The organism is Streptomyces sp. NPDC051662 (assembly GCF_040681655.1).
In the GTDB taxonomy this organism is placed as follows: domain Bacteria; phylum Actinomycetota; class Actinomycetes; order Streptomycetales; family Streptomycetaceae; genus Streptomyces.
On the sequence record NZ_JBFAZD010000001.1, the window covers coordinates 287,641 to 345,311 of the forward strand.

39 protein-coding genes (2 of these 39 only partly in view) are annotated in these 57,671 nt (G+C 70.5%); 20 read left to right on the forward strand and 19 right to left on the reverse strand.

Annotated elements, in window-relative coordinates:
* Window positions 1-1,231, forward strand: the 3' portion of a protein-coding gene (locus AB0M67_RS01300) for an acyl-CoA dehydrogenase (RefSeq protein WP_365741826.1). Its footprint begins 584 nt before the window's first position; 1,231 of the gene's 1,815 nt are visible here — the last part of the coding sequence; its start codon lies off the left edge, out of view; its stop codon occupies window positions 1,229-1,231.
* Between the two features lie 64 nt (window positions 1,232-1,295).
* Here the strand turns inward: AB0M67_RS01300 and AB0M67_RS01305 are convergent, their stop codons facing one another.
* The 9 genes from AB0M67_RS01305 to AB0M67_RS01345 form a co-directional block, all read right to left on the reverse strand.
* Window positions 1,296-2,228, reverse strand: a complete 933-nt coding sequence (locus tag AB0M67_RS01305; RefSeq protein ID WP_365741295.1) for an LD-carboxypeptidase — start codon at window positions 2,226-2,228, stop codon at window positions 1,296-1,298.
* Entirely contained in the window at window positions 2,225-4,237 is a 2,013-nt protein-coding gene (locus AB0M67_RS01310; RefSeq protein ID WP_365741297.1) for a prolyl oligopeptidase family serine peptidase, read from the reverse strand. Before AB0M67_RS01310 ends, AB0M67_RS01305 begins: the two co-directional genes overlap by 4 nt.
* Window positions 4,238-4,248: 11 nt before the next feature.
* Entirely contained in the window at window positions 4,249-5,598 is a 1,350-nt protein-coding gene (locus AB0M67_RS01315; RefSeq protein ID WP_365741299.1) for a M20/M25/M40 family metallo-hydrolase, read from the reverse strand.
* Window positions 5,599-5,608: 10 nt separating this feature from the next.
* Complete coding sequence (locus AB0M67_RS01320) at window positions 5,609-6,442, reverse strand: M55 family metallopeptidase (RefSeq protein WP_365741301.1); 834 nt, start codon at window positions 6,440-6,442, stop codon at window positions 5,609-5,611.
* 44 nt (window positions 6,443-6,486) lie between these two features.
* Window positions 6,487-8,568 carry a translation factor GTPase family protein gene (locus tag AB0M67_RS01325; protein WP_365741303.1) on the reverse strand — a complete coding sequence of 694 codons (2,082 nt, stop codon included), beginning with the start codon at window positions 8,566-8,568 and terminating at the stop codon, window positions 6,487-6,489.
* A 166-nt stretch (window positions 8,569-8,734) separates the two neighbouring features.
* The gene (locus AB0M67_RS01330; protein ID WP_365741305.1) at window positions 8,735-9,454 is read right to left on the reverse strand and encodes a class I SAM-dependent methyltransferase; all 720 of its coding nucleotides are present in this window, start codon (window positions 9,452-9,454) and stop codon (window positions 8,735-8,737) included.
* 174 nt (window positions 9,455-9,628) lie between these two features.
* Window positions 9,629-12,106, reverse strand: a complete 2,478-nt coding sequence (locus tag AB0M67_RS01335) for a SpoIIE family protein phosphatase (protein ID WP_365741307.1) — start codon at window positions 12,104-12,106, stop codon at window positions 9,629-9,631.
* Between the two features lie 136 nt (window positions 12,107-12,242).
* Window positions 12,243-14,753, reverse strand: a complete 2,511-nt coding sequence (locus AB0M67_RS01340) for an MFS transporter (RefSeq protein WP_365741310.1) — start codon at window positions 14,751-14,753, stop codon at window positions 12,243-12,245.
* 267 nt (window positions 14,754-15,020) lie between these two features.
* Complete coding sequence (locus tag AB0M67_RS01345; protein ID WP_365741313.1) at window positions 15,021-15,476, reverse strand: SRPBCC family protein; 456 nt, start codon at window positions 15,474-15,476, stop codon at window positions 15,021-15,023.
* Window positions 15,477-15,613: 137 nt separating this feature from the next.
* On the opposite strand from AB0M67_RS01345, the gene AB0M67_RS01350 reads away from it, so the two are divergent.
* Together AB0M67_RS01350 and AB0M67_RS01355 are read left to right on the forward strand one after the other, a co-directional pair.
* Window positions 15,614-16,696, forward strand: a complete 1,083-nt coding sequence (locus tag AB0M67_RS01350; RefSeq protein WP_365741315.1) for an Rv2578c family radical SAM protein — start codon at window positions 15,614-15,616, stop codon at window positions 16,694-16,696.
* 86 nt (window positions 16,697-16,782) lie between these two features.
* Window positions 16,783-17,208 carry a RidA family protein gene (locus tag AB0M67_RS01355; protein WP_365741317.1) on the forward strand — a complete coding sequence of 142 codons (426 nt, stop codon included), beginning with the start codon at window positions 16,783-16,785 and terminating at the stop codon, window positions 17,206-17,208.
* A gap of 22 nt (window positions 17,209-17,230) precedes the next feature.
* On the opposite strand, the gene AB0M67_RS01360 is transcribed toward AB0M67_RS01355, so the two are convergent.
* Window positions 17,231-17,797 carry an adenylosuccinate lyase gene (locus AB0M67_RS01360; protein WP_365741319.1) on the reverse strand — a complete coding sequence of 189 codons (567 nt, stop codon included), beginning with the start codon at window positions 17,795-17,797 and terminating at the stop codon, window positions 17,231-17,233.
* A 406-nt stretch (window positions 17,798-18,203) separates the two neighbouring features.
* Here AB0M67_RS01360 and AB0M67_RS01365 point away from each other — a divergent pair, with 406 nt between their 5' ends.
* From AB0M67_RS01365 to AB0M67_RS01410, 10 genes are all read left to right on the forward strand, one after another.
* On the forward strand, window positions 18,204-19,985 hold the full coding sequence (locus AB0M67_RS01365) for a 3-hydroxyacyl-CoA dehydrogenase family protein (protein WP_365741321.1): 1,782 nt from the start codon (window positions 18,204-18,206) through the stop codon (window positions 19,983-19,985).
* Window positions 19,986-20,112: 127 nt separating this feature from the next.
* A complete protein-coding gene (locus tag AB0M67_RS01370; RefSeq protein ID WP_365741323.1) occupies window positions 20,113-20,925 on the forward strand; it encodes a TetR family transcriptional regulator in 813 nt (270 codons plus the stop codon).
* A gap of 422 nt (window positions 20,926-21,347) precedes the next feature.
* Window positions 21,348-22,721 (forward strand): crotonyl-CoA carboxylase/reductase, encoded by a 1,374-nt coding sequence (gene ccrA, locus AB0M67_RS01375; RefSeq protein WP_365741325.1) that lies wholly within the window; start codon window positions 21,348-21,350, stop codon window positions 22,719-22,721.
* An 11-nt stretch (window positions 22,722-22,732) separates the two neighbouring features.
* Entirely contained in the window at window positions 22,733-24,769 is a 2,037-nt protein-coding gene (locus AB0M67_RS01380; RefSeq protein ID WP_365741327.1) for a protein meaA, read from the forward strand.
* Window positions 24,766-25,758, forward strand: a complete 993-nt coding sequence (locus AB0M67_RS01385; RefSeq protein WP_365741329.1) for a CoA ester lyase — start codon at window positions 24,766-24,768, stop codon at window positions 25,756-25,758. Before AB0M67_RS01380 ends, AB0M67_RS01385 begins: the two co-directional genes overlap by 4 nt.
* Before the next feature lie 2 nt (window positions 25,759-25,760).
* Window positions 25,761-26,267, forward strand: coding sequence for a MaoC family dehydratase (locus AB0M67_RS01390; RefSeq protein WP_365741331.1), 507 nt, complete (start codon window positions 25,761-25,763; stop codon window positions 26,265-26,267).
* Window positions 26,268-26,274: 7 nt separating this feature from the next.
* Window positions 26,275-27,480, forward strand: a complete 1,206-nt coding sequence (locus AB0M67_RS01395) for an acyl-CoA dehydrogenase family protein (RefSeq protein WP_365741333.1) — start codon at window positions 26,275-26,277, stop codon at window positions 27,478-27,480.
* A gap of 184 nt (window positions 27,481-27,664) precedes the next feature.
* On the forward strand, window positions 27,665-28,321 hold the full coding sequence (locus AB0M67_RS01400) for a phosphatidylserine decarboxylase (RefSeq protein ID WP_365741335.1): 657 nt from the start codon (window positions 27,665-27,667) through the stop codon (window positions 28,319-28,321).
* Window positions 28,308-29,168 (forward strand): CDP-diacylglycerol--serine O-phosphatidyltransferase, encoded by an 861-nt coding sequence (pssA, locus tag AB0M67_RS01405; RefSeq protein WP_365741337.1) that lies wholly within the window; start codon window positions 28,308-28,310, stop codon window positions 29,166-29,168. Before AB0M67_RS01400 ends, pssA begins: the two co-directional genes overlap by 14 nt.
* Window positions 29,169-29,286: 118 nt before the next feature.
* The gene (locus AB0M67_RS01410; RefSeq protein ID WP_365741339.1) at window positions 29,287-31,182 is read left to right on the forward strand and encodes an AMP-binding protein; all 1,896 of its coding nucleotides are present in this window, start codon (window positions 29,287-29,289) and stop codon (window positions 31,180-31,182) included.
* Here the strand turns inward: AB0M67_RS01410 and AB0M67_RS01415 are convergent.
* On the reverse strand, window positions 31,163-33,055 hold the full coding sequence (locus AB0M67_RS01415; RefSeq protein ID WP_365741341.1) for a GNAT family N-acetyltransferase: 1,893 nt from the start codon (window positions 33,053-33,055) through the stop codon (window positions 31,163-31,165). The two genes, AB0M67_RS01410 and AB0M67_RS01415, sit on opposite strands and share 20 nt — an antisense overlap.
* A gap of 30 nt (window positions 33,056-33,085) precedes the next feature.
* Window positions 33,086-34,243: a glycerate kinase gene (locus AB0M67_RS01420; protein WP_365741343.1), complete on the reverse strand. Its 1,158-nt coding sequence runs from the start codon at window positions 34,241-34,243 to the stop codon at window positions 33,086-33,088.
* 161 nt (window positions 34,244-34,404) lie between these two features.
* Between AB0M67_RS01420 and AB0M67_RS01425 the strand changes: the two genes are divergently transcribed.
* The 4 genes from AB0M67_RS01425 (at window position 34,405) to AB0M67_RS01440 (ending at window position 38,206) form a co-directional block, all read left to right on the forward strand.
* On the forward strand, window positions 34,405-34,935 hold the full coding sequence (locus AB0M67_RS01425; protein ID WP_365741345.1) for an NUDIX hydrolase: 531 nt from the start codon (window positions 34,405-34,407) through the stop codon (window positions 34,933-34,935).
* A 68-nt stretch (window positions 34,936-35,003) separates the two neighbouring features.
* On the forward strand, window positions 35,004-36,176 hold the full coding sequence (locus tag AB0M67_RS01430) for a MerR family transcriptional regulator (RefSeq protein WP_365741347.1): 1,173 nt from the start codon (window positions 35,004-35,006) through the stop codon (window positions 36,174-36,176).
* A gap of 34 nt (window positions 36,177-36,210) precedes the next feature.
* The gene (locus AB0M67_RS01435) at window positions 36,211-36,852 is read left to right on the forward strand and encodes a hypothetical protein (protein WP_365741349.1); all 642 of its coding nucleotides are present in this window, start codon (window positions 36,211-36,213) and stop codon (window positions 36,850-36,852) included.
* A 121-nt stretch (window positions 36,853-36,973) separates the two neighbouring features.
* Window positions 36,974-38,206 (forward strand): hypothetical protein, encoded by a 1,233-nt coding sequence (locus AB0M67_RS01440; RefSeq protein ID WP_365741352.1) that lies wholly within the window; start codon window positions 36,974-36,976, stop codon window positions 38,204-38,206.
* A 69-nt stretch (window positions 38,207-38,275) separates the two neighbouring features.
* On the opposite strand, the gene AB0M67_RS01445 is transcribed toward AB0M67_RS01440, so the two are convergent.
* The 4 genes from AB0M67_RS01445 to AB0M67_RS01460 all read right to left on the reverse strand — a co-directional run bounded on the left by AB0M67_RS01445 (window position 38,276) and on the right by AB0M67_RS01460 (window position 42,560).
* Complete coding sequence (locus tag AB0M67_RS01445) at window positions 38,276-38,800, reverse strand: methylated-DNA--[protein]-cysteine S-methyltransferase (protein ID WP_365741354.1); 525 nt, start codon at window positions 38,798-38,800, stop codon at window positions 38,276-38,278.
* An 11-nt stretch (window positions 38,801-38,811) separates the two neighbouring features.
* A complete protein-coding gene (locus AB0M67_RS01450) occupies window positions 38,812-40,320 on the reverse strand; it encodes an AlkA N-terminal domain-containing protein (protein WP_365741356.1) in 1,509 nt (502 codons plus the stop codon).
* Window positions 40,321-40,385: 65 nt separating this feature from the next.
* On the reverse strand, window positions 40,386-40,976 hold the full coding sequence (locus AB0M67_RS01455; RefSeq protein WP_365741358.1) for an O-acetyl-ADP-ribose deacetylase: 591 nt from the start codon (window positions 40,974-40,976) through the stop codon (window positions 40,386-40,388).
* A gap of 168 nt (window positions 40,977-41,144) precedes the next feature.
* Window positions 41,145-42,560, reverse strand: a complete 1,416-nt coding sequence (locus AB0M67_RS01460) for an NAD(P)/FAD-dependent oxidoreductase (protein ID WP_365741361.1) — start codon at window positions 42,558-42,560, stop codon at window positions 41,145-41,147.
* A gap of 86 nt (window positions 42,561-42,646) precedes the next feature.
* Between AB0M67_RS01460 and AB0M67_RS01465 the strand changes: the two genes are divergently transcribed.
* Entirely contained in the window at window positions 42,647-43,513 is an 867-nt protein-coding gene (locus AB0M67_RS01465; protein ID WP_365741364.1) for a nucleotidyltransferase domain-containing protein, read from the forward strand.
* A gap of 39 nt (window positions 43,514-43,552) precedes the next feature.
* Here the strand turns inward: AB0M67_RS01465 and AB0M67_RS01470 are convergent, their stop codons facing one another.
* The 3 genes from AB0M67_RS01470 to AB0M67_RS01480 form a co-directional block, all read right to left on the reverse strand.
* Complete coding sequence (locus AB0M67_RS01470; RefSeq protein WP_365741366.1) at window positions 43,553-44,413, reverse strand: inositol monophosphatase family protein; 861 nt, start codon at window positions 44,411-44,413, stop codon at window positions 43,553-43,555.
* A 164-nt stretch (window positions 44,414-44,577) separates the two neighbouring features.
* Window positions 44,578-46,398, reverse strand: a complete 1,821-nt coding sequence (locus tag AB0M67_RS01475) for a gamma-glutamyltransferase (RefSeq protein WP_365741368.1) — start codon at window positions 46,396-46,398, stop codon at window positions 44,578-44,580.
* Between the two features lie 142 nt (window positions 46,399-46,540).
* Entirely contained in the window at window positions 46,541-49,999 is a 3,459-nt protein-coding gene (locus tag AB0M67_RS01480) for a DNRLRE domain-containing protein (protein WP_365741370.1), read from the reverse strand.
* Between the two features lie 522 nt (window positions 50,000-50,521).
* On the opposite strand from AB0M67_RS01480, the gene AB0M67_RS01485 reads away from it, so the two are divergent.
* Both AB0M67_RS01485 and AB0M67_RS01490 read left to right on the forward strand, forming a co-directional pair.
* On the forward strand, window positions 50,522-57,508 hold the full coding sequence (locus AB0M67_RS01485; RefSeq protein WP_365741373.1) for an RHS repeat-associated core domain-containing protein: 6,987 nt from the start codon (window positions 50,522-50,524) through the stop codon (window positions 57,506-57,508).
* A 61-nt stretch (window positions 57,509-57,569) separates the two neighbouring features.
* On the forward strand, window positions 57,570-57,671 hold the 5' end (the start) of the coding sequence (locus AB0M67_RS01490; protein WP_365741376.1) for a hypothetical protein. The gene runs 384 nt beyond the window's last position; 102 of the gene's 486 nt are visible here — the first part of the coding sequence; it begins with the start codon at window positions 57,570-57,572; its stop codon lies beyond the right edge, outside the window.

A 57,671-nucleotide genomic window follows, 5' to 3' on the forward strand; every position in this document is an offset into this window, starting at 1 on the left:
CACGGACGGCAAGGACCGGGGCGTCTTCCTGTTCCTCACCCCGCTCAGCGACGACGCCGGGGGCCCGCTGCCGGGCGTGGAGATACGCAGGCTGCCGCAGACGGCCACCAGCCCGGTGGACCACTGCGTCACCTCCTTCGAGAACGTCCGGCTGCCCTACGAGGCGTTCCTCCAGTCCGGAATTGGGCGGCTCACCCGGGACGGCGTCTTCAGCAGCACGATCGGCAGCCCCCGCAAGCGTTTCCTGCACTCCATAGGGCGGGTCACCGCCGGCAAGCTCTGTATGAGCGCCTACAGCCTCGGGGTCACCCGCCACGCGCTGGCCGTCGCCGTACGCCATGCCCACACCCGGCACACCTCCGGTGTCACCGCCGGGGGCAGCGTGCCGCTGTTCGCCCATCGCAGCCATCACACCCCGCTGCTCGACGCCCTCGCCACCACCTATGCCGCGACCCTGCTGCACCGCACCGCCGTGCGGCAGTGGACCGAGGCGACGGAGGCGGAACGCGAGGACGGCGAGCGTCTGGCGGCCGTCGCCAAGGGCTGGATCACCTGGCGGGCCCGCGCCGTCATGACGGAGTGCCGCGAACGGTGCGGCGCCCAGGGGCTGTTCCTCGCCAACGGCATCGCCGGTCAGCTGACGGCCAATGAGGGGACCATCACCGCGGAGGGTGACAACCTTGTCATCTGGGTCAAGGCGGCCGGCGAGATGCTTCTCGGACACTTCACCCCGAAGGAGCCGAGCGCCTGCGCGCCCGGGGACCGGGATCTGACCGATCCGGCCTTCCTCCAGGACCTCCTGGCGGACATCGAGAGCGTCTGGCATCAGCGGGCCAGGACCCGGCTGCGCGCGGGCAAGGCCGGCGACCCGCTCAACCGATGGAATACGACGGTCACACCCGCCCTCGAACTGGTCGACGCGTACGCCCACCGGCGTGCCGCCGAGGCCCTGCTGGCCGCCGCCGACGACGAAACCGCCGAGCCGGTGGCGCGGAATCTCCTGCACACCCTGCACCGGCTCTTCGCGCTGCGCCGTATCGCCGCGCACAGCGGGGATCTCCTCGCCGAAGGACGGCTCACCGCCGACCAGGTGAGACGGCTCCCCGACGCGACGGAGGACGCCGTCGTCGCGCTGGCGCCGCACGCCCCGGCGCTCACCCACGGCTTCGCGATCGCCGACGAGGTACTGCTCGACCACCCGATCAGCCATCCGGAAGCGATGGGCCTCTAAGGCCGGAGGGCCACCGGCACTGAGCGACCGGCGCCCTCACCCCGGACCGGCCGGCTCCGCCATCTCAGACGAGGGCGGGCACATCCAGGGTGAGGGTGGCGCTCTCCGCGTCCAGTACGGCGGGCACGCCCAGCGGCACGGTCAGGTTCGACTCGCCGTGGCCGAAGCCCAGTTCCTCCACGACCGGTACGCCCAGCCCGCCGAGCCGGTCGAGCAGCAGCGTTCTGACGTCCTCGTACGGTCCGCACTCCGCCCAGGAGCCGAGGCCGATCCCGGCGACGCCGTCCAGCCATCCGGAGCGCAGCAGCTGGGTGAGGATACGGTCGAGACGGTACGGCTCCTCGCCGACGTCCTCGATCATCAGCAGCCCGCCCGCCGCCGAGGGGCGCGCGTTCGGGGTGCCGAGCTCGGCGGCGAGCATGCTGACACAGCCGCCGAGCGTGACGCCCGCGGCCCGCCCGGGGACCAGCCCCCGGGCGGTGTCCTGGCCGAGGGTGCGCACCGACTCGGGCTCGAAGAGCGTGGCGCGCAGCGACTCCTGTGTCCCGTTGTCCTTGAGAAAGGTCATCGCGGCGGTCATCGGACCGTGCAGGGTGACCAGGCCGAGGCGCCGGGCGAACGCCTCGTGCAGCGCGGTGATGTCGCTGTAGCCGACGAAGACCTTGGGGCCCGCGGCCCGCATCGCGGTCCAGTCGAGCAGGTCGGCCATGCGCTGGGCGCCGTAACCGCCCCGGGCGCAGAGCACGGCCGAGACGGCCGGGTCGCACCAGGCCTCCTGGAGATCGCGGGCGCGGTCCTCGTCTCCTCCGGCGAGATAGCCGAACCGGCTGTGGACATCCAGGACATGGGGCGCGACCACCGGATCGAGGTCCCAGCCGCGCAGGATGTCCAGACCGGCTTCGAGCCGCTCGGCGGGCACGGGGCCGCTGGGCGCCACGACAGCGACGCGGGCACCCGGCCGCAGTCGCGCGGGCCGGGTCAGTGCGGTGAGCGTCATCGGCGGAACTCCAGCCGTGGGATGTCCGTGCGTTCGATGCCGAAAGTCTGCGCGTACAGGGACAGTTCGGCCTCCAGCGCGCGGACCATCGTGTCGGCTCTGCGGAAGCCGTGGCCCTCGCCCTCGAAGGCGAGATACGCGTGGGGTACGCCGCGTCCGGCCATCCGGTCCAGGAACCGTTCGCACTGCGCGGGCGGGCAGATCACATCGTCGAGCCCCTGCAACAGCAGGAACGGCGCGGTGACGCGGTCGGCCCGGTGCAGCGGGGAGCGGTCCCGGTAGCGACCGGGCACCTCGGCGAGCGGGCCGACCAGCGATTCGAGGTACTGGGACTCGAAGTCATGGGTCTCGTCGGTGGCCCAGCCCAGCAGATCGAGGATCGGATAGCTGATGGTGCCGCAGGCGTAGACATCGGTGGAGGCGAGAGAGGCGGCGGTGGTCCAGCCGCCCGCGCTGCCGCCGCGTACGGCGAGCCGGGACGGATCGGCGGTGCCCTCGGCGGCGAGCGCGGAGGCGACGGCCGCGCAGTCCTCCACATCGACCACGCCCCACTGCTCGCGCAGCCGGTCGCGGTAGGCCCGGCCGTAGCCGGTGGAGCCGCCGTAGTTGACCTCGGCGACGCCGATGCCGCGCGAGGTGAAGTAGGCGATCTCCAGATCGAGGACGAGCGGCGCGTGGCTGGTGGGCCCACCATGGGCCCACACCACATAGGGCGGTAGCTCCTCGTGGGGCGCGCTGTGATCGGGGCTGTGCGGCGGATAGATATGGGCGTGGATCTCGCGGTTGTCGGGACCGGAGAAGGTACGGATCCGGGGCTCCGGGTAGTACGCGGGGTCCACCGGGTCCCGGTGCGCCGCGCCGATCACCCGGGCGTGCCCCGTGCCGGTGTCCAGCTCCACGATCTCGTACGCGCTGCGCGGACTGGCCGCGACGCCGATCACGCGGTCGCCCTGGACGGCGAGGGTGGCGGCCCATTCGGTCCACGGTCCTGCGGCGTCCACCACTTCGCCGGTCGCGGGGTCGAGCACGCCGAGCGCGGTGGAACCCTTGCCGTGGATGACGGCGATCAGCCCGTTCTCCAGGGGGTGGAACCACTGGCGGCCGATCTTCCAGAGCGCTCCGCCGAACTCCTCCCCGCGGCCGGGGCAGAGACTCGTGCTCGGGACGACGCCCGGCGCTCCGGCCGGCCCCAGGGCCTCGGGGCGGATCCGCTGTATCTCCCACCAGCCGCCGATGTCGGAGACGAAGAGCAGCGAGCCGTCCGGCGCCCAGCCGACCTGCGCGACCGACTCGTCGGTGTCCCCGACGACCGCCCTGACGCCGGTGAAGGGGCCGCTCTCCGGCACCTCGCCGAGCATCACCACCGTGCCGTCCCAGGGCATCCGCGGGTGGTCCCAGGCGATCCAGGCGGCCCGGCGTCCGTCGGGCGAGAGCCGGGGCCCGGTGACGAAGCGGTGCCGGTCGTCGGTGAGTTCCCGTACGGCCGTACGGTCCCCGGCGGCCGAGCCGTCGAGCGGGACGGCCGCGATCACCCGTCGTACGTCGGTGGGCGCCTCGCCGGTGAACTCCTCAAGCACGCACCAGACCTCACCGCGGTCGAGGAGGAGCAGCGGATCGGCCCAGCGCAGTCCGCCGCCGGTCGCGGACACCGGTGTGAGCGGCCGGGGCGCGCCGCCGCCGTCCGGCTCGTACGCGTACAGCCGCTGGTCCGGGAAGTGGACGAAGACGACGAGCGGACCGCCGTCGGGGCGGGTGGCACCGGCCCAGGGCACCCCGCCGTACTCGATGACCCGGCTGCGGACGTTCCACGGGGCCGGCAGCGGCGACTCCTCGGTGCCGTCGGCCCGCCGCCGTACGAGCGCGCGCCGGCCGGCCTCGGCGGGACGCGGCTCCGTCCACCACACCTCGTCGCCGACCGCCCCCACATACTCGGGGCGGCCGTCGTGCGAGGCGGCCAGCGCCGCGTCGATCGGTGACGGCCACGTTCCGTAGGCCCCCATGGACAGCATGGGTCACACTCCTAAGCGGACTTCAGATAGTGGTCGAGGACACGGACGCCGAAGTGCAGCGCCGAGACGGGCACCCGCTCGTCCACGCCGTGGAAGAGCGCCTGGTAGTCGAAGCCGCGGGGCAGCTTGAGCGGCGAGAAGCCGTAGCCGGTGATACCGAGCCGGGAGAACTGCTTGGCGTCCGTCCCGCCCGACATGCAGTACGGCACGACATGCCCGACCGGGTCGAAGCGCTCGACGGCGGCGCGCAGCTTGGCGAACGTCGGCGAGTCGACCGGCGCCTGGAGGGCCACCTCCCGGTGGTGGAACTCCCACTCCACATCCGGTCCCGTGAGCTGGTCCAGGGTGGTACGGAACTCCTCCTCGCCGCCGGGCACCATGCGCCCGTCGACATAGGCGACGGCGTGCCCCGGAATCACATTGACCTTGTAACCGGCTTCCAGGACGGTCGGGTTGGCGCTGTTCCTTATGGTCGCCTCGACCAGCGCGGCGGCCGGGCCGAGCTTGCCGATCAGCCCGTCCGTGTCGAAGTCCTCGGCGTAGGGATCCGCGTCGATGCCGTGGAGCGCGGCGAGTTCGGCGAGGGCGGCCCGTACCGTCGGGGTGAGCCTGACCGGCCAGGGGTGGTCGCCGATCCTGGCGATGGCGGCGGCGAGCCTGCTGACCGCGTTGGAGCGGTTCACCTTGGAGCCGTGCCCGGCCCTGCCGTGGGCGGTGAGCTTCAGCCAGCCGGTGCCGCGTTCTCCGGCGCCGATCGGGTAGAGCGCCATGCCGTGCCCGGCGTGGAAGGTGAAGGCCCCGGATTCGCTGATGCCCTCCGTACACCCCTCGAACAGCTCCGGGTGCTGGTCGGCGAGGAAGCCGGAGCCGTCCTCGGCGCTGGCCTCCTCGTCGGCGGTGAAGGCGAGCACGATGTCCCGGCGTGGCCGGACCCCATGCCTGGCCCAGGCGCGGACGACCGACAGCACCATCGCGTCCATGTTCTTCATGTCGACCGCGCCGCGCCCCCACACCACATCGTCGCGGACGTCGCCGGAGAAGGGGTGCACGGTCCAGTCGGCGGGCTCGGCGGGCACCACGTCCAGATGGCCATGGACGAGGAGCGCGTCGGCCGAGGGGTCGGTGCCCTCGATCCTGGCCACCACATTGGTGCGCCCGGGGGTCCGCTCCAGCAGCGTGGGCTCGATCCCCGCGTCGGCGAGCCGCTCGGCGACATATTCGGCCGCCGGACGCTCGCGGCAGTCGCCGCCTCCCCGGTTGGTGGTGTCGATACCGATGAGGCCCGAGGTGAACGCGACCACCTCGTCGAGCGCGGCGGCGTCAGGGGCACCGCTGGAGTCGATGGGCGTCTGATCAGCCATGGGTGTCATATCAGCCATACTGCTCCTCCACGGCGGACGAGACGATCGTGGTGACCGCTTTGAAGGTACGAATGGCCTCATACATCGTCCCGCTGGTGTACGCGACCTTGCGCTCCCCGGTGGGAGCCACGCCCGGTACGACCGTGGCGACATCGGAGAGATGGGCGGCGTCGAACTCCATCTCGACGGTGAACGGGCCGCCGGTGGCCGGTTCATGTCGTCCGGCGAGGGCCATCGCCGCCTTGGCGGCCACGCGGATGTCCGCGGCGGTACGGGCCGGCGTCCGGCAGACGGCCGCGTACCGCGAGACATGGTCCTTGACGGCGACCTTGCGGGCGTCCGGCGCGTAGCCCTGCGCGTCCACGCAGGTCAGATCGTCGCCGGTGACCAGCACCACGGGGACCCCGTACTCCGCGACCACATGCGCGTTGAGCAGTCCCTCGCTGGCCCGGGCGCCGTTCAGCCACACACCGGTGAGGGAGTTGGCGAGATAGGTGTGCGCGAGCACCCCTTCCGTACCCGCGCCGGTGTGGTAGCCGACGAAGGCGATGCCGTCGACATCCCCGTGCTGGACGCCCTCGACCATGGAGAGCGACTTATGACGGCCGGTCAGCATCTGGGCACGGTCGTCGAGCCGCTCCAGGAGCAGATTGCGCATGCTCCAGTGCGCCTCGTTGATCAGCACCTCGTCCGCGCCGCCGTCGAGGAAGCCGAGCACGGCGGCGTTGACATCTGAGGTGAACAGGGAGCGGCAGCGTTCCCACTGCGGCGTGCCGGGCAGCACATCGGCCGGCCAGGTCACCCCCGTGGCGCCCTCCATGTCGGCGCTGATCAGGATCTTCACCGGTACTCCGTTCTCCCTGGGGCGAGGGGGTCGTCGGCGGGACATTACACCCGTCGTACGACATGCAGCAGATACTGTTTGCGGTTGAGCGGATCATGGTCCGTTCGGGGCCGGTCCTGGATGGTGTCGCGGACCGCCTCGTAGTGGTCGAAGGACGCTTCGAGCACCCCTTCGCCACTGGTCAGCGTAGGCAGCCGCAGTTCCAGCTGATGTACCCGGGCCGCCGGAATCTCCCCTTCCAGCACATACGAGGAGCCGTTCGCGGCCGAGGTGCGCGGGACGGCCCGCAACCGCCCCAGGACGGGCAGTACGGCGCCGAGCGCGTCCGCCGGGAGGTCGAGCCGGAAGCGGTGCATCGGCTCGTACACCGTGGTGCCCGCCCGTGCCAGCGCGCTCATCAGCACCAGCGGGGTGAGATGGCGGAAGTCGCCGCCGGTGCTCGACATGCTCTTGTCGAAGACGCCGTGGGAGTGGCTCTGCCGGGGGGCGTAGCCGGAGTGCGTCATGGTGACCACGCAGTCGATGACCTGCCAGCCGTGGATCCCCTGCCGCAGCGTCTCCTTCACGGTGTCCTCCACGGCTTTCATGAACGCGTACGGCATCGACCCCAACTCGACCTCCAGCCGGAATTCCACGCCCGCGCCGACGGGTGCCGGATCGACGCGCAGCCCGACGGTCGCGAGAAAGGGATTGGGGTCCTTTCCCATGATCTCGACGGCCGCCCCGCTGCCGGCGGGCCGTTCCACACAGATCGTCGTCGTCTCGCGGAATGTGACATCGACCCCGAATTCATCCAGCAGGGTCGCCTGGATGACCTCTTTCTGCACCTCGCCGTAGAGAGATACGGAGATTTCCCGGCGAATCGGGTCCTGCCGAAGATTGATCAGCGGGTCCTGCTCGGCGAGTTGGGTGAGCGCGACATGGAGCGCGCCCTTGTCGGCGGCGCGGCGGGGAACGACGACTGTTTCCAGCGTCGGCGGGGAGAAGAACCGGCGCTCCGCCGGAGTGGTGGGCGCGATTCCGATCTCGTCGCCGATCCGGATTTCGCCGAGACCCCAGAGTTTCCCGATCCGCCCGGCGGAGACCGACGCGCTCCGGACGGCGGACCCGCGGTCGAACACACTGATCGCGGTGACCTTGTCCTCCTCGTCCCGTGCCCGGTTCGCCGTGGCACTCGCCGGATCGCCCGCCGGATCGCTTCTGCCGTCGCCCGCCGGACCGCTCCCCGTATCGCTCCCGGCAGGACGGTGGAATCGCAGCAGGTCTCGCGTTCTTACCGTGCCCGAGAACATCCGTACGTATGCGATCTTCTCCCCGGCGGGCCCCCGTTCCATCTTGAAGACCGTGCCCGAGACGGGCCCCTCCGGATCGCCCCCGGCCCGGGGCAGCAGCTCCCTGATCCCGGTGATGAGCGCGTCCACGCCCGCGCCGGTGATCGCCGAGCCGAAGTAGACCGGGTGGACGAGCGCCTGTCCGGTCTGGATGGCCAGCTCCTCGCGCAGCCGGTGGTACGGGAGCGCTGTCTCGTCGTCCACGTACGCGGCCAGCAGGGCGTCGTCGTGGTCGGCGAGCAGCTCGGCGAGTCCCGAGGTGAACGCGGCGTCACCGGCGCCGTACGGCACGGGCAGGGCGTCGCGAGTGCCCAGCCCGGTGGCCGCCCCCATCGCGATCGACGACGGGGAGAGCTTCTCGGAGATGCCACGCAGTACTTGTTCGTATCGCGCGCCGGTGCGGTCGATCTTGTTGACGAAGATCAGGGTGGGAATACGCAGCCGCCGCAGCGTCCGCATGAGCACCCGGGTCTGTGCCTGAACGCCTTCGACGGCGGAGATGACCAGCACGGCGCCGTCGAGCACACCGAGGACCCGTTCCACCTCGGCGATGAAATCCGGGTGGCCGGGGGTGTCGATCAGATTGACCGTGGTGTGGTCGACGACGAACGACACGACGGCGGATTTGATGGTGATACCGCGCTGTCGTTCCAGCGTCAGGGAATCCGTCTGGGTACTGCCGTCATCGACACTGCCGATCTCGTCGATGACACCGGCGGTGAAGAGCAGCCGCTCGGTCAGACTTGTCTTACCGGCGTCGACATGCGCCAGAATTCCCAGGTTCAACGTACTCACGGAGCGTCATGTCCTCTAGATAGGTGATGGTGACCTTCTGGATGGGCATCGACGCTCGGCGCATAGTCTTCTCCTTGATCAATCGGCTGTCGCGGGGAGTACAGCAGAAGCCGCCCCGGAGCGGCAACTCATTTCCGGGGCGGCTGGGCTCAGAAGGCGGCGCGCTTCATTCGCGGGCGAGGATGTACCAACGGGCCGGCAGCTCGATACGGGTGCCGTCCCGCAGCTGTTCCGTCTGGACCAGCGCGGTGTTCCCGTCCGCCAGGATCCGCAGCCCCGCCGCGCGCAGCAGCTCAGGCACTTCCTCGTCCGCCGCCCCGGCCGGCTTGAGCCCGTGGTCGAAGACCCGCCGCAGCTTCGGGGGCGGGCCTCCGGGCTCCGCCGCGGCCTGCTGGAGGACCGCCTTGGAGGCGCTGGTCAGTTCGGCGACGAACGCCCGCCCGCGCTCCCCCAGCAGCTCCGCGACCGCGCCCGCCACCGCCGGCCGGTCCTGGGGCTCGCTCTGGTGGATGACCGCGCGCATATAGACATTGGTGTCGCCCGTGCGCTTGCCGAGCGCGCGCACCGCGTCATGGTCCACCAGATCGATCTGCTCGAACTCCACGCTTCCCGCGGTGTCGGCGTGCCGCGCGTGCGCGATCGCCGCGTGCGACAGATCCACCCCGATCGCCCGCGCGAACCGGGTGGCCAGATAGCGGGTCTGGGTGCCGTTGCCACAGCCGAGGTCGACGACGGGCAAGGTGGCGTCGGCGTACGGGAGCAGCAGTTCGCTGTCCGGTACGGAGGTGAACGACGGGTCGGAATCCCAGATCGCCTCGCCCGGCGTATCGGAGGTCTCCGCCCAGAACCCTTCCCATGCCTCACGGTATCGCCGCGACACATCCATGTACGGTCTCCCCTGTCGCGGCCCGCCGAGGGCGGGCGATGGAGGACCCGGACTACCGTCCCGGCGGGTCGGCGGGGAAGAGGGCGGACGCTTCTTTCGGCTTCCGTTCGACTCCGTCAGTTCCCGTTCGACGCCTTCAGTTCCCGTTCGCGCTTTCAGCTTCCGTTCGCGCTTTCAGCTTCCGTTCGACCGCGCCCGTACCGTGCGCGCGAGTGCCTGTTCGAACCAGACCGTCTTGCCGCGCGCCGAGCTGCTGGTGCCCCACTCCCGGGCCAGCGTGCTCACCACGCGCAGCCCGCGCCCGAACTCGTCGTCCCGGCCCGCGTTGAGCAGGGCGGCGGGGGCCGGCTCGTCGTCGATGACCTCGCACAGCAGCGCGTCCGTACGGACCAGCCGCAGCCCGACCCGCTGGGTCCGCGCGTGCTTCATGGCGTTGGTGACCAGTTCGCTGACCATCAGCTGGGCCGTCTCCACCGCGGCCGGCAGCTCCCAGTCGAGCAGCTGCCCGCGCACCAGCCGTCTGGCCCTGGCCACTTCGCGCGGGTCAAGGGCGAGGCGGAACTCCGCGACGTCCCTGTCCGGGATGCCGTTCAGCCTGGCCATCAGGAGCGCCACATCGTCCTTGCGCCCCTCATGGGTGTTGAGGGCGCGAATGATCGTGTCGCAGGCCTGGTCCATCGAGGCGGCGGGATGCGCGGCCGAGGCGCACAGGGCGGCCAGGCCGTCCCCGATGTCCACCCCGCGCACCTCGACGAGACCGTCGGTGCAGAGCACCAGCCGGTCGCCGGGGCTCACTTTGACGGTCGTGGTCTCGAAGGCCACTCCACCCACCCCTATGGGGGCGCCGGTCGGCAGATCGAGCACCTCGGCCCTGCCGTCCTCCGCACGCACGAGCACGGGCGGGATATGCCCGGCGTTGGCGATCTGGAGCTCGGACCTGATCGGGTCGTACACCGCGTACAGACAGGTCGCCAGATACAGTTCGCCGAGCCGCTGCGCCAAGTCGTCCAGATTGCGGAGCAGTTGGGCGGGCGGCAGTTCCATGGTCGCCATGGTCTGTACGGCGGTACGCAACTGCCCCATCATCGCGGCCGAGTTGAGCCCATGGCCCATCACATCACCGACCACCAGGGCGGTGCGCGAGCCGGGCAGTTTGACGGCGTCGAACCAGTCACCGCCGATCCGGCCGAGCCGGGTGCCCGGCAGATAGCGGGTGGCGATGTCGCAGCCCGCCATGTGCCGCGGGACCTGCGGCAGCATGCTGTCCTGGAGGGTCTCGGCGACATTCTCCTGGTACGTGTACATCCGGGCGTTGTCGAGTACGAGCCCGGCGCGGGCGGCGAGTTCCGCACCGGTCGTCCGGTCCATGCCGTCGAACGGCTCCCGGTCGGGCCGTCGCATCAGCACCATGAAGCCGAGTACCACATCACGCGCCTTCAGCGGGACGAGCAGCATCGACCGGTGGTTGATGAGAGGGCGCAGATCGCGCTTCTCGAACTCGCCCGAGATCCGGTCGCCCGCCTCCTCGCTGAGCCGCGGGATGAGCACCGGTTCGCCGGTGACCATGCACTGGAAGAACGGTGTGTGTTCGGGGAACGATATGGCCTCGCCGACGGGCACCGTGTCGTCCCAGCGGCCCGGTTCGTCGTTGTGCTCGACCCAGACCCGGTGCCAGACGGTGGTCACATCGGGCGGTCCGTCCGGGAACCCCTCCCCGGCGAGTACGGCGGCGCGCAGATGCGTCCCCGCGAAGTCGGCGAAGCGGGGCACGGCCGCGCTGGTGACCTCACGGATGGTACGGGCCAGATCGAAGGACGAGCCGATCCGGCCGCTGACCTCGTTCAGGAACTCCAACCGCTCGCGCACCGCGGCGTATTCGAGGTCCAGCTCGGGTCGGGGCGCCGCCCGCCGCCGGGGATCCCCGTCCCCGTCCACCGGCTCCGTCACACCGCTCCGGCCCCCCGGCCGCTTCGGCACACCCCAGTCGGGGGTGACGGGAACCCGGTCGTGATGGCTGAACTCCAGGGCCGGATAGCCGAGTTCGAGGACCTGCGCGACGATGCGATTGGATTCGGCCGGACCCATGTTCGGCAGGATGTCCGGCAGTCGCCTCGCCAGCGCCTCGGCGTCGGGGAGCTCGGCGTGCAGGGCGAAGGCCGGGGAGATCCGCCGGGTGTCGGCCCGGCCGTCCGCGTCGTCCCGCTTGAACTGCGCCGTGTCGGCGGCGAGTACGAGATGACGCCCGGGTTCCGGGCCGATCAGCGGATACGCCCACCACACCACGTCGAGCCGGTCGCGTCCACGCTCCGAGAGCGTCGCGCGCCCCGCGGTCGCGTAGGAGCCGCGGCCGTGCAGCTCCGGTCCGCCCTCGGTGCCGAGGTCGATGTCCGGGTCGAGGTCGAGGTCGACGCCGGTGTCGTACATGCCGTGCGCCACGCCGCGTTCCCGCGCGGCGAGGGCACCGGCGACCGGCATCAGATCGGTGGCCTGCTGACCGACCGCCTCGTCCTTCGAGTGGCCGAAAAGTCTCCGTGCGCCGGTCGACCAGTGTGAGACCAGGCCGTCCCCGTCCACGACGACCACAGCGAGCGGAATCCGGCCGTCCGCGGCGGTCCGCTGCCGCGACGGTCCCGGCGGAACACCACTGTCCATGGGTGGGAGGCTCCTTCCCTGCCGCCAGGATCCGCGGCTCCGCCCTCCACGGTACGGCCCTGCGCGGGGGATGCGCCGGGCAATGAACTAATCAGTAGTGCGCCCGCGCACAACCCCCTTATTGACTGAAATTCAGTCAGTCCTCATGACCGAGCAGGAGATCGCGTTCGGTGCGTCCGCCGCCCGCCACCTGGAGCACGGTGGCGACCGGCGGATAGCCCGCGGCGATCACGGTGTACTCACCCGACGAGAGATCCACGAACCGGAAGGTGCCGTCGGCGGCGGTGGTGAGGGTGTCCACCACATTGCCCGCCGCGTCGAGCAGGGTGACCCGGGCGTCCTCGACGGGACGGCCGCCCCCGGCGCGTACGGTGCCGCGCAGCACCGCCCCGCCGGCCAGCTCGATGTCCTGCCGGGTCTCCCGGGACGCCTGCACACTGACCGGCAGCGCGGCGGGCCGGAAGGCGGGCGCGCTCGCGGCCAGGGTGTACTCGCCCGCCACCAACTCCGAGATCACATACGAGCCCTCGCGCCCACTGCGGGTGCTCGCCACCACCTCGCCCCGTACATCGGTGAGGGTCACGGCGGCGTCCCGTACCGGCGTGCCGTCCGCCGTGAGCACGGCCCCGGCGAGCCGCCCCGCGCCGCCGAGGACCACGTCCAGCTCGACGGGGCGTTCGCCGACGGTCACCGTGACGGCCTGGGGCTGATGCCCGCCGGCCGCCGCGATCATCACATACGAACCGGAGCCCGGCACGCTCAGTGCGTACCGTCCGTCCTGGCCGCTCGCGCCGCGCCCGATCTGTTTGCCGTGGACATCGATGAGGGTGAGGGCGGCGCGGGGCACGGTGGAGCCGTCGTAGTGCTGGACCGTGCCGCAGACCGCGACACCCGAGATGTACGGGGCCGGCGCCGACGCCGGCGCGGCGGGGATGCCGGGGGCGGAGGCGCTGCGCGCGGCGGGGACGGTGCCGGACTCGGCGGCCGAGACGTTCTGGGACACCAGTGGTTTCTCCTTGAGGAAGAAGGCGATCAACAGGCCGAGGACGAGCACCGGCACGAGATAGAGGAAGATCCGCGGCATCGCGTCCGCGTACGCCTGGATATAGCCGTCACGCAGCGCGGGCGGCAGCGCGTGGACCGCCTGCGGGGTGATGGACTCGACGCCGGGGAGGCCGCTGCCCGCGGGGACACGGTCGGCGAGGGCGTCGGCGAGCCGGTTGGCGAAGAGCGTGCCGAAGATGGCGGCTCCGACACTGCCGCCGATCTGCCGGAAGTAGTTGTTGGCGCTGGTGGCGGTGCCGAGGTCGGCGGGGGGTACGGCGTTCTGCACGGCGAGGATCAGTACGGGCATCACCAGCCCCATCCCGAGACCGAGGATCGCCTGCGCGATCCCGCTCTCCAGCTGTGACGTGTCGACGTCCAGCCGCGACAGCAGCCACATCCCGGCCACCGAGAGCACCCCGCCGAGCACCGGATAGATCTTGTAGCGGCCCGTACGGCTGATGAGCTGGCCCGAGACGATGGAGGCGATGACGACCCCGCCCATCATGGGCAGCATCAGCAGACCGGACTCGGTGGCGCTGGCCCCGTCGACCATCTGGAGATAGGTCGGCAGATAGCTGGCGGCGCCGAACAGCGCCACACCGACCACCGCCCCGATGAGGCTGGTGATATTGAAGACGGAGTCGCGGAACAGCCGCAGCGGGATGATCGGTTCGGCGGCGAAGTGCTCAACGACCAGGAAGAGCACCGCCGTTCCTACGGCGCCCGCGGCCAGTCCGAGGATGACGCGGGAGCCCCAGGCGTACTCCGTACCGCCCCAGCTGGTCAGCAGCACCAGACAGGTGGACGAGGCGGCGAGCAGCAGCGCGCCCAGGACGTCCAGGCGGGCGCGGGCGGTGGGTTTGGGGAGCTTGAGGACGACGGTGACCACGGCGAGCGTGACCAGCCCGAAGGGCACATTGATGTAGAAGCACCAGCGCCAGGAGACATGGTCGGTGAAGAATCCGCCGAGCAGCGGACCGGCCACGGACGCGAGCCCGAAGGCCGCGCCGACCAGCCCCATGAAGCGACCGCGCTCACGGGGCGGCACGATATCCGCGATGATCGCCTGGACACCGATCATGAGCCCGCCCGCGCCGATGCCCTGGATGGCGCGGAAGGCGATGAGTTCGTCCATGGTGCGCGACCAGCCGGCCAGCGCGGAGCCGATGATGAAGACGACGATGGCGAACTGGAAGACGCCCTTGCGGCCGAAGAGGTCGCCGAGCTTGCCGTAGATCGGCAGTCCGACCGTGGCGGTGAGCAGATACGCGGTGATCGCCCAGGACATCCGGTCCAGGCCCTGGAGTTCACCGACGATCTTGGGCAGCGCGGTGGCCACGATCATCTGTTCCAGCGCGGCCAGCAGCAGGGCGAGCATCAGCCCGACGAAGACCAGCCGTACCCGGCGGGGGCTGAGGGCCTCGGCGGGGGCCGCGCCGCCGGCGGGCGGGGGCGACGGAGGATCCGCCGCGGCGGGTGTGGCCAGTGACGCGGCCTGTGCGGCCTCGTCGGCATCGTTCCCGACACCGTTCCCGATGCCGTCTCCGACACCGTTCCCGACGCCGTTCCCGACGTCCTTCACCAGAGTGGTCCCGCCCACGTACTGCTCCCCTCGTCACACCTGCGCGGCGTCATTGTTCGCATTGCGCGCCAAGCAGGAGCAAGCGGGCCGCTCAGCCTGAACGGGGTTGTGACGGGGGCGGGTTGACCGATGGAGCTGACGCCGAGGGCGCTCATCAGGGGCTTTCCCGCGACGCGTCGTGCGGGGGCACGCTACGGCGCCGCGGGGAAATCCACTCGAAACGGTGACCCCCGGCAACTATCTGCCGGGCCGGCCTCAACCGGCCCGAGTCCGGGGGAACATGCCCTAGGCCGTGGCGCCCTTCTCGGTCTCCTTGGCGAGCCCGGCGAGGATCTCGTCGTAGATGCGGGCCAGGCCCTTGGGGGCGAAGGTCCGCTCGAAGAAGCCGCCGATGCCGCCCGCGCCGTCCCAGACGGTGGTCACGACGGCCTTCGAGCTGCCCTCACCGGCCGGGGTGACGGTCCAGGTGGTGACCATGGAGGAGTTGCGGTCCTTCTCCACGAGCCGGCCGTCGTTGGGCTCGGTCACCTCCAGCAGACAGTCACGGACGCGCTTGCTGGTGGCCTGGAGCCGCCAGTGGACCAGGGTGCCCTCGCCGTCGCCGCCCTCCCGCACCTCGTACTCGCTGAAGTGCCCGGGCAGAAGCTTCGCGCGGGTGTTCTCGTAGTCGGCCAGAGCATCGAACACCGTCTCCGGGTCCGCCGCGATGATTCGCTCCGTCGTGGCCTCGACCTGCGCCATGGCTCTTCCTCCAGCACTCGTTTTCCGGTGGGGTGCGGCCAGCCAACCACCCTCCGGTACGCCCGCCCAAATCGCGGTTGCGGCGATCAAGGGAACATGTGTTCTATTCTGTGGTCAGTGCTACCGAGGAGGCACCCATGCGCTGGGACAATCTGGTCGAGAACGCCTCGACGACCGGGCCGACCGGGCCGACCGGGGACATCGCGCTCTTCGGTACGGACGCCGTGACCACCCGTACCTTCGACACGCCCGAATTCCGCGGCATCACCTTCCACGAGATCCGTGCCCGTTCGATCGTGAACCGGGTGCCGGGCGCGTCCCGTATGCCGTTCGAATGGACGGTGAACCCGTACCGGGGCTGTACACACGCCTGTGTCTACTGCTTCGCCCGCAAGACCCACAGCTATCTGGACCTGGACACGGGGCTCGGTTTCGACTCCCAGATCGTGGTCAAGATCAACGCGCCGGAGCTGGTACGCCGCCAGCTGGGCTCCCGCCAGTGGCAGGGGGCCCATATCGCCATGGGCACGAATGTCGACTGCTACCAGCGGGCGGAGGGGCGCTACCGGCTGATGCCGGGGATCATCACGGCCCTGCGCGACCGCGCGAACCCCTTCTCCATCCTCACCAAGGGAACGCTGATCCTGCGCGATCTCGACCTGCTGCGGGAGGCCGCGGCCGTCACGGAGGTGGGCATCTCGGTCTCCGTCGGCTTTGTCGACCAGGAGCTGTGGCGCACGGTCGAGCCGGGCACGCCCTCGCCCGAGCGCCGTCTCGACGTCGTGAGGGCGATGAGTGACAACGGCATCGGCTGCGGGGTGCTGATGGCGCCGGTGATCCCCTTCCTGGGTGACGGCCCCGACCAGCTGCGCGCGACGGTACGCGCGATCGCCGCCGCCGGAGCCACCTCGGTGACCCCGCTCGTCCTGCATCTGCGGCCGGGCGCACGCGAGTGGTTCATGGCATGGCTGACGCGGCACCATCCCCAGCTGGTGGCGCGGTACGAGCGGCTGTACGCGGAGGGGGCGTACGCGCCCAAGTGGTACCAGCGCCGGATCACCCGGCAGGTGCACGAACTGGCCGACGAGTTCGGCATCGGTCCGGCGAGCCGGGGCGAGGCCCGGCGGATCACCGTGCCGCGGGACCCCGGCCTCCCGGGGCTGCCGATCAGGCCGGTGGGTGATCCCGCGCCGGGCGCCACGCAGCTCACGCTGCTGTAGCGGCCGGACCGCGCCGGGCGCCCGGCCTCCTCCGGGCACGGAGAACCGCGTGGTCCGTTGTCAGTGGCGTCGGCCAGAATGAGCCCATGACGGAACTCACCCATCTGCGCTCCCCCGCCGGTGTCGCCCCGGGCAACGGCTACAGCCATGTCGTCTGGGGCACCGGCCGGTTCGTCGCGGTCTCGGGCCAGTGCGCGTTCGACGAGGACGGCGCGATCGTGGGCGACGGCGATCCGGCCGCCCAGGCGCGCCAGGTGTTCGAGAATCTGCGCCGCTGTCTCGCCGCGGCGGGCGCCTCGTTCGACGATGTGGTCAAGCTGACGTATTTCGTCACCGATGTCGCCCACCTGCCTGCGATACGGGAGGCGCGGGACGCGGTGATCGACACGGCGCGTCCGCCGGCGAGCTCGGCGGTCCAGGTGGCCGCGCTGTTCCGGCCCGAACTACTGCTGGAGATAGAGGCGTTCGCGATCATCGCCGATCCCGGCGAGAGCCCGGACCGCGTCCGGTGACGGTCCGTGTGCCGGAGGTGCGTTACGCGAGGCGGCTGAGCGCCGCGGCGGCGGCGGCTGCCAGCCTCGGGTGAGACCCGGCGGCCTCCAGGACCGGGCGCGCCCGGTCGTCGCCGAGCCGTCCCAGCCCCTCGACGCAGGCGAGCGCCACCCGCCAGTACGGCTCGTCCGGGGCGAGCAGCCGTCCCAGGGTGCTGATCAGCGCCGGTACGGACTCGGCCGCGCGCAGTTCGGTCAGCAGCCGTACGGGGTGGAGCGCGTAGGCCGTGCGCAGCGCATTGGTGGCGAGCGCCGCGGCGGCTCTGGGGGTGCGCGGGTCGCCGAGCCGTGCCAGCGCGTACGAGGCGGAGACACAGCGCTCCGGATCCCGGTGGTTGAGGAGCAGCACCAGCGTCTCGAACGCCCGCCGGTCCCCCGCGCAGCCGAGCCGGAACGCCGCGATCTCCCGTGCCCACAGGGGCTGTTCGGGCGCCACGAGGACATCGGCCAGGGCCTCACGGTCCTCGGTGGCGATCAGCCGTTCACAGGCGTCGGAGCCCCGGGACTCGTCCCGCACCCGGTCCGCGAGCGAGCGGAAGTCCTCGTCCATCCCTCCAGCGTATCGATCCGGAGGAGCGCTGTCGGCATCAAGTGGCATGCCCCACCGGCCACTTCGCGCCTGAACGAGCAATTCCGGCCGCCCGTGACACAGCGCACAGCGCCCCAGATATGGCGCGCTCGTTACTCGTCGGTTAGCCTCAGATGAGCGGATAACCTCCGCGGCTTTCGACGGCCTGGTGACGCAGCCGTCGTGAGTGCTGTCGGTTCAGCACGGCCGTGTACGGCCCCAGGGCCTGTACGGCTGGTACGGCCTTCAACGGGGATGTACGGCGCGACTCCGGGACAGAGTCCGCCGCCGCACCACCCCGCCGCACCACCCCGAGCCGCACGCTCCCGCGCGCCCGGCGCTCGCCGCGCGCCTTTCAGTCGTCACCCTCATCCCCTGGAGTCCCGTGATGGACATCCCTCTCTCCACCATCGCCGTCGTCGGCCTCGGCACGATGGGCACCGGAATCGCCGAGATCCTCACCCGGGCCGGGCACGAGGTCATCGGTATCGACATCAGCGACGCCGCCGCCGTCCGGGCCGCCGGGGCGCTCGACGCGTCCGCCGCGCGGGCCGTGGAGCGGGGGCGGCTCAGCGAGGAGGAGCGTCGGACCTCGCTCGCACGCTTCCGCACCTTCTCCGATCTGCGGGCCGCCGCCGACGCCGAGCTGGTGATCGAGGTCGTGCCGGAGTCGTACGAGACGAAGCAACAGGTCTTCCGCGCGCTGGACACGATCGTCAGCCCCACCGCGATCCTGGCGACCGGCACCAACGCGCTGTCGGTGACGCGGCTGGCCGCCGACTCCGCGCACCCCGAGCGCGTGCTCGGTCTGCACTTCTTCAACCCCGCGCCGGCGATGAGGCTGGTCGAGGTGGTCTCCTCGGTCCTCACCTCGCCGCAGGCGGTCGCGGCCGTCACGGCGCTCGCCCGGGAGCTCGGCAAGGAGCCGGTCGCGGTGGGCGACCGGCCCGGTTTCGTGGCGGACGGGCTGCTCTTCGGCTATCTCAACCAGGCCGCCGCCATGTTCGAGGCGAGGTACGCGTCCCGCGAGGACATCGACGCCGCGATGCGGCTGGGCTGCGGACTGCCGATGGGGCCGCTCGCCCTGCTCGATCTGATCGGGGTCGACACCGCTCGTACGGTGCTTGAGGCGATGTACGCGGCGTCGCACGACCGGCTGCACGCGCCCGCCCCGGTCCTCGGCCAGCTCAGCGAGGCCGGGCTGACCGGCCGCAAGTCCGGCCGCGGTTTCTACACCTACGAGGCGCCCGGCAGCGGCACGGTCGTGCCGGACGCGCTCACCTGGCCGGCCGGCCAGGAGGGTGGCGCCGGGCGTTCCGTCCGTTCGGTGGGGGTGGCGGGCTCGGGCACCATGGCGAGCGGTATCGCGGAGGTCTTCGCCAAGGCGGGATATGACGTCGTGCTGGCCGCCCGTGGCCCGGAGAAGGCGGCGAGCGCCCTGTCCCGTATCGCGAAGTCCCTGGCCCGTTCGGTCGACAAGGGGCGGCTGACGGCCGAGGCGCGTGACGGGGTGCTGGCGCGGATCACCCCGGCCGGTTCGCTCGACGCGCTGTCCGAGGTGGATCTCGCCGTCGAGGCCGTGGCGGAGGAGCTGGAGGTCAAGCGGCGGCTGTTCGCCACCCTCGACAAGGTCTGCCGGCCGGGCGCGGTGCTGGCCACCACGACCTCGTCCCTCCCGGTGATCGCCTGCGCCCGGGCGACATCGCGCCCGCGGGATGTCGTCGGGATGCACTTCTTCAATCCGGCCCCGGCGATGAAGCTGGTCGAGGTGGTCCGTACGGTCCTCACCTCGGACGAGACCGTGGCCACCGTGCACGCCGTGTCCAGGGCCGTCGGCAAGCACCCGGTGCACTGCGGTGACCGCGCCGGATTCATCGTCAACGCGCTGCTCTTCCCGTATCTGAACAACGCGATCAAGATGGTCGAGGAGCACTACGCCTCGCTGGACGACATCGACGCCGCGATGCGGCTGGGCGGCGGCTATCCGATGGGGCCCTTCGAACTCCTCGATGTGGTCGGCCTCGATGTCTCACTGGCCATCGAACGGGTCCTGCACCGCGCGTTCCGGGATCCGGGTCTGGCCCCGGCGCCGCTGCTCGAACATCTGGTGGCCGCGGGCTGCCTCGGCCGCAAGACGGGCCGCGGCTTCCGCGAATATGCCCGGCGCTGACCCGGGCAGGGGCCCGGGCGGGGGCCGGGGCGGGCCGCTGGATCCGGCCGACCGGACACCGTCCCGCGGGGCGGGCGGCCGGGCCCCGCAGGCGCGCTCTCCTGCACCGATGCAGTACGTTCACCTCATGTCCCAGCCCGCCAAGTCCTCCCGTACGAACCCCAGGACCGACGTTCCGGAGAGTGCCGCCGGTACCCGCGCCGCCGCCCAACGGCTCAAGATGCGCCGCGAGCTGGCGGCCGCGGCCATGGAACTGTTCGCGACCAAGGGGTACGAGGCGACGACCGTCGACGAGATCGCCGCGGCGGCAGGGGTGGCCCGCCGTACCTTCTTCCGGCACTTCCGCTCCAAGGAAGAGGCGATCTTCCCCGACCACGACGACACGCTCGTAAGGGCGGACGCGGTCCTCAACGCCGCCCCCGCCCATGAGCATCCGCTCGACACGGTCTGCCGGGGCATCAAGGAGGTCATGCGGATGTACGCGGCCTCCCCCGCGGTCTCCGTGGAGCGCTACCGGCTGACCCGTGAGGTGCCCACGCTCCGGGAGCGCGAGATCGCGTCGGTGGCCCGCTACGAGCGGCTGTTCACCCGTTATCTGCTGGGCCACTTCGACGAGCGCGACCACACCGTCGGCAATGACGACCCGCTGCTGGCCGAGGTGGCCGCCTCCGCGGTCGTCACCGCGCACAATCATGTGCTGCGCCGCTGGCTGCGGGCCGGTGGCCAGGGCGATGTCGAGGCACAGCTCGACCACGCCTTCTCGATCGTGCGTGACACCTTCGGTACGGGCATCGGCGCGGGCCGGACCATCGGCGGCAAGCCGGAGCACGCGGCGGCCTCGGCGCGCACCACCGGGGACGTTCTGGTGGCGGTGGCGCACACCGACGCCCCGCTGGACGAGGTCATGCGCACCATCAGGCAGGCGCTCAGGGACGCGTGAGCGGCCCTCGGTGACCACCGGGCGCACCGGACCCGTGAGGTCCGGTGCGCCGTCGTTTGCCGTCCCTTGCCTACGCCATGCGCTCGCTTGACCGCGCATGGTGATATTTGTCGCCGAATGAGCGGTAGACATTGCTCATGCGTGCCCTGCGGGTGACAAACGAGGGAAATTGTTGGCACCCAGTGCCTTGTCAGCTGTCACGGGGTGCCATAATGTGAAGTTGTCCGGCTGTTCCCGCAAGCCATTCCGCTTGTGCGCCAGGACGCCTGCGTCACAGGCACCTCCGCGCCCACCCGGCGCCGCCGATCAGCACGAAGCGAGCTCGATCAGCACCCGCACCCGCCGAACCGACGGCACACCTCCACCGCACCAGCAGGCAGCCCCACGCATCTCGCACCCTCAGCTTCGCCGGAGGCAACACCGTGAAGGAAATCCTGGACGCGATCCTGTCGCCGGACAGTACGTCCGCCGACTTCGCCGCACTGCCGCTGCCCGGTTCGTACCGCGCGGTGACCGTGCACAAGGACGAGACGGAGATGTTCGCCGACCTCCCCACCCGGGAGAAGGACCCCCGCAAGTCACTCCATCTCGACGACGTGCCGGTGCCCGAACTCGGCCCCGGCGAGGCCCTGGTGGCCGTCATGGCCAGCTCGGTGAATTACAACTCCGTCTGGACCTCGATCTTCGAGCCGCTGCCGACCTTCGGCTTTCTGGAGCGGTACGGCAAGCTCAGCGAACTCGCCAGACGGCACGATCTGCCGTACCACGTCATCGGCTCGGACCTGTCAGGCGTCGTGCTGCGCACCGGGCCCGGTGTCCATGCCTGGCACCCGGGCGACGAGGTCGTCGCGCACTGTCTCTCCGTCGAACTGGAGTCGTCCGACGGCCACAACGACACGATGCTCGACCCCGAGCAGCGCATCTGGGGCTTCGAGACCAACTTCGGCGGTCTGGCGGAGCTGGCGCTGGTGAAGTCCAATCAGCTGATGCCCAAGCCGCGTCACCTCAGCTGGGAGGAGGCCGCGGCCCCCGGTCTGGTCAACTCCACCGCGTACCGCCAGCTGGTGTCCCGCAACGGCGCCGGGATGAAGCAGGGCGACAACGTGCTGATCTGGGGCGCGAGCGGCGGACTGGGCTCGTACGCCACGCAGTTCGCGCTGGCCGGCGGCGCGAACCCGGTCTGTGTCGTCTCCAGCGACCGTAAGGCGGAGCTGTGCCGGCGGATGGGCGCCGAGGCGATCATCGACCGGAGCGCCGAGGACTACCGGTTCTGGAAGGACGAGCACCACCAGGATCCGCGGGAGTGGAAACGCTTCGGCAAGCACATCCGCGAGCTGACCGGCGGCGAGGACGTCGACATCGTCTTCGAGCACCCGGGACGCGAGACCTTCGGCGCGAGCGTGTATGTGACCCGCAAGGGCGGCACGATCGTGACCTGCGCCTCCACCTCCGGCTACACCCATGAGTACGACAACCGCTATCTGTGGATGTCACTGAAGCGGATCGTCGGCTCGCACTTCGCCAACTACCGCGAGGCGTGGGAGGCCAACCGGCTGATCGCCAAGGGGAAGATCCACCCCACCCTGTCGAAGGTGTACGCGCTGGAGGACACCGGCCAGGCCGCCCACGACGTGCACAGCAACCGCCATCAGGGCAAGGTCGGCGTGCTGGCGCTGGCACCGCGCGAGGGCCTCGGGGTGCGCGACGAGGAGCTGCGCGCACGCCATCTCGACGCCATCAATCTGTTCCGCGACGCTTCCGCGGAGCGGACGGCCCCCCACACTCGCGACAGTTGAGGGTTTCCCATATGCCTGATCGTCAGAAGGACCGGCCCTGGCTCATGCGGACGTACGCCGGTCACTCGACCGCCGAGGCGTCCAACGAGCTGTACCGGCGCAATCTCGCCAAGGGGCAGACGGGCCTGTCCGTCGCGTTCGATCTCCCGACACAGACCGGCTACGACCCCGACCACGTCCTCGCCCGCGGCGAGGTCGGCCGGGTCGGGGTCCCGGTCTCCCACCTCGGCGACATGCGCCGGCTCTTCCAGGACATCCCGCTCGAACGCACGAACACCTCGATGACCATCAACGCCACCGCCATGTGGCTGCTGGCGCTCTATCAGGTGGTGGCGGAGGAGCAGGGCGCGGACATCAGCCGGCTCCAGGGAACGACACAGAACGACATCGTCAAGGAGTACCTCTCACGCGGGACGCATGTCTTCCCGCCGGGCCCGAGCCTGCGGCTGACCACGGACATGATCACCTACACGGTGAACCACATCCCCAAGTGGAATCCGATCAACATCTGCAGCTATCACCTCCAGGAGGCGGGGGCCACCCCGGTCCAGGAGATCGCGTACGCGATGTCCACCGCGATCGCCGTACTGGACGCGGTGTTCGCGTCCGGTCGGATCCCCGAGGAGCGAAGGGGGGATGTGGTCGGCCGTATCTCCTTCTTCGTCAACGCGGGTGTCCGGTTCATCGAGGAGATGTGCAAGATGCGGGCCTTCTCCCGTATCTGGGACCGGATCACCCAGGAGCGGTACGGCATCGAGAACGCCGGGCAGCGCCGGTTCCGCTACGGCGTCCAGGTCAACTCCCTGGGGCTGACCGAGGCACAGCCGGAGAACAACGTCCAGCGGATCGTCCTCGAAATGCTCGCCGTGACGCTCTCCAAGGACGCCCGCGCCCGCGCCGTACAGCTGCCCGCCTGGAACGAGGCGCTGGGGCTGCCCCGCCCCTGGGACCAGCAGTGGTCGCTCCGTATCCAGCAGGTGCTGGCGCACGAGAGCGATCTGCTGGAGTACGCGGACATCTTCGAGGGCTCGCGGGTCGTCGAGGCCAAGGTGGCGGACCTGGTCACCGAGTCCTTCGCCGAGATCGAGAGGATCGAGGCGATGGGCGGGGTGATGACCGCCGTCGAGTCCGGTTATCTCAAGTCGCGGCTCGTCTCCTCGCACGCGGAGCGGCGGGCGCGGATCGAGTCCGGCGAGGAGAGGATCGTCGGCGTCAACTGCTATGAGTCCACGGAGCCCAGCCCGCTCACCGCCGATCTCGACACCGCCGTCATGACGGTCGATCCGGCGAACGAGGCCCGGGTGGTGGCCGCTCTCCAGAGCTGGCGGGTCAACCGTGAGGAGGCGCGCGCCACCGACGCGCTGACCGCCCTGAAGAAGGCCGCCGCGGGCACCGACAATCTGATGGCCGCCACCCTGGAGTGCGCGCGGGCCGGGGTGACGACCGGTGAGTGGTCCTGGGCCCTGCGGGACGTCTTCGGTGAGTTCCGCGCGCCCACGGGTGTCAGCGGCGCCCCGATCGCGGTGGCCGCGGAGGCGGGCACCGCGCTCGCGGCCGTACGGCGGAAGGTGGCCCGTACCGCCGAGGAGCTGACCGCCGCGGCCGGCGGCACCGGCGGCACCGGGCGGCTGCGGCTGCTGGTCGGCAAGCCCGGTCTGGACGGGCACTCCAACGGCGCCGAACAGATCGCGGTCCGCGCCCGCGACGCCGGCTTCGAGGTGGTCTACCAGGGCATCAGGCTCACGCCCGAACAGATCGTCAGTGCCGCGCTCGCCGAGGACGTGCACTGCGTGGGCCTGTCGATCCTGTCCGGCTCGCACGCCGCGCTGGTGCCCGAGGTGCTGACCCGGCTGCGTGAGGCGGGCGCGGGCGACATTCCGGTGATCGTCGGCGGGATCATCCCGAACGCCGACGCCGAGGAACTGCGGGCGGCCGGCGTGGCCGCCGTCTTCACCCCGAAGGACTTCGGGATCACGGAGATCATCGGCCGTATCGTCGACGAGATCCGTACAGCGAACAAGCTCGACCCATGGGAGGTCCCCGCATGACCGCGCCTGTCACCACCGAGACCGCCGGAACCGCCGCGAACCGGCTGCGTCCGCGCCGCTCGTGTCTCGCCGTACCGGGGTCGAACCCGCGCTTCCTGGAGAAGGCCCAGGGGCTGCCGGCCGACCAGGTGTTCCTGGATCTGGAGGACGCCTGCGCGCCGCTCGCCAAGGAGGGCGCCCGGCACACGATCGTCGACGCGCTCAACAAGGGCGACTGGACGGGCAAGATCCGGGTCGTACGGGTCAATGACTGGACGACGCACTGGACCTACCGCGATGTGATCACGGTGGTGGAGGGCGCGGGACACAATCTCGACTGCGTCATGCTGCCGAAGGTCCAGGACGCCCAGCAGATCATCGCCCTCGATCTGCTGCTCACCCAGATCGAGAAGACGATGGGCTTCGAGGTCGGCAGGATCGGCATCGAGGCGCAGATCGAGAACGCGAAGGGGCTGGTGAACGTCGACGAGATCGCCGCCGCCTCACCGCGTCTGGAGACGATCGTCTTCGGTCCCGCCGACTTCATGGCCTCCATCAATATGAAGTCTCTCGTCGTCGGCCAGCAGCCGCCCGGCTATGGCGCGGACGCCTATCACTACATTCTGATGCGCATTCTGATGGCGGCCCGTACCCATGACCTCCAGGCGATCGACGGCCCCTACCTCCAGATCCGCGATGTGGACGGCTACCGCGAGGTGGCACGCCGGGCGGCGGCGCTGGGCTATGACGGCAAGTGGGTGCTGCACCCGGGCCAGATCGAGGCGTCGAACGAGATCTTCTCGCCCTCCCAGGAGGACTACGACCACGCCGAGCTGATTCTCGACGCGTACGAGTACTACACGTCCGAGGCGGGCGGCAAGAAGGGCTCGGCGATGCTCGGCGACGAGATGATCGACGAGGCGAGCCGCAAGATGGCGCTGGTCATCTCGGGCAAGGGCCGGGCCGCGGGGATGCGGCGTACGACCTCGTTCGAAGCCCCGGAGGCGTGACGATGCGGTTCGGACGCACCTTCGAGGAGTTCGAGGTCGGCGCGGTCTACAAGCACTGGCCGGGCAAAACGGTCACGGAGTACGACGACCATCTCTTCTGTCTGCTGACCATGAACCACCATCCGCTGCACCTGGACAGCAACTACGCCGAGAAGACGACGGACTTCGGGAAGAACGTCGTCGTGGGCAACTACATCTACTCGCTGCTGCTGGGCATGTCGGTGCCGGACGTCTCCGGGAAGGCCATCGCCAATCTGGAGGTGGAGTCGCTCAAGCATGTCGCGCCGACCTTCCACGGGGACACGCTCTACGGCGAGACGGTCGTGCTGGAGAAGACCCCGTCACGTTCCAGGAGCGACCGCGGGATCGTGTATGTGGAGACCCGCGGCTACAAGCAGGACGGGACGGTGGTCTGCGTGTTCAGACGCAAGGTGATGGTCCCCACGGAGGCGTACATCAAGGAACGCGGCGGGGACCAGCCCGGCCGCCCCGAGCCGCGGGAGAAGTGACAGAGATATGAGCCGACTCGCCCAGACAGCCGGGCTGACCGACATTCAGCGGGAAATCCTGGCGACCGTAAGGGATTTTGTCGACAAGGAGATCCTCCCGGTCGCCACCGAGCTGGAGCACCGCGACGAGTACCCCACTCAGATCGTCGACGGGCTGAAGGAACTCGGCCTGTTCGGGCTGATGATCCCCGAGGAGTACGGCGGTCTGGGCGAGTCCCTGCTCACCTACGCGCTCTGCGTGGAGGAGATCGCCCGGGGGTGGATGTCCGTCTCCGGCATCATCAACACCCACTTCATCGTGGCGTACATGCTCAAGCAGCACGGCACCGAGGAGCAGCGGGCCACCTTCCTGCCACGGATGGCCGCCGGCGAGGTGCGTGGCGCGTTCTCGATGTCGGAGCCGGCTCTCGGCTCGGACGTCGCGGCGATCACCTCCAAGGGAATCCTGGACGGCGACTCATATGTACTGAATGGCCAGAAGATGTGGTTGACCAACGGCGGCACGTCCAGTCTCGTCGCGGTGCTGTGCCGCAGCGACGAGGGCCACCCGGAGGGCACGGCCGCGCACAAGTCGATGACCACGTTCCTGGTCGAGAAGGAGCCCGGCTTCGGCGAGGTGCGGCCCGGTCTGACCATCCCGGGGAAGATCGACAAGATGGGCTACAAGGGGGTCGACACCACCGAGCTGATCATGGACGGACTACGCATTCCGGCCAATCGGGTGCTCGGCGGGGCCACCGGTCGAGGGTTTTACCAAATGATGGACGGCGTCGAGGTGGGCCGGGTGAATGTCGCGGCGCGTGGTTGCGGGGTCGCACAGCGCGCCTTCGAGCTCGGCGTCTCATATGCCCAGCAGCGTCACACTTTCGGCAAGCCCATCGCGCAGCATCAGGCGATCCAGTTCAAGCTGGCCGAGATGGCGACCAAAGTCGAGGCCGCCCATGCCATGATGGTCAACGCGGCACGCAAAAAGGACTCCGGGGAACGAAACGACCTGGAGGCAGGGATGGCGAAGTACCTCGCCTCCGAGTACTGCAAGGAAGTCGTCGAGGACGCCTTCCGCATCCACGGCGGGTACGGCTTCTCCAAGGAGTATGAAATCGAGCGCCTCTACCGCGAAGCCCCGATGCTGTTGATCGGCGAGGGTACCGCCGAGATCCAGAAAATGATCATCGGCCGTCGGCTGCTGGAGGAGTACAGGTTCCAGGGTTGATTGTCGCTTTTATTAGCGTTTAATGGCGAAGAAGATCACACTCGATCGCCCTCCGGCGCTGGCTTCAAGCCGCTCGACTCGGCTCCTGGCTTGCTCAGTTGCGACTCGAAACCAGTACCATCGCTGAAAAGCCGCCGTCGTCCCCCCGTTGCCAGCGCGGCATCATCCGCTACGAAGGTCATCCATGCCCCACAGCCAAACCTCTGCACCACGCGTCAGCTTCCTCAGTGGACGCCTCGCGCGCGGAGCATCGCCGTGGCTCCTCCCGACCGTCGCCACCGCGGCGATCGGTCTTGTCCGCGCACGTCACTCGAAGCGCGCAGCGGTCCTCGCTGTGCCCGCCACCGCGCTCGCGGCGGGCATGCTGTGGTTCTTCCGCGACCCCGAGCGCGAGATCACGCAGGGCCGGGTCATCTCCCCGGCCGACGGTGTGGTGCAGAGCATCATGCCGTGGAAGGACGGGCGCACCCGGGTCGCCATCTTCATGAGCCCGCTGAACGTCCATGTCAACCGCGCGCCCCTCGCGGGAACCGTGACGTCGGTCGAGCACATCCCCGGCGGATTCGTTCCGGCGTTCAACAAGGAGAGCGAGAACAACGAGCGCGTTGTCTGGCACTTCGACACCGAACTGGGCGACATCGAGATGGTGCAGATCGCGGGCGCGGTAGCCCGGCGCATCGTCCCGTATCTGCCCCAGGGGACCAAGGTGGAACAGGGCGAGCGCATCGGCCTGATCCGTTTCGGCTCGCGTGTCGACATCTACCTTCCGGAAGGTGTCGATGTCGCTGTCGAGGTCGGTCAGACCACGACCGCAGGGGTGACTCGAATTGACCGTGATTGATCCCGATACGCAAGCCGGCTGGGCCGCGGAGGCCGAGGCCGAGGAGGAGGACGACGCGGAAGACATGCCGCTCTCACTGCGGCTGTCGATAGCGGACACCCTCACGCTCGGTAACGCCACCTGCGGCTTCATGGCCGTCTACTTCACCACCACCGGCATCCTCATCCCGCATCTCACGGGCAGCGACGAGACCGGCATGGCGCGGCACTCCGCCGCGACGGCCGTGATCCTGATGCTGGCGGCGGCGATCTTCGACCTCTTCGACGGGCTTGTGGCACGCAAGCTCCGCAGCTCGCCGATGGGTGCGGAGCTCGACAACCTCTCCGATCTGATCAGCTTCGGCCTCGCCCCGGCGTATTTCGTACTGGTGTACGGAATGGTGGCGGACGACGCACATCAACGGGTCTCCGCTCTCGCGGCGATCGTCGTCCTGCTGGCCGTCGTGCTCCGGCTGGCGAGATTCTCCTGCGTGACGATGAAGGACGGCATGTTCCAGGGGATGCCGAGCCCCTTCGGCGCCCTGACGGTCATCTCGATCGTCCTGCTCGAACTGCCCTTCCCGCCGACCCTGCTCGCCATCGTCGGGGTGGCCTGGCTGATGGTGAGCCGGGTCGAGTACCCCAAGCCGCGGGGCATTCTCGCGGTGGCGATGCTCAGCTGGATCGTGGCCGCGATGGGGCTGCTGGCGGCCTGGGCGTTCGACGCGCCGGGTGGTCAGCTGCTGCTCCAGACCGGCTGTGCGCTCCAGGTGGTGACGGGAGCGGTGATCCCGCTCTTCGCCACGGCCCGGCGCGTGAACACGTTCCGCGACAACCGCCGCGAGGCACGGGCGGCGCAGCTGCCGTAGCGGGGTCCCGCCGTACGGCGAATGATCGTGAAGGGCCCGGACGCGGGTACGCGTCCGGGCTCTTTCGGCGTGTACTCCCCCTTCCGCCGGCCCCGGCACTCTGGAAGGATCGATCGCCATGACCGGGGGATCGATACATCAGCTCTTCGAGGAATGGGCGCGGCGAGTACCCGACCACACCGCCGCCATCACCGACAGTGACCGGATCAGCTACGAGCGGCTGGACGCCGATGCCGGGCGGTTGGCCGCCTATCTCAGCACGGACGCCGGACTGCCTGATTCCGGTGCCACCGTCGCCATCTGTACACGGCACCCGGCCGAGGTGCTGGTGTCGATCCTCGCCGTACTGAAGGCGGGCCACGCGTACGCCGTGCTGAACCCGAGTACGCCGACCCAGGAACAGCACCGGTTACTCGGCCTCACCCGGGCCGAGGCGATCATCACGAACGAATCGCTGCTGCCACGGGTCGATGACGGCCGCGACCGGACGGCCATCTGTCTGGACACCGACGCGACGGCCATCGCCCACGCAGGACCCGCTCCGCGGGATTCGGCCGACCCGGCGCCCGGCGGACCGGCCGCCGTACTGTTCACGGCGGGGACGACGGGACGGCACGTGGCTGTCGCCACCGGGCACGACCGGCTGCTCGCCGCGTACGCCGCCTGGTCCGAGGTCTACGGGATGTCGCCGGAGGACCGGGTGCTGGTGACCGCGCCGCCCTCGACCACCGAGTTCACCGGCGGCTGGATACGCGCCCTGTGCTCGGGCGCGACGCTGGTACTCCCCGAACGGCCGATCACCGCCGAGTGGATCACGACGGAACAGATCACGGTCGCGGAGATGAGCCCCGCGACCGCCGCCCGGGTGCTGGACATGGAGCTGCCGTCCCTGCGACTGCTCGCGGTGAGCGGCGCGCCGCTGCGACTCGATGAGCAGCTGAGGCTCCAGGCGCTGCTGCCGGCCACCGGGGCACGGGTGCTGAGCGTGTACGGGACGGCGGAGGTGGCCGGCTGCGGTACCTGGTTCGAGCCCGAGCAGCTGCCCGGCCCCGTGGCGAACCCGGAGCGGGCCGCCTATCTGGGGCTGCCGTTCCCGGGGTGCGCGGCCGAACTGCGCAAGGGGCGGATCTGGCTCACTCCGCCGGAGGGCGGCGACGCGGTCCCCACCGACGACGTGGGACGGCGACAGGGCGAGGGGCCCATGGAGTTCCGCGGCAGGACGGCCGACCAGGTCACGATCGACGGCAGGACGGTCGACACCTATCGGGTGGAGACGGCGCTGGCCGGTCACCCGCATATCCAGGACGTGGTCATCACCGGGGACCGTGGCCGCACCGGAAGCCGTCTGATCGCCTTCGTGGTGCCGAGCCCCCGGGCTCCGTTCGGCGCCGCGCCTGAGGTGGCCTCCCTGCGCGGCAGGCTCACCGGCCTGGTCCCGGCGGGCGACGTCCCGGAGGCGGTGGTGCGGCTCAGAAAGCTGCCGACGAACGCGGCCGGGAAGGTGAACCGGGAGAAGCTGCCACTGCCGCCGATCCCGGGGGCCGTGCGCGCGAGCGGCAAGAGCGGGTCGGGCGAGGACACGACCGAGGGCGCGATCGCCGCCCTGGTCGGGGTCACCGCCGGTTTCATCGCCGCCGTGCTCACCGGCGTGATCTTCCCCGGGGCCACGGATGTGTCCGGGGTGCCGGCGCCCTGGAACGGGCTGTTCATGCTGCTCTATCTGGCCGAGTGGCTCGCCTTCGCCGTCGGGATGGGGTTCCTGGCGGTGGGCCGGGGGGTGATGCTGCGGCGGAGCGAGTCACGGGGGCTGACGACCGCGGCCCATCTGGCGATCGTCTATCTGCTGGTGGCCTGGTGGCCGCAGGACAACCTCTACCGGCTGACCGCCAAGACGGACTGGCCGCGGCAGGCCGCTCTCGTCTGGGCCTTCAATGTGCCGTTGATGATCGCGGCGTTCATCGTGATGATCTGGGTGGTGGCGTCGCTGCCCGCCGTCAGGAAACAGAACAAGTAGATCCGGCGGACCGGCCGTCCGGGGCGAAGATCCGGCCGAGATCCTGGGCCGCGCCGCGGACCAGCGTCTCGGCGGCGTCGAGACAGTCCGGTGTGCGGGCCGCGAGCAGGACACCCAGAAACGGGGCGGGGTCGAAGGCTGCCGTGGGGATCGAGGGCACGAGCACCGCGCCGATCCCCGCGCAACGCCCCGTCAGTTCCGCGAGCCAGGCGATGAGTTCGGTGTCCGGGAGCCGTGCGCCGAGCGGGACATGATCGAGCGAGCGTACGAGATGATCGCCGCCCCTGGTCTCGTCGAGGCGGGCCTTCACCATGAAGGCGACGGACGGTCCCGTCAGCCGCAGATTGATCTCCGTCGGGGCGAGCCGGCCGTCTGTGGCGGTCACGAAATCGACGTCGTACCAGCCGCGGTAGCCGCTCGCGGCGAGTTCGAGGCCGACGGCGTGCCCGAACCGCAGGGCGATCGAGGCGGCCCGCCCCGGGACGGCGCCGGGGCCGACGGTCGCTCCCCGGTACGCCGTGCCCGCCACATCCATCCGCGCGGCGCCGACATCGTGCACCGTGCCGGCCGTGTCCACGAGGCCGTCGTAGGTGAGGTCGCGCGGGACGTCGCGCGGGAGATCACGTGATGTGCCACCGCGAGCCGAGGCCGAGCCGGGGGAGCCGGAGTGAGGGGAGGCGGGGCCGTCGGTCAGGTAGTCCTCCACGAGGAGCGGGCCCCGGGGAAGCGCGCGCAGCACCGGCAGCAGCGCGCGTACGGACCTGACCACATGCGTGCCCGAACCCCCCACGCCGTGCTCGGTCTTGACGACACCGCCCTCGCCTGAGCGGATCCGCGCGAGGAGCAGCCGGGCCGCCTCCCGTCGATGGGCCGCCGTCCGCTGAACGGGCACGGTGACGGCGGGGTGCGCGGGGGCCAGCCGCTGGAAGAGGGCGTTGGCCGCGCTCTTGGACTCGTAGCGCAGCGCACCCGGCGGCAGGGGCTCCCCGGACAGCTCTCCGGACGGTCTGGTGTGGCCCCACGGTACGAAGGGCAGCCCGAGCCCGCGCAGCCGCCGGGTGAGGGCGGCGCGGGCGAGGATCGCGGCGGCGAGCCCGGGGGGCGGGGCCTCGTCGGCCGGCGCGGCCCCGGGGGCTTGAGCGGCCCCGGGGGCCGGGGTCGCCTCGGGGGTGGGGGCGGCGGCGAGGCCGTCGTACACCTCCACCGATTCCCAGGCCAGTTGGCGGCAGAGCAGCTCGACCCAGCCCGGGGGCACGGCTTCCGGCAGCACGATCGCTGCCGGGTGCGGGCTGCCCAGCGCGGCCAGGCAGGAGTAGTGTCCGCTCGCCCGGCGCGCGAGCGGGGTCAGTTCACCGAACTGTGCCTGGAACTCGGCGACATTGCCGAGCTGTACGGTGCGCAGCCCGCGTGTCCAGGCCTGTACCCAGGCGCTGCGCGGAGGCGGTTCCACCAGGAGCCGGGGCAGCGCGCCCCCGCCGCGGACGGGTCGCGCGCCCAGCGCCCGGTAGAAGTCCACCGCGTGCGGGTCGGAGTCGATGGTCAGCCGCTCGAAGCCCAACGCGCGTGCGGTGTCCAGGACATGGGCGTACAGGGCACGGCCGATGCCCAGGCCGATCACGCGGGGTTCGACGAAGAGGAGACCGAGCGTGCCGTCCGGGGCCCGGCCCTCCAGGGAGGCGACGCCCAGGGCTTCCCCGGACGTCTCGTCCTCGGCGACCACGAGCCGGCGTTCCGCCAGCTGACCGGCGGTGATGGTCAGTTCGGCCCGGCAGGCGGCCAGGAACGCCTCGTCGTAACCCCAGTGCGCCTTCGAGCGCAGCACCAGCGCGCTCAGCGTCCGCGCCTCGTCGGGGCGTGCCTCTCGTATGCGCACGCCCCGACTGTAGAGGGTGTCCGGCCGGGTTCAGAGCAGGAAGTCCCGCGCGATCTCCGTCGCCAGGCGTTCCAGCAGCGGGCCGGCCTGTGCCATGGAGACGGCCGGGTCCGGTTCCAGTCGGCTCAGGGCATAGGCGCGGCGGATGCCCGCCCTGCCCAGGGCCTCCGGTGGGAGGCTCAGCCGGCCGCAGACCGCGATGACCTCGATATGGCGCTCGCGGGCCGCCGCAGCGACACCCGCGGGCGCCTTGCCGTGCAGGGTCTGCTCGTCCAGCGAGCCTTCGCCGGTGATGACGAGGGTCGCCCGGTTCAGGGCGTCGGCGAAGCCCAGTACATCGAGCATGACCTCGATCCCGGGGCGGAAGCCCGCGCCGAGTCCGACCAGCGCGCCGTAGCCGATGCCGCCGGCCGCGCCCGCGCCGGGCGAGAGCGCGAGATCGGCGGCACGGGGGCCGATGGAGGTCTCCAGGACCGTGGCGTAGTGGGCGAGGGCCGCGTCGAGGGTGGCGACATCCTCGGGGCTCGCGCCCTTCTGCGGACCGTAGACGGCGGGGGCGCCCTTGGGACCGGTCAGCGGATTGTCGACATCGCTGGCGAGCACGATCTCGGTCCGGGCGAGCCGTTCGTCCAGACCGGAGAGGTCGGCGGTGGCGAGGTCGCGCAGCCCGCCGCCGCCCGGTCCTACGGGCTGCCCAGCCGCGTCCAGGAAACGGGCGCCGAGCGCGGCGAGCATCCCGGCGCCGCCGTCGGTGGTGGCGCTGCCGCCGACACCGAAGACGATGACGCGCGCGCCCGCGTCCAGCGCGGCGCGCAGCAGTTCGCCCGAGCCGTAGGTGGTCGCCGTCAGCGGCGCGAACACCCCGTCGGGCAGACATTGGAGGCCCGAGGCCTCCGCCATCTCGACGACGGCCGTACCGTCCCGCAGCGCGTAGGCCGCGGTCAGCTCGTCACCGAGCGGTCCTGTGACCCGTACCTCGCGTCGTTCGAAACCGGCGGCCACGGCCGCCGCGACCGTACCGTCGCCGCCGTCCGCGACGGGCAGGGCCTCCACCGCCACCTCGGGGACGATCCGGCGCAGTCCCGCCGTCACCCGCTCCGCGACCTCTACGGCCGTGAGGGAACCCTTGAACTTGTCCGCCGCGATGAGCACGCGTGCGGCCTCCGTTGCTGCTCCGTCCGTCACCATGTATCCCTTTGCTCTTCGAACAGGCAGTCGCGCCGTTCCCGACCCTATCCGGACGGCGGCTCCGTGCCCATAGGCCGCCCTTGTACGCCCACGGGCACCCATCCGCGGTGCCCGTCCCCGCCGTCGGACACGGCCTGCGGACACGGCCTAGGCTTTCCCGTGTGACACACACCGACACCGAAGCGCAGAGCGACACCGATACCGATACCGACTACGCCACCTACATCGCGGGGCTCCCCCGTGTCCTCGCCGGCGCTGCCGTGCTGTTCAGGGACGGCGCGGGACGCGTGCTGATCGTCGAGCCCAACTACCGGGACGGCTGGGCACTGCCCGGCGGGACCATCGAGTCCGACGACGGCGAGACACCCCGCCAGGGCGCCCGGCGGGAGACCCTGGAGGAGATCGGCCTCGACATCGAGCCGGGGCGGCTGCTGGCGATCGACTGGGTGGAGGGCACGGCCCGGCCGCCGATCGCCGCGTATCTGTACGACGGCGGGGTGCTCGACGACGAGCGGCTGGCGGCGATCCGGCTCCAGGAGGAGGAGCTGCTGTCGTGGCGGCTGCTGGACCGCGCCGAGGTCCCGGCGTTTCTGCCGGGCTCGCTCGGACCGCGGGTACTGGCCGCGCTCGACGTACTGGATTCCGGCGCGGGCACGGTGGAGCTGGAGAACGGGCACAAGCCCTCGTCATAGGACCGCCGCCGCGGGGGTGCCGGTGGAGAGTTGACCTTCAGGTTGGCTGAACGTCCACAATCACCGGCATGGACCTCGATACCAGCGGCACCGGTCATCTCCTGGGCATCAGCGCCTTCGCCCGGCGCGTGGGCCTCGCGCCGAGCGCACTGCGTTTCTACGACGACTGCGGTGTGCTTCGGCCCGCCCGGGTCGATCCGACGACGGGCTACCGCTTCTACCGCCCCGACCAGGACGCCCGGGCCAGGCTGCTGCGGAGCCTGCGGGCCTCGGGGCTGCCGCTGGCGGACGTCACCGTCGTACTCGACGGCGACGAGGACGAGGCCCGCACCGTGCTGGAGCGGCACCGGAACACCGTACGGGACCGGACGCGGACGGCCGACGCCACGATCGAGGCGGTGCTGCGGTCACTCTCCGGCGACGGAGCACGCGCGGATTCCGGCGACCGGGCCGGGTCCGGAGCCGGGGCCGTCACGCTCGTACGGCTCGGGGGCGTGGAGCTGGCGAGCGCGTTCCGCCAGGTCGTACCGGCGGTCGGGCATGACCCGGAGCACCCGGAGCTCGGCTGCGTCCTCGTCGAGATCGACGACGGCGAAGTCCGGCTGGTGGCCACCGACCGCTACCGGCTGTCGACGCGGGTCCTCAGGCCGGTGGCGGCGGCGGAGGGGCCCGCGCGCCGGCTGCTGCTGACGGCCGGTTCCCTGCCCGGGATCGGGGCGTGGGCCGCGCGGTGCGCCGCCGTGACGATCGAGGCGGGCCCGGACGGCGCCACGCTCCACGAGACGGCGGGCACCGCTTCCCGTGAACTCCCCGTCTCGGCGGCGCTGTTCCCCGCGTACCGGGAGATGCTGGCGGCGCTCGCGGCGCCCCGGCACCGGCTGATCGTGGACCGGCCGGCGCTGCTCGACGCCCTCAACGGCCGTGGCGAGACACCGGTGGTCGTGCTGCGGCTGGGCGAGGACGAGGTAACCGTCTCGCTGCCCGATCACTCCCGGGCCACGACCCTGCCGGCCGTCCGCCACGGCGAACAGCCCCTGCGTATCGGCTTCGACCCCGCCGTACTGGCCCCGGCCCTGGAGGCGAGCGTCGGCCCCGATGTCCTGCTGGAGATCGCCACCGTCACCGAGCCGGTGGTGGTGCGCTCGGCGGACCAAGGGAGCTTCACCACCCTGGTGATGCCCGTCAGTCTCGACACCGCGACCGTCAGGCCCACGCCGCCCGACCCCGACGCATCGCACTGATTTCGGAGAGGAGAAGAGGAGAAGGGAAGTGGACATGAACCCGGAGAATCCCGTCGTACAGCTCTGCGCGCAGGGCATGCGGGCCGAGGCCGAGGGCCACGAGGACGACGCGCGTGAGCTGTTCCTCCGCGCCTGGGAAGCGGCCGGGGACGACTTCGAGGCATGTGTGGCCGCGCACTATCTCGCGCGCCATCAGCCGACCCCGGAGGAGACCCTGCGCTGGAACCAGGAGTGTCTGACCCGCGCCGACCGGGTCGGCGACGAACGCGTCCGCGGCTTCTACGCCTCCCTGCACGGAAACATGGGCCGGGCCCAACTCGCGCTCGGCAGGCCCGGACCGGCCCGCGCGCACTTCCGCTCGGCGGCCGAGCGTCTTGACGACGTACCGCCCGGCCCGTACCGGGAGTGGGTCCGGCTCTGTGTCGCCCGGGGGCTGCGGGCCACCGACGACGCGCCCGCGCCGGACGATCCGGTCCGTGACCTGCTGACGCGGCTGTGCGCACGCGCCGATCTCGAAGCGCTGAGCCTGCTCCTCCCCGCCTATCTGGGCAGCCTCGGCACGCCCGAGGACGAGGAACGCCTCACCACCGCCCTGCGGATGCTCCACGCCGAGAAGCGGCTGCCCGCCCCCGAGCAGTCCGCGCTGAGCGAGGCCATCACGCTGCGCGCCGCCTGACACCGTTCCCCGGGTGGGGTGTTGACGGTCCGCCAGGGGCGTTCCCCCACGTTCATTCCGTGTTGTGCCTCCGTGCACGGCGGCCCGGCATCATCCTGGAACCCCAGGACTCGGAGGCATCATGCGAAGGCATCCACGCGGCCGGTTCGCGGCCCTGTTCATGTCCGTGGTCGTGGTGTCGGCCCTCGGCGCCGGCGCGGCGCAGGCCCTGACCCCCTCCGAGGCCGCGCCGCCCGCCACCCTGCCCAGCCGTCCCGCCGCGCTGCCCGCCCGTGTCGACGGCGGTACGTGGCAGTCCGGACATCTCCAGGGCATGGCCATCGACCGCCGCAAGGGCCGTATGTACTTCTCCTTCACCAACCTCCTGGTGAAGACGGATCTGGCCGGCAAGCCCCTCGGCTCCGTCACCGGCTTCACCGGCCACCTCGGTGACCTGGACTTCAACGAGGAGGACGGACGGGTCTACGGCTCGCTGGAGTACAAGGCCGCGAAGGCGTTCTACATCGCGGTCTTCGACGGGGACCGCATCACCCGGATGAACATGGACGCCGCGTCCACCGGCGTGGTCTCCACCGTCCATCTCCAGGAGGTCGTGCGGGACTACACGGCCGACATGGACGGTGACGGCGTCTTCGACGGCGACACCGCCAAGACCGCCGACCACCGGTACGGCTGCAGCGGCATCGACGGCGTCGCGTTCGGGCCCTCCTTCGACCGCGAGGGCGGTACGAAACTGACCGTCGCGTACGGGGTCTACGCCCACACCGGCCGCCAGGACAACGACAATCAGGTCCTGCTCCAGTACGACGTCCGGCAGTGGAAGCGGTACGAGCGCCCGCTGACGGAGGACGCCCCGCACACGAGCGGCCCGTCCTCCCCCGACGGCAAGTACTTCGCGTACACCGGGAACACCACCTACGGCGTGCAGAACCTGGAGTACGACGCGGCGAGCGGCGATTGGCTGATGGCCGTGTACAAGGGCACCAAACCGGGCTTCCCCAACTACTCGCTCTTCGTCCTCGACGGCTCGAAGCGGCCCGTGTGGGGCACCGTACCGGGCCAGCGGCCGTCCGAGCGCGGGCAGTTGCTGCCGCTCCTGCCGCGCGGGCTGCATGACGCGGCGTCCGGGGTGTACGGCTGGGAGTCGGCCGGACAGTACGGGCTGATCTCGCTCGGCGGCGGCCGCTACTACGTCGCCGAGGCCGGTACGGTCCAGGTCGACGGCGTCACCCGGCAGACCGGCCGCGCGGTCCTGCACCGCTGGACGGGGCTGACCCCGAACCCCTTCGCGCCCGTGACACCGGCGCCGCCGGTCGGGCCCGTACCGCGGGCGGGCGCCGTGCGGGCCGGGTGATCACCCAGAACTCGGACGGCACGTTCGGTGATCAGAAGCCCGGTCGGTGATCAGAAGCACGGCCGGTGATCAGAAGAGCGTGGCGGTGGCGGGGGCCTCGGCCGCCGCTCCTTCGAAGACCAGCAGCCGCTGCTTGCGGTCGAGCCCGCCACCGTAGCCGGTGAGTCCGCCGGTCGAGCCGATCACCCGGTGGCAGGGCACGATGATGCCGATGGGGTTCTTGCCGTTGGCCAGCCCCACCGCGCGCGAGGCGCCCGGCTTGCCCAGGGACTCGGCCAGTTCGCCGTACGAACGTGTCTCGCCGTACGGAATCCGCTGGAGCCCGCCCCAGACCGCGCGCTGGAACGGGGTGCCGTTCAGCCGCAGGGGCAGATCGAACTCCGTCAGCTCACCGTCGAAGTACGCGCCGAGCTGACGCACCACCTCGGCGAAGGGGCTCGGGTCCGGCTCCCCGAAGGTCTCCTCCGGCGGGCGGTGCCGCTGCCCGACCATGTACAGGCCGCTCAGCGCGCCGTCGGTGGCGACCAGGGTCAGTGGTCCGTAGGGGCTGTCGATCACCGTGTGGACGATGTGCTGCCCATGTTCCGCTGTCATGACGAACTTCCTTACCCGGGAAGGTGGTTGATGGCGTGGTCCTCGGTGGCCCATAGATACTGCACGGCATACGCCCGCCAGGGCCGCCACGCGGCGGCGCGTGCGGTGAGCGCGGCGGGTGTGGACGGCAGGCCGAGGCCCGCGGCGGCCCGGCGCATACCGAGATCGGTCGGCAGGAACGCGTCGGGGTCGCCGAGCGCGCGCATGGCGATCACCTCGACCGTCCACGGCCCGAACCCGGGCAGGGCGATGAGCTGTTCCCGTGCCAGGTCCCAGTCGCTGTCGGGGCCGAGCCTGAGCGAGCCGTCGGCGAGGGCCGCGACCAGCGTGGTCAGGGTGGTGCGTCTGCTGCGCGGCAGGGCCAGGGCCTCCGGGTCGAGCCCGGCCAGGGCCTCGGGGGCCGGGAAGAGATGGGTGAGCCCGCCCTCGGGGTCGTCGACCGGCTCGCCGTGCGCCGTGACCAGCCGGGCCGCGTGGGTGCGGGCCGCGGCGGTGGAGACCTGCTGGCCGAGCACGGCGCGCACGGCGAACTCGGCGGCGTCCACGGTACGGGGCACGCGCCGCCCCGGTGCCTTGTCGACCAGCGGGGTCAATCGCGGGTCGGCGCGCAGCTGTTCGTCCACGGCCACCGGGTCGGCGTCCAGGTCGAGCATCCGGCGGCAGCTGCTGATGGCGAGCGTGAGATCGCGCGGATCGGTGAGCGAGAGCCGGCACGCGATGTGGTCGGGGCGCGGGGAGAGGGCGACGATGCCGTGTCCGTACGGGAGGGAGAGCGTGCGGCGGTACGCGCCGTCCCGCCACTCCTCGACGCCCGGAACCGCGGTCGCGGCGAGATGTCCGAAGAGGTTGTCGGGGGTGAGTGGCGCCCGGAACGGCAGCCGCAGCGAGATCACCCCGGGGGTGGTCGCCGGCTCCGTACCGCGCGTACCGCGCGTACCGCGTTCGCCACGTGCACCGCGTTCGCCACGTGCGCGCAGCTCGCTCGGTGACAGCGCGAAGACCTCGCGGACGGTGTCGTTGAAGGCCCGGATCGACGAGAAGCCGGCCGCGAAGGCGACGTCCGCCATGGGGAGGCCGGTCGTCTCGATCAGCAGCCGGGCGGTCTGCGCGCGCTGGGCGCGGGCCAGGGCGAGCGGCCCCGCGCCCAGTTCGGCGAGGAGCTGCCGCTCGATCTGGCGTGCCGAGTAGCCGAGCCGGCCGGCCAGCCCGGGGACGCCTTCCCGGTCGACCACGCCGTCCTGGATGAGCCGTACGGCGCGGGCGACGGTGTCGGCGCGGGCGTTCCACTCGGGGGATCCGGGGCTGGTGTCGGGCCGGCACCGTTTGCAGGCGCGGAACCCGGCCTGCTGGCAGGCGGCGGCGCTGGGGTAGAAGGTCATGTTCTCGGCCTTGGGCGGCACGACGGGACAGCTGGGCCGGCAGTAGATCCCCGTGGTCAGGACCGCGGTGAAGAACCAGCCGTCGAACCGCGCGTCCTTGGACCGGACGGCCCGCACACAGCGCTCGCTATCGGTGTACATGGCTCCAGCATCCGTGACACGAGGGCTCCCGGCTGGCAGGAATCCGACATCAACCTTCGGACGACTCAGCCGTACGGGATGGCCAACGCCGTCTCGAACGCCCTGTACACCCGCTGTTCGAAGAGTACGAACCGCACTTCCTCGAAGGGCCGCCGTCCGGCGATGCCTTCCCCGGCCCGTCTCTCCGAAGCCCCGGTGGTTTCGGTGGTCTCCCAGGCCGCCAAGGTCTCCCGGACGGTACGTACGGCGATCCGCGCGGCGTCGTCCAGCGGCCACCGGTGGGTGCCGGCGGACACCGCGGGCAGCGCGATCGTGCGCGCGCCCAGCTCGGCCGCGACCTCCAGCGAGGTGCGGTAGCAGGAGGCGAGCAGGCTCGACCGGTCGTCGTACCGTACCCAGTGCGGCCCTACGGTGTGGATCACCCAGCGGGCCTGGAGGTGGCCCGCCGTGGTGGCGACGGACTGACCGGTGGCCACCCCGCGGCCGTACTTGGATTCGCGCAGCTCACTGCACGCGTTCGTGAGAGCCTGCCCGGCGCGGGCGTGGAGCGCGCCGTCGACACCCGAGCCGCCGAGCAGTCCGGAGTTCGCGGCGTTGACGAGCGCGTCGGCGCGCTGGTACGAGATGTCTCCGAGGACGAGAGTCAGCTTCGTCACGTATGACCTCCTCGGGCCCGGCACGGGCCCTGCTCATCGGCGACCAAGGGGGCGGATCATGCGGCGGCTCGGGCGGGGCGGATCGTGCGACGGGGCGGATCGTGCGACGGGTCATGCGGCGGCTCGGGCGCGCGGGGGCGCGGCGGGGTCCGGCCGCCCGGGGTCCGCTCAGGCGGCGCGCAGCATGCGCCACACCGCCTTGGCCGCGTTGTGCCCGGACATCCCGTGCACCCCGGGCCCCGGCGGGGTCGCGGAGGAGCAGAGGAAGACCGCGGGACGCGGGGTGGCGTACGGGAACAGGGAGATCTTCGGGCGCAGCAGCAGTTGGAGCCCGGAGGCGGCGCCGCACGCGATGTCCCCGCCCACGTAGTTGGCGTTACGGGCGGCCAGTTGGGGCGGGCCGGCGGTCGCACGGGCCAGGACGCGGTCGCGGAAGCCGGGCGCGAAGCGTTCTATCTGCCGTTCGACCGCGTCCGTGAGATCGCCCCGCCAGCCGTTCGGGACATGGCCGTACGCCCAGAAGACATGCTTGCCGTCGGGCGCGCGGGACGGGTCGACAAGGCTGGGCTGCGCGGTGATCAGGAACGGCGTCGGCGGCGCCTGTCCGCCCGCGGCCTGGCGCAGCGCGGTGCCGATCTCCCCGCTGGTGGGTCCGATCTGGACCGTGCCGGCCCGTCCTGGCTCCTCGGCCGTCCAGGGCACGGGGCCGTCCAGCGCGTAGTCGATCTTGAAGACGCTCGCCCCGTACCGGTACCCGTCGTAGGCCCTGCCGAGACCGGCGATCCTGGCCAGGGCGGTGGGTGAGGTGTCGAAGACATACGCGCGGGCGGGCGGCAGCTCGTCCAGCCGCTTGACCTCGTATCCGGTGTGGACCGTGCCTCCCAGGTCATGGAGGTACGCGGTGAGCGCGTCCGCGATCGACTGGGAGCCGCCGCGCGGCATCGGCCAGCCGCCGGCGTGCGCGGCGAGCGCGAAGACCAGACCGACGGCGCCGGTCGCGATCCCGTTCAGCGGGGCGATGACATGGGCGACGAGTCCGGCGAACAGGGCCTTCGCCTTCTCGTCGCGGAACCGGCGGGTCAGCCATGTGGAGGGCGGCAGTCCGGTGAGCCCGAACCGCGCCAGGGTGATCGGATCGCGCGGCAGCGCGGTCAGCGGCAGCGACATGAAGTCCTGCGCGAGGCTGTCCCATTTGCCGAGGAACGGGGCGACGAGCCGGCGGTACGCCCCCGCGTCGCGCGGCCCGAACGACATGGCTGTCTCGGCGACGGAGCGGGAGAGCACGGCCGCCGTCCCGTCGTCGAAGGGGTGCGCCATGGGCAGCTCGGGATGGAGCCACTCAAGGCCGTACCGCGCGAGCGGCATCGTCTTGAAGACGGGCGATCCCGCACCCAGCGGATGGACGGCGGAACAGGGGTCGTGGCGGAACCCGGGGAGCGTCAGCTCTTCCGTCCTGGCGCCGCCCCCCACGGTGTCCTTGGCCTCGAACATGGCCACGGAGAATCCACGCCTGGCCAGCTCGACCGCGGCGGTCAGCCCATTGGGTCCCGCCCCCACGACGACGGCATCGAGCATCGAGGTCACCTTCGGACTCCTTAGTCAGCCGATGGCAAGGAGCCCCAGGATATTCCCGGGCACTGACAGCCCGAACCCGGGTACTGTCCGCGACGATGAACACGACGATCGAAGCGATGGCGACGCGCCTGATGACCGTACGAGGCGTACGCGCCGTGGCCCTCGGCGGTAGCCGTGCCAGGGGCACGCACCGCCCCGAATCCGACTGGGACCTGGGCGTCTACTACCGCGGCGAGCCCGATGTCGCCGCGCTGGCGGCGCTGGCCACCGAGATGACCGGCTCCCCGGTGGAGGTCGCGGGCCCCGGCGGCTGGGGGCCCTGGGTGAACGGTGGTGCCTGGCTCTCCGTCGACGGGGTCGCGGTGGACTGGATCCTGCGGGACCTGGACCGGGTGGAACGGGTCTGGGCGGAGTGCCGGGAGGGCCGGTTCGAGATCGGCACACAGCCGGGCCATCCGCTGGGCTTCTGGTCACCCGCGTACGCCGGGGAGGTCGCGCTCTGCCGTGTACTGGCGGACACGGACGGCGAGTTGACTGCGCTGCGGGCGGCGACGCGCGGCTATCCGGAGCCGCTGCGGATCGCGCTCGCGGGGGCCGTCTGGGAGGCGGACTTCTCGGTGGCGGCGGCCCGCAAGGCCGCGGGCACCGCGCCGAGCGGCCCCGCCCCCGGCGAGGCCGGGTCCGGGACCGGAACCGAGACCGGGGCTGGGGGCGACGCGCTGTATGTGTCGCTCTGTCTGTCCCGGGCCTTCGGAATCCTCGTACAGGCCCTCCTCGCCCACCACCGGATCTGGTGTCTCAACGAAAAGGGCGCGCTCGCGACGGCCGCCGCGCTGCCGGACACCCCGCCGGACTTCGCGCGCCGGGTCGCGACGGCGCTGCGGGGGCTGGACGCGGCGGCGCTGGAGGTGGCGGACGCACTGGTGCGGGACGTACGGGCGGTGCTGGAGGACGGCGCCTGACGGCGTACGGATACGGAGTGCGGGACCTTTTCTCGACGCTCAGCCGCCGGCGAGCAGCCGCTCCCGCACCCGCTCGGCGGTCGCCGTGTCCCTGGCCGCCGTGAAGGGCAGCGCGTTGTCGCCGGTGATACGGAACGGCTCGCCCGTGAGCGTCAGCTGGGCGCCGCCCGCCTCCTCGACCAGCAGAAGGCCCGCCGCGTGGTCCCACGCCAGCTCCCAGTTGAAGGCCACCGCGTCCAGCGCGCCCCGCGCCACGCCCAGGTATTCGAGCCCGGCGGAGCCGCACGGTCGGGCTTCGACGCCCTCGGTGCGCAGCCCCAGCAGGGCGTGCTTCTGCTCGTCGGTGGTGTAGTCGGGGTGGGACATCGCGACCTGGAGCACCGCGCCGGGCGCGGGCGATCCGGAGTGCAGCGGGACACCGTCGAGCGTGGCGCCCCGGCCGCGTACGGCGATCGCCATCTCGTCGAGCGCCGCCGCGTATGTCCAGGACGCCAGCACCTCGCCGCCCTGCGCGAGGGCGACGAGCGTGCAGAAGCCCCGCTCGCCGCGGACGAACGGGCGGGTGCCGTCGACCGGGTCGACGATCCATACGGGCGCGTCACCGCGCAGCGCGTCGTACACCGAGGGATCCGCGTGCACCGCCTCCTCACCGACCACGACGGAGCCCGGGAGCAGCGCGGTGAGGGCGGCGGTGAGATATTCCTCCGCGCCCCGGTCCGCGACCGTCACCAGATCGTGCGGGCCGTGCTTCTCGACGATCTCGTGCGCGGCGAGCTGCCGGAAGCGCGGCATGATCTCCGTGGCGGCGGCCGCGCGCAGCGCCTCCTCGACGGCGGACACGCGGGGGCCGGGGGCCGCCCCCGGGAGGGGAACCGTTCCGTACACAGAGTCATCGATCATGCCCCCAGCCAACCACGCCCGGGTGACCGGCCGCCTGCCAGGTCATATGACGGGACGGCGGAAGGTCGGCGGGCAGTCGGCGGACAGTCGGCGGAAGGTCGGCGGAAGGTCGGCGGACAGGAGAGTCCGAATGCATGGCCGGTCGGCTCCGGAGGCGCGGGCGGTCAGCGGCCCACGGCGTACCCCTGCATGCCACGGGGGTTGGCCGCGGCCGAGAGGATGCCGGTCTCCGGGTCTCTGGCGACCGCGCAGAGCCGCCCCTCCGACCATGGATCGCCGACGGTCACCTCATGGCCCCTGCGGCGCAGTTCCTCGATGACCTCCGGGTCCATCCGGGACTCCACGGTCACGCTGCCCGGCCGCATGCCGCGCGGGTAGAACGAGCCGGGGAAGCTGTCGTTGTGCCAGTTGGGCGCGTCGATGGCGCCCTGGAGATCGAGTCCGCCGCGTACGGGCGGGCGCAGGGCGAGTGCCAGGAAGAAGTGCAGCTGCCACTGGTCCTGCTGGTCGCCGCCCGGCGTGCCGAAGGCCAGCACCGGTACGCCGTCGCGCAGCGCGAGGGACGGGGTGAGGGTGGTACGGGGCCTGCGGCCCGGCGTCAGGGAATTCGGCAGACCGGGGTCCAGCCAGGCCATCTGGAGCCGCGTACCGAGCGGGAATCCCAGCTCGGGCACGACCGGGTTGGACTGGAGCCAGCCGCCGCTGGGGGTGGCGGCGATCATGTTGCCCCAGCGGTCGACGATATCGAGGTGACAGGTGTCGCCCCGGGTGGCACCGTCCCTGGCCACGGTCGGCTCCCCGGCGCCGGGGAGCCCGAGCGGGTCGAAGCCGGGCTCGCCCGCGGCGACGGCGGTGGCGTGGCCGCTGAGCGCGGGCGCGCGTCCCCCGGGGCTGCCGGGGCGCAGCTCGTAGCAGGCGCGCTCACCGATGAGGGCGCGGCGCGCGGTGTTGTACGGCTCCGAGAGCAGCGCGGCGAGCGGGGTGCCCTCGCCCTCGGCACCGGCGTCTCCGTACCAGGCCTCCCGGTCCGCCATGGCGAGCTTGCAGCCCTCGATGAGGAGATGGACGTACTCCGCCGACCCGTACCGGGGCAGTTCGGCCGCGCGGGAGGGCAGCAGGGCGAGCTGCTGGAGGAGCGCGGGGCCCTGGCTCCAGCCGCCCGCCTTGCACAGGGTCCAGCCGTCCCACTCGTAGGTGACGGGCTCCTCGTACGTCGCGGACCAGCCCGCCAGATCGGCGGCGGTGAGGGTGCCGGTGTGGCGGGCGCCGCTGGTGTCCATGGTGGGGCGGGCGGAGTGCGCGACCAGGGCCTCGGCGATGAAGCCCGTACGCCAGACCGCTCTGGCGGCCTCGATCTGGGCCACCCGGTCCGCGCCGGCCTCCTCGGCCTCCGCGATCAGCCGGCGCCAGGTCGCGGCGAGCGCGGGGTTGCGGAACAGCTCACCGGGCGCGGGTGCCTTGCCGCCGGGGAGGTAGATGTCCAGGGACGAGGTCCACTCCGTCTCGAAGAGTTCGCGGACGCTCTCGACGGTCTCGCCGACCCGTTCGACGGGGGCGTGGCCGTCCTCCGCGTAGCCGATGGCGTAACGCAGCACCTGGGCCAGGGACTTGGTGCCGTGGTCGCGCAGCAGCAGCATCCAGGCGTCGAAGGCACCGGGTACGGCGGCGGCCAGCGGTCCGGTGCCGGGGACGAGTTCGAGGCCGAGCGAGCGGTAGTGTCCGATGGTCGCACCCGCGGGCGCGGGACCCTGGCCACAGAGGACCCGTACCTCACCGCCGGCGGGCGCGAGAATGATCGGCACCTCACCGGCGGGACCGTTGAGATGGGGTTCGACGACATGCAGGACGAAGCCGGCGGCGACGGCCGCGTCATAGGCGTTGCCGCCGTCCTCCAGGACGGCCATCGCGGACTGCGAGGCCAGCCAGTGGGTGGAGGAAACCATGCCGAAGGTTCCCTGGAGCGTCGGTCGGGTACTGAACCGCATGTCTCACCTCGGTGTTCGCTCGCGTCGGCCGGTCGCGCCGGCCTGCCACGTGTCCCCGTGGCAACGTGAGTCTCCTCCCCCACAGGAAGCCCAGCGATGCCGCACAGGGCGGCACGGACTGCTGCGAAGTCCGCATGAAGCGTCAGCCGATGGTCTGCCGGGTCTTCCACCAGGAGTACGAGCCGATGATCTCGCTGCCATTGCCGGTGAGTACGGTCCTGCTGCCGAGGTAGAGGCGTACGGAGCCGTTGGCGGGCACGGTCCAGATGTCGGGGATGGAGTCGCCGTTGGTGTCGGGGGTGCCCAGGATGTGCGGGATGGCCGTGCTCGACCAGCCGGACGCTCCGTACTCGGTGTCGGCTCCGCCCGCCGAATTCGCGGCCGCGGCGAGAGAGTCGAAGTCGACGCCGCCGGAAGCCGCCTTGATCCCCGTACGGAGCAGCAGCCGTCCGGTCCCATCGGTTCGGTAGAGCAGATCGGTGACACCGTCGCCGGAGATGTCCAGGGCCGTCACGATGTCCCGGTCGGTCCAGGAGGTGGCGGACAGCCGCGTGGCCTGTTCGATGATCGCGCCGTTGTAACCGGTCAGAACCCACAGGGCGTCGCCGACGGTGACGAAGAAGTCGGCTTTGCCGTCTCCGGTCGCGTCGCCCGCGGACAGGATCTGGCTGAAGCTGCTGGGCGTCGGGGCATCGGCCGGGAGCAGGATCTCGCGGCGCTTGGCCACATTCACGGCGCCGTAGCCGTCACCGGGGTAGACCCACAGCTTGTCGTCGACGCGTACGACGAGGTCCTGGAGGCCGTCGCCGCCGTAGATGTCCCCGTTATGGGTGATCAGCGCGTCGTCGAAGTGACCTGAAGGGGCGCCGACATAGGGGGGCAGGTCGTCGCCGTTGGGATCCTTGTCGGGGTTGTCGCGGTAGGCGCCGGACATGGCGAGGTCCAGGTCACCACTGCCCTCGCTGAGATCCTTGGTCGCCTGCGAGGGATAGAGGGAGAGATTGCCGCCCTCGGTGACGGCGAAGAGGTCGGGCATCCCGTCGCCGGTGAAGTCACCCGGGGCGTCGGCCTGGTCGCGTGGGCTGACGTAGAAGAAGTACTTGGTCGGGTCGGAGGCGTTGCCTGCGCCGTCCACGGTGCGTACGTAGAGCACGTTGGGGCCAGCCGTGGGTGGTTTGGCGTTCGAGATCGTCGCGCTGACGGTGGTCTCCGCGCCCGCGGTGCGGGACAGGGAGAAGGGGTAACTGGGAGAGTTGAAGCCGTACTCGTAGCGTACGACGTCCTTGTTCAGGGCACGGACGGTGAAGGAACCGGGGGTGCCGAACTTCTTCTTGCTCCAGATGGCGTCCTCGGTCTGGGTGCTGAAGCCGTTCTCGTTGTCGTCGGCGTTGGGGAAGTCGGTGGAGGAGATCTCGGGCGGCCGCGGGGCGGCGGTGTCGAGGACGAATCGGCAGGGGGTGTTCTTCGGGGAATATCCGGAGGAGGAGCCCGCGTCGTCGAAGGACCTCACGCGCCAGGAGTACACCGTGTTGTTGGTGAGCTTGCTGGTGGAGAAGGCGCTGGTGGTGACGCGGGCGCTGTCGCGGTTCCCGCCCACGGACTTCTTGCCGGTGGTCTTGAGCAGGTCACCGGTAGTGTCCCACTTGCCGGTCGGCCACAGGTCGAAGTCGAGGTAGTCGAGGTTCTTGTCCTTGTCGGTGGCCGAGGCGGTGAACGTGATCTCCCCGGCGCCCATCCGGACGTACGGCTCGGTGGTGGTGCACTTGGCCTCGGGGCCGAGATCGAGGGAAGTGGGCGCGCCGGGGCGGCGGTTGTAGTGGAGTTCGAGCACGGGTGCGTTCTCTCCGTTGGCGGCGAACTTCTTCCACGAGTACTGGGAGCCCTCGTTCACGGCGCGCATGCCGAAGGTGATGGTGTCCACGCCCTTGTCCGCCGCTTTCTGAGCGGCCTTCTTGACGTCGAAGGTCTCGTACGCGTCGCGGCAGCCGCTCTTGTAGCCGTGTGCGAAGCTCCTCGTGGTGATCTTGTTGCCGTCGTGGAGCCTGGGAGCGTTCTTCCAGTTTGTCCTGGAGTCGATGTCGCCGGTGAGGTGCACGCTCATGGCACGGTCGCTGCAGGACCAGGAGTAGGTCTCCAGCACGCGCAGCTGGGCCTTGGTGATGACCGCGCCCTTCAGGGAACCGTCGAAGTCGATGTTGAAGTAGGACCGCGAGGTGCCCCAGGTGTCGGACTCGAAGCCGACCCGCGCCTCGTGGGTGCCGCCCTTGTTGAAGCCCTTGCCGTTGTAGAAGGTGGCCTTGGGGTGGCGGTTGTAGACGGTGGTCCAGTTCTGGGTGTGCTTCTTGACCGAGGGGTCGATGAAGACCGGGAAGACGGTGGAGGGGTCGGACAGCAGGTCGGCGTCCGGGGTGATGACCCAGTTGGCACCGGAGAGATCGGCATCGACCAGCGCGCCGTGGGAGTCGGGGGACGGCCCGTCGAGCCCCGGCAGCGACAGGGTGGCGGCGGACCCGGACTGCGAGGGTGCGGGAGTCGGCTCGGCCGGTGCCGAGGGCAGCGGCGACTCCGGAACGGGCGGAACGGATTCGTCGCTCGCGGACGGCAGCACCTCGCCGTACGGGTCGCTCTGCTCGTCGGTCTCGGTATCGGGATCGGCGCTCGGCGGGGCCGAGGGCGACTCGTCGGGAACCGCGGTCTCCGAGGGCAGTTCCTCGGGCGCGGTGGGCTGCGCGGTGGCGCCGACCTCGCCGTCGGTGACCGCCGGGGCACCCGCGTTGTCCCACATCACCGGGGACGGGGACATCGCCACGTCGTCGCCGTGGGTGTCCTCGGCGCTGACGATGTCGGACGCGGGGTCCAGCCGGAAGGTGAGGGTCGGCGAGGTCAGGCCGTAGGAGAGCTGGGCGATGCGGGGATCGGCGGCGGCGGCGCGGTTCTTCACCACCAGGAGCTGCGCGAATCCGTCGTCGTCCGCGGTGAGCACCAGGTCCGCGCCGGGGATGATCTCGGGGTACAGCGCCCGGTTGGTGTCGATGATCGGCTGCGGGATCGGGCCGGGCCACGTGAGCTGGATGTCATGGCCATCCGAGTGCAGGGTGGCCAGCGGACTGCCGGCCTCGTCCGCGGCCTCGTTCTGGAGGAGCGAGACACGGCGCACCGTGGTGCGCGACGCGCGCTCCTCACGTTGTCCGTTGCCCGTCGACCCGGCGGAGAACACCATGCCGGTGTTGGTGGCTCTGGGCTCCCAGCCCCGGTCGGTGCGGTGCAGTGACCGGTCGATGGGCTTCCACTCCCCGTCCACCTTGGCGCGGATCGGTGAGACATGGATCTGACGGGACATCAGGCCGTCGGGGCGTGCCCAGGTGGTGGAGTCGGGCGTACGGAGCGATGTGGCCTCCACCGCCTTGCCGGTCTTCGCCGCGCGGGTGATGGCCTCGGACTCCGTCACCGCGGAAGCCGCCGACCGCGCCGGTGACGTGACACCCGGCTCGGGATCGGCGAGCCGTATCCCCGCGTAGGTCAGTCCGGTCGCGGCGACGGCCGCCGCGCACGCGATGGCGATGGCGCGCCGGACCGGCAGGTGATTCCCGCGTGGTGACATGAGTGAGACCCCTCCCCCTCGGCCCCGGCACACGGCGAATCGCCGACCGGAGAGACGAAGCCCGCCGCGCGGGCCTCAGCACACGGGACGAGCGAGCAGATCATGACCCATACGTAGCCGGTCGTCACCCTGCGAAAGCCCCGGAGAACTCCGGCGCACGGCGGTGCCGGTGGGGACGCCCTCGCTCCCGTCGGCCTCGTAGCGGGGTTTCAGTCCCTGACGGGATGACGGAAAGTATCCCAATTCACCCGTCTGGCGAGGCGAATTGCCCCCTGAAACGATCAACCGACCCTTTGGGTGCACTACTTCCGTGAGCCGCACAATCACACCACCTCGCCGCATACACAACATTTTCCCGAAGCGAGTGCGCAATTGACCCGCTACGCGGCGTGACCATGATCACTTGGTCATATTTCCTCTGGCCTTTCCTCACAAGCCCCCCACAGAATCAGCGCGTTCTTGTATGACGTCCCGTGCGGCCCCGCCCTGGTTCCGCGCCGAATGGTCCGGGGGGATCCTGGCGTGTCTCGTCTGTCTGAAACTCGCCGTCGCCGACGCCGTGTCCGCCACACCGTCGTGCCCGCCCTGGGCCTCGCCCTGCTGGTCACGCTGTTGCCCACGCAGGCCCTGGCCATCCCTCCCGACCCCGGCAAGGTCGGGCGCGAGGAACTCGTCCTGGAGAAGCTCGACCAGGACCAGCCTGTGTCGGGCAAGACCGTCAACAAGAACCTCGACAGTCTGAAGACCGAAACGCCGACGGATCTCAGCCAGGCTCCAGCGGGCACGACCACCGTCCCGCTCGCCGACACCGGCGTGGTCGACTTCGATTCGGGCATGACACCGGCGTCCGCGCGTACGGGCGGTGCCGTACGGGCGGCCACCACTCCGGTCGAGAACCTGCCGGTGAGTCTGGGGCAGGCCCCGGGGCAGCCGGCGCCGACCGGTGTCTGGCAGGTCACCGTCGACGGGCGGCCGGAGACAGTGGCGCAGGGCGTGGACGGCGCCGTGGTCACCGTGCAGGCTCCGCCCACTGGGGCAGTGCCCGTGTCGGTGAAGTTCGACTACAAGAAATTCAAGAACCTCTACGGCGCCGACTGGGCCTCGCGGCTGCGTTTTGTCCAGTTCCCGGAGTGCTACCTGACCACGCCCGGTCTTGAGGAATGCCAGGCGTACGAGGAACTGGAGACGGTCAACGACACCGGCACCGGGACGGTCACCGCGACGGTGGCCCCGGCTGCCGCGGACGGCACGGCCACCCCCGCCTCCGCCTCCGCCCCGTCGGCGAACGGCGCGGACTCGGCCGTCGTGCGGGCCGGCTACGGCAACCGCGTGGCCGCGGCGGCCGGAGGCGGCGCGGCGGTCCTCGGCGTCACCGACTCCGGTGAGGGCAAAGGCGGTTCGTTCAAGGCGACCCCGCTGGCAGCCAGCGGCACCTGGGCGGCCGGTGGGTCTTCCGGCGCCTTCACCTGGTCCTACCCGCTCACCGTTCCCCCGGCTCCGGCCGGACCGTCCCCCAACATCTCCTTCGACTACAACTCGCAGGAGGTGGACGGCAGGACGGCCGTCTCCTCGCCGCAGGCGTCATGGATCGGCGAGGGGTGGAACTACGAGCCCGGCCATATCGAGCGGCGCTACCGCTCCTGCAAGGACGACGCCAAGACCCTCACGGCGGGGACGCCCAACAACACCGCCGCGAAGAACAAGACGTCCGACCTGTGCTGGGTCTCCTACAACGCCGTGATGTCGCTGAACGGCAGGACCACCGAGCTGGTCCGTGTGGGCGCCACCGACACCTACCGTCCGCAGAACGACGACGGCACCCGTGTCGAGTTGAAAACCGGCGCCACCAATGGCGACAACAACGGCGAGTACTGGGTGGTCACCACCGCCGACGGCACGACGTACTTCTACGGCCTCAACGCCGTCGGCGGCGGCCACGCCAACACCGGCTCCGTCTCCACCGTCCCGGTGTACGGCAACCACCCCGAGGAGCCCTGCAACGCCCCCGCCTTCGCCGACTCACGCTGCGGCGCGGGCAAGCAGCAGGCGTGGCAGTGGGGTATGGACAAGGTGGTCGACGTCCATGGCAACGCGATGGTCGTCAACTGGAAGCAGGAGACCAACCACTACTCGGTCAACAAGAAGTTCTCGTCGCCGGAGAGCTACGACCGAGCCGCGTATCCCGTCTCCATCGAGTACGGGATGCGTACCGCCGATCTGACCAAGCCGTCGGCCACCGTCGAGTTCGGGGTCAAGCAGCGTTGTCTCGAAGCGGGGTCCGCCTGCGACGCGGGGAACTTCGCCAAGACCGACGACCCCGGCGCGTACCGGATCTGGTGGGACACTCCCGGCAACCTCAACTGCAAGTCGACCTCCAAACTCTGCCCCGCGTTTCCGTCCTTCTGGACCCAGCTGCGTCTGGACACGGTGACAACGAAGGCCGCACGCGCCGGCCAGACCGGACTGGGCAAGGTCGACACCTACACACTGCATCAGTCCTTCCCCAAGGACTGGTACGACACATCACCCGGCCTGTGGCTCAACTCCCTGACCCGTAGGGGCTTCGCCCCGGGCGACACCACCGGCACCCTCCAGTCCAAGGACGGCGTCAGCTTCGCCCACTACACGGTGGGCTCCTCATCCCCGCTGAGGGCACGCCTGAAGGACCGTCAGCTGCCCAACCTCGTTCCGTCCGGTCCGGGCGACAAGACTCCCGGCTTCACCCGCCCGCGCATCGGTACGGTCGCCACCGAGAACGGCGGCGACGTCGAGGTGGAGTACACCGGCGGCTGCTCCGCCGAACCCTCCACCGACAAGGGCAGGAACAACACCACCTGCTACCCGGTGCGCTGGTCCCCTGACGGTGAGGAGAAGACGCCCGCCAAGGCGTGGTTCAACAAGTACGTCATCGCCTCGGTCGTCGAGACCGACAAGGTCACCACGCACAGCAAGCCCGTCGTGACCTCGTACAAGTACACGTCTCCGGCCTGGGACAAGAGCGACGACGAGTTCGTCCGGCCGTCGCTGCGTACCCACAGCGTGTGGCGCGGCTACCGGCAGGTCGCGACGGCCAAGGGGAGTAAGTCCCTCACCCGGCAGGGCGATGCGAAGTCGGACTCGTACTCCGTCACGCGCTTCTTCCAGGGCACGGGCGGCGCGGTGAAGGATTCCACGGGCGCGGTGGAACTGGTCGCGGACGACGCACTCCAGTTCGCCGGAATGGCCGCGGAGACCCTCACTTACGAGCACTCCGAGGGACGCGTCCTCAAGCGCGCCCTGACGTTCCCGAAGTCCAAGCAGACGGCCTCCCGCGCCCGCGAGGCCGAGGACGGCACCGACCTCGACCCGCTGCTCGCCCACCGCACCTGGGTGGCACGCGCCGACGCCATCCAGACCATCGGCACCAACAGCTGGCAGACGGTCCGCACCGAGACCACAGTGGAAGACACCTACGGGCTGCCCACCCAGCTGGAGATGTCGGTCGTCAAACCCAATGGCACCGGCGAGACCGTCAGCAACCAGGTCTGCATGCGGTCTTCCTACGTGCACAACACCGCCGACTGGATCGTCGGGAAGACCAAGGAGACCCGCTCCACCGCGACGCCCTGTTCCGGCTTCGACACCGCCGACGCGAAGACGCAGCTGCTCAGCTCGGTACGTACCTCGTACGACGGCCAGGCGTGGGGCGCCGCCCCGGTCAAGGGTCTGGAAACCTCGGTGGCGGACATCAACGGTGAAGGGACATCCCACTCCGTGGTGACCACCAGCACCTACGATCCGCTGGGCCGGGTCAGAAAGGTCACCGCGCCGCTGACGGGCACCTCCGAGACCGTCTACACCCCGGGTGACAGCGGCGGACCGGTCACCTCTGTCAAGATCATCAACGCCAAGGGCCACACCTCCACCACGGCCTACGATCCGGGCCGCGCCCTCGCCCTGACCATCACCGACACCAACGGCAGAGTCACCCGTACCGAATACGACGCGCTGGGGCGCCTGATCAAGGGCTGGTCCCCGTCCCGCTCGTCCGGCGGGAAGTCCCCGGACACCGAGTTCGCCTACCGGACGGCCGTCGCGACGGACGACGAGACCACGCCCGCCGCTGTCACCGTCAAAACCCTCAAGGACGACGGGAGTTACGAACGGCAGGTCACGCTCTACGACGGCCTGATGCGTGCGGTGCAGACCCAGAGCGAAGCCCATGGGGCGGGCCGGATCATCACCGACACCAAGTACGACGACCACGGCCTGGTCCAGGAGCAGACCGGCGGCTACCTCGCCAAGGGCGACCCGGAAACCAAGCTGTTCGCCCGTATATCCGAGTCGCTGGTACCGAACAAGACCAGAACGCGGTACGACGGCCTGGAACGGCCTGTCGAGTCGGCGGTGTACTACGGCGGCACCTACAAGTACGCCACGGGCACCACGTACCGCGACACCTCCGTCTATGTCGACCCCGCCGGTTCGACCGCCCCGGCGACCGAGAGCTACACCGACGCGATGGGGCGGATCACGTCGGTCCGGCACTACACCACCCCTGAGGGCACCGGTGCCTGGCGGACGACGAACTACACCTACGACGCGCGGGGCAACCGCACCAAGGTCACCGACCCGGCCGGCAACGCCTGGACCTACACCTACGACGTCCGCGGCCGGCTGACGGAGTCCACCGACCCCGACACCGGTGATGCCACCATCGGTTACGACGACGCCGACCGCAAGATCAGGACCACCGACGCGCGTGGCAAGAGCGTCTACACCGACTACGACCAGCTGAGCCGCCCCACCGCCGTCCGCGAGGGCTCGGCCACCGCCGCACCGGTCAAGGAATTCACCTACGACAGCCTGCCCGGCGCGGTCGGCCGGCCTGTTGCCTCGATCCGTCACGACGCGTCCGGCGACTACATCAACCGGATCACCGGCTACGACACCGACTACCTGCCCACCGGCCGGGAAACGGTCATCCCCGCCCATGCGATGACGGCCGGGCTGTCCGGCACCTACGCGTACTCCTACACCTACACCCCCACCGGAAAGCCCCTGTCGGTCACCCTCCCGGCGAAGGGCGGCCTGGCCCGCGAGAAGGTCGTCACCCGCTACGACGCCGACGGTCTGCCGGAGTCGACCTCGGGTCTCAACTGGTACACGTCCGACGTCACTTACTCCCCCTACGGCGAGGCACTGCGCACCGTCAGCGGATCGCAGCCGTCACGGGTGTGGACGACCAACTTCGTCGACCAGCACTCCGGAAGCCTCCAGCGCTCCGTCACCGACCGTGAGACGGCGGGCACGCACCGGGTCTCCGACAGCTACTACTCCTACAACACCGCGGGCACCATCACCTCCAACGCCCGCAAGCTCACCGACGCCACCGGCGACACCTGGGACAACCAGTGCTACACCTATGACGCGCTGGGTGAACTCGTCCACGCGTGGACCTCGAACATCACCCCCAACAACTCGGGTACCGGCTGCCGCTCCTCCAGCGGCAGCGCCTGGGGATACCGCACCGACGGCGCCCCTTCCAGCGGCCCGGTGGCCGACGCCGCCAACACGGTCACGGACACCACCAGTCCCGACGCGGGACTGACCGACTCACTGGCCGCCGCCGCCCCCAGCACGGGCACCAGCACCACGACGGTCTCCACCGGCGCCACCGCCTACCGTCAGTCCTTCACCTACGACTGGCTCGGCAACCGCGCCACCCTCACCGAACACAACACCGCCGACGCCGCCAAGAACGTCACGTACACATACGGATACGGCCGCCAGGTCACCGGCAAGGGCCTCACACAACCGCACACCCTCTCCACGATCAGCTCCACCCCCTCGGGACAGGCCAGTTCCTACACCAACGACGCGGTCGGCAACACCACCGGCAGAAATCTCCCGGACACCACCCAGACTCTGGACTGGACCGCCGAGAACAAGCTCGACACGATCACCGACGACGGCGTCAGAACACGGTACGTCTACGACGCCGACGGCAATCGCATCCTGGAGAACTCGCCCACCGGTTCCACGCTGTACCTGGGCGAGACCGAGCTGACCACCGACTCCACCGGCAAGATCACCCGCTCCTCCCGCGCGTACGCCCACGCCGGTGCCCCCACCGTCGTCCGCACCACCGTCAACGGCGCCAGTACGGGCCACAAGCTCAACGTCCTCATCGCCGACCAGCTCGGCACCGCCAACACGACCGTGGAGCTGGGCAGCACCCAGACCGTCACCCGACGCGCCTTCAAACCGTACGGAGAGGTGCGCGGCCCCAAGCCGTCAACCTGGCCGAACAAGCGCGGCTACCTCGGCGTCGGCATCGACGACGCGGCCACCGGCCTCACCCACATCGGGGCCCGCGAATACGACCAGGCGGCCGGCCGCTTCCTCTCGGCGGACCCCGTCATCGACATCAGCGAACCGCTCCAGATGAACGGCTACGCCTACGCCGGCAACAGCCCCATCAGCACGAGCGACCCGACCGGACTCTGCCCGGCGGACATCTGTGGCACCGGGCCCGCGAACCCATCGCAGCACTATGGCGGCGGCGGCAACAACACAAGCGACAGCGGAAGTGGAAGCGGAAGCGGAAGCTCGTCAGGAAGCAGCTCTTCAGGCAGTTCAGGCACCACAACCACCGTCACGTACACGACGACCAAGACGGTCACGGTGACCAAGCCCGCGCCCTGTGACTGGTGGTGCAAGGCCAAGGGCTGGATGAAGAAACACGTCACCGTCGTCACCATCGTCACCGAAGTCGTGGTCGGGGTGACCTGCGGAGCCGTCGCGGTCGGCGTCGGCGCGGCGACCGCGGGAGCCGGAGCCGTCGCCGTGGGAGCGGCCTGCGGAGCCATCGCGGGCGCGGCCGCCGGCGCGGTCGGCAACGCCCTCGATCCAAAGGCCGACCACAGCCTCGGCGGCTATGCCACCGCCGTAGGCAAGGGAGCCGCCGTCGGAGCCGTCGCCTCGGTCGTCGGCGGAGCCGTGGCCAAGGTGGCCGCCAAGGGCGCCAGAGCCGTCGGCTCCAAAATCCTCGGCAAAAGCAGCCCTAAGAATGCCGCGCCCACCGGACCTACTACGCGCGGGCCCGGCGGGAAAAGACCTTCCTACGTGAGGACAGAGTCAGCGCCCTCTGGATGGACACCAGAGGGACAAATGGCTCGCGGGAATGCGTTGGCCAAGGAAGCCGCGGTAACCAATAGGACCGCACGAACCCAGAGTCGCAGCTACGTTGCCGGTTACCACACAGAAACAGGGAAAATTGCGGTCGCATCATCCGGACCGGGTGTAGCAAATTGTGGCGCAGGCTTCTGCGCCGAAGGTAATGTCGCAGAGGCCCTCGGCGGAGATTGGGTTAATATAAGGTTCGGCATTGCGTACGTCGCCGAATCAACCGAGACCGGATTCGAAGCGGTTGGAAAGTATGTATGCGAATATTGCCAACTGGACTATCCTCCATCTAGCTTCGGGCCCGGGACCGCCGGACACCCCGCTGGCCCATGGTCCGACTGAACACACCACGCGACACACCTGATCAACCACAAAGGCGCCAAAAGGGTGCAATGGAGCGGAAATGTCAAGTTTGGCACAAATGGAGATAGGGCGTCACCCGTGGACCTCCGTGACGTGCGGCTGCGGAAGACCTTCAGACCACATCCTGAACTTGCTGAAGGAA

What these genes read in the sequence shown, in the direction of transcription:
- AB0M67_RS01305 (WP_365741295.1), bottom strand. Translation starts at nt 2,228, where the DNA reads ATGACGCTCACCGCACTGACCCGGCCCGCGCGACTGCGGCCGGGTGCC.
- AB0M67_RS01310 (WP_365741297.1), bottom strand. Translation starts at nt 4,237, where the DNA reads ATGCTGTCCATGGGGGCCTACGGAACGTGGCCGTCACCGATCGACGCG.
- AB0M67_RS01315 (WP_365741299.1), bottom strand. Translation starts at nt 5,598, where the DNA reads ATGGCTGATCAGACGCCCATCGACTCCAGCGGTGCCCCTGACGCCGCC.
- AB0M67_RS01330 (WP_365741305.1), bottom strand. Translation starts at nt 9,454, where the DNA reads ATGGATGTGTCGCGGCGATACCGTGAGGCATGGGAAGGGTTCTGGGCG.
- AB0M67_RS01335 (WP_365741307.1), bottom strand. Translation starts at nt 12,106, where the DNA reads ATGGACAGTGGTGTTCCGCCGGGACCGTCGCGGCAGCGGACCGCCGCG.
- AB0M67_RS01345 (WP_365741313.1), bottom strand. Translation starts at nt 15,476, where the DNA reads ATGGCGCAGGTCGAGGCCACGACGGAGCGAATCATCGCGGCGGACCCG.
- AB0M67_RS01350 (WP_365741315.1), top strand. Translation starts at nt 15,614, where the DNA reads ATGCGCTGGGACAATCTGGTCGAGAACGCCTCGACGACCGGGCCGACC.
- AB0M67_RS01355 (WP_365741317.1), top strand. Translation starts at nt 16,783, where the DNA reads ATGACGGAACTCACCCATCTGCGCTCCCCCGCCGGTGTCGCCCCGGGC.
- AB0M67_RS01360 (WP_365741319.1), bottom strand. Translation starts at nt 17,797, where the DNA reads ATGGACGAGGACTTCCGCTCGCTCGCGGACCGGGTGCGGGACGAGTCC.
- AB0M67_RS01365 (WP_365741321.1), top strand. Translation starts at nt 18,204, where the DNA reads ATGGACATCCCTCTCTCCACCATCGCCGTCGTCGGCCTCGGCACGATG.
- AB0M67_RS01370 (WP_365741323.1), top strand. Translation starts at nt 20,113, where the DNA reads ATGTCCCAGCCCGCCAAGTCCTCCCGTACGAACCCCAGGACCGACGTT.
- AB0M67_RS01380 (WP_365741327.1), top strand. Translation starts at nt 22,733, where the DNA reads ATGCCTGATCGTCAGAAGGACCGGCCCTGGCTCATGCGGACGTACGCC.
- AB0M67_RS01385 (WP_365741329.1), top strand. Translation starts at nt 24,766, where the DNA reads ATGACCGCGCCTGTCACCACCGAGACCGCCGGAACCGCCGCGAACCGG.
- AB0M67_RS01390 (WP_365741331.1), top strand. Translation starts at nt 25,761, where the DNA reads ATGCGGTTCGGACGCACCTTCGAGGAGTTCGAGGTCGGCGCGGTCTAC.
- AB0M67_RS01395 (WP_365741333.1), top strand. Translation starts at nt 26,275, where the DNA reads ATGAGCCGACTCGCCCAGACAGCCGGGCTGACCGACATTCAGCGGGAA.
- AB0M67_RS01400 (WP_365741335.1), top strand. Translation starts at nt 27,665, where the DNA reads ATGCCCCACAGCCAAACCTCTGCACCACGCGTCAGCTTCCTCAGTGGA.
- AB0M67_RS01410 (WP_365741339.1), top strand. Translation starts at nt 29,287, where the DNA reads ATGACCGGGGGATCGATACATCAGCTCTTCGAGGAATGGGCGCGGCGA.
- AB0M67_RS01420 (WP_365741343.1), bottom strand. Translation starts at nt 34,243, where the DNA reads ATGGTGACGGACGGAGCAGCAACGGAGGCCGCACGCGTGCTCATCGCG.
- AB0M67_RS01430 (WP_365741347.1), top strand. Translation starts at nt 35,004, where the DNA reads ATGGACCTCGATACCAGCGGCACCGGTCATCTCCTGGGCATCAGCGCC.
- AB0M67_RS01435 (WP_365741349.1), top strand. Translation starts at nt 36,211, where the DNA reads ATGAACCCGGAGAATCCCGTCGTACAGCTCTGCGCGCAGGGCATGCGG.
- AB0M67_RS01440 (WP_365741352.1), top strand. Translation starts at nt 36,974, where the DNA reads ATGCGAAGGCATCCACGCGGCCGGTTCGCGGCCCTGTTCATGTCCGTG.
- AB0M67_RS01445 (WP_365741354.1), bottom strand. Translation starts at nt 38,800, where the DNA reads ATGACAGCGGAACATGGGCAGCACATCGTCCACACGGTGATCGACAGC.
- AB0M67_RS01450 (WP_365741356.1), bottom strand. Translation starts at nt 40,320, where the DNA reads ATGTACACCGATAGCGAGCGCTGTGTGCGGGCCGTCCGGTCCAAGGAC.
- AB0M67_RS01465 (WP_365741364.1), top strand. Translation starts at nt 42,647, where the DNA reads ATGAACACGACGATCGAAGCGATGGCGACGCGCCTGATGACCGTACGA.
- AB0M67_RS01470 (WP_365741366.1), bottom strand. Translation starts at nt 44,413, where the DNA reads ATGATCGATGACTCTGTGTACGGAACGGTTCCCCTCCCGGGGGCGGCC.
- AB0M67_RS01475 (WP_365741368.1), bottom strand. Translation starts at nt 46,398, where the DNA reads ATGCGGTTCAGTACCCGACCGACGCTCCAGGGAACCTTCGGCATGGTT.
- AB0M67_RS01480 (WP_365741370.1), bottom strand. Translation starts at nt 49,999, where the DNA reads ATGTCACCACGCGGGAATCACCTGCCGGTCCGGCGCGCCATCGCCATC.